Origin of the sequence: Pseudoalteromonas sp. PAR1 (assembly GCF_947311895.1) — a bacterium.
GTDB lineage: Bacteria > Pseudomonadota > Gammaproteobacteria > Enterobacterales > Alteromonadaceae > Pseudoalteromonas > Pseudoalteromonas lipolytica_C.
In genome coordinates this window covers 1-57671 of record NZ_CAMZMY010000009.1, presented here as the reverse complement: position 1 = coordinate 57671, position 57671 = coordinate 1, and the positions used below count along the sequence as shown (strand labels likewise).

Here is a 57671-nt window from a genome sequence, read left to right as displayed (position 1 = left end):
AACGAATAGCGCTGCAAATAGTGACTGTCCACCTAATATCCAAAACATATCCATGCCGCGCAGTGCATCCAGCGATGCCAATCGTTTTCTTGTTGGTTGTGTTGTTGTCATTGTTTACCTTTAATACAAAAAGCCCCGCGATACTTCGGCGGGGATTTTTCCAGGGAAGTTCTTACAAAGCTTTACCAGCTATATATGTCGCTTTTACATATTGATTATCATCTAGCACAACAAAATCAGCATCAAAACCGCTCAGCAAGCGACCTTTTTTATGTAAACCTAAATATTGTGCAGGATAAAGTGATGCCATTCGTAAGCTCTCAGCAAGGCTAACATCCAATGTGTTCACTGTGTTACGCACCGCACTTGCCATATCAAGTACGCTGCCAGCTAATTCACCAGTAGTTGAATTTAATCGATCGCCAGTACGAATTACTTTACGACCATCAAAGAAATCAAACTCCATATCGTCAGTACCCACAGGTGGCATTGCATCTGTGACTAACATAATTTTTCCGCGCTGTTTGCTGCGAATTGCTAATTTTGCTGATGAAGGGTGCACATGATGACCATCAACAATTAAGCCGCACCAGCTGTTATCATCCCAAAGTGCAGCACCAACAACACCCGGCTCTCGTGATGTAAACGCTGACATCGCATTAAATAAATGGGTGAATCCATCAGCTCCTGCTGCAAGTGCAGCATTGGTAGTCGCAAAATCCGCATTAGTGTGGCCAATAGATACCTTTACGCCACACTCAACTAGGCGCGCGATATCTTCAGCACTAACATTCTCAGGCGCTAAGGTAACCATTTTAATACCTAGATCTTGGCGTGCATAAATCGCAAATTCTTGCTCTGTGATTGGGCGAATAAACTGCTCGCTATGGGTGCCTTTTTTCCCTAATGAAAGGTGCGGTCCTTCGAAGTGTACGCCCATAACGCCCGGGATCCCTTCAGCAATTGCTTGTGCAGTGGCATCTGCGGCTTTTGCCATGACTTCGACTTTGTCGGTAATCAGCGTTGGCATAATCGCTGTTGAACCAAACTGACCATGTGCTTTGGCTATTTTATCTAAACAATCTGGTGTTTGTTCAGCGTTAAAAAACGCCCCACCACCGCCATTCACTTGTACATCAATAAAACCTGGCGCGACTAAACCCGTTAATTCAACGGCATCAGCATGTGCTTCAACACGCTTAAACACGCCATTGTCGACGCTAAAATATACGTCAGATAAAAATTCGTCACCGGTAAACAATTTACTTGCATGAAAAATCGTCATTACAAACTTACCTCTTGGTTTTGTTCAAGCACAGATTGCTGAGCAAAATACACAGCGCCCATTTCGGGTGGTTGAATCGGCGCTTCAACTCGTTTCGCTATATCTTCATCAAGCCAACAGTTTAATGGTTCAGCTAAACCACCGATCATAGATAAACGTGGAGGGTTATTTTCAAGTAATCGGTGTGCTAATTTACTGACGTAATTAGCTCCTTCCTTAACAATTTCAATCGCTACTTGATCGTTATTTTTTGCAGCTTCAAATACATAACGTGCTAATTTGGCAAAACTACTCGAAGGCTGCCCTGACATTTGCTCGACAATCCCCATGGCATTATCCACCGAGAAATGCTGACAAATCACATCTGTTAACTCTGTTTTTTCACCCAAACCATCTAAATCAAGTAATGCGTTTTTTATAGCTTCAAGCCCCATCCATGCACCACTGCCCTTATCACCAAGAGCAAAACCATGACCACCATAGTTTGTGGTATGACCCGCAACACAAGAGAATCCACATGAGCCCGTACCGGTTATAATTACCGCACCATCGCTGCCTTCGTGTGCACCAATACAAGCAGTATGTAAATCGGTGGTGAGAAACATTTGTTTAAATGGATGGTCCCATTCCATAATCTTGTCGTACAAGCTAGGTAGGTTTACACCAGCCAGACCCAAACCAGCATACAGTTGATGAACTGTCTCAAGTGGTAATCCAGCATCTCGAAGAGCTAACTGTGTTGAGACCATTATTGATTCAAGCGTGCGTTCTAAACCATGTAATGGGTTCGCGGGGCCACCAAGGCCGGTTCCTAATACACCTTGCTTAACAGAGTAGATAGTAGCTCGGCATTTTGTTCCGCCACCATCAATACCAATAAACAATTGGTCCTCACTCACACTCTTCGCCATCATTTAACGACCCCTAGCCTTCGTTTAGTTTTTATTTAAATCGCATTATTTTTATTCTAAGAATGCGAAATGATCTCAACCTTTGTTGATTTAATGTTACACAACAAATGACAGCGTTGTCATTACTTTTTTTATAAAAATGCACATTAGTTTAAAATTTACCTACAACACTTTGAAACTAAAGAGCATTATTCGAGAGTAATAAATAAAAAATCGTCCAGCAATCACTTCTCAACTTATTCTCGCTACTTTTTTGAGTGCAAATTAGCGACAAAGCTCCATGTTACTGTGCTTTTATATACTCAGTATTGTATCTAATATTAGCTTAGCGCAAATAATACTTTAGTTAAACATTTTATTTAAAATGGAATATTTTTTTCTATCTTGATAACAACAGTGAATCATCAATACAGTGAAACTCAGCAGCGGCTTGCTTTAAAATATCGGCAGTGAGGTGCTCTGCTCCATAGACATCACACGGTAGCTGATAATTATTCGCTAAGTGACCAAGCAATAACGCAAAATCACCATCACCTGAAAGTAATACCATTCTATCAAGCTGCTTGGCATGCTCTAGCATATCAATGGTAATGCCAACATCCCAGTCCCCTTTTGCACTACCATCTCTGCGCTGAATAAAAGGTTTTAGTTTTACCTCAAAACCAATTGCGCGCAGGATATTTTGAAACTGCGATTGCTTTTCGTCACCTCGGTATATTGCATACGCAATAGCACAATCAATTTGGTAGCGTTCACTCATCTGTGCCCAAAAGGCATTGTAATCAAAGTTTTTCTTGTAGCTTTCTTTACAGGTGTAATAAATGTTTTGTACATCTACAAAGATACCGACTCTTGGCTTATCAACTGCTGACATAATTATTCTGTTTTTAGTGATTTGTGTTCACTGTAGCATATCTAGGTTGATATTTACGAAAAAGTAACCTAAATTGGTTACATAAAACAAAGTAACCAAATTTGGTTACTTATCGCGATGTAACTAAATTAAGTTACTTAATCTAAGGGATCATAATGATTGCGGTGATCAGTGGTGATTTAATTAAATCACAAAAAATTCCACAACAAGAATACGATGCCATGCTGTATCAGCTTGATCAAAGCTTACGCTTTGTTGCCAAGCGTTTTAATGCAAGCTTCACCATTTACCGAGGTGATGCGTTGCAAGTACAGCTATCAGAGCCTGAGCTGGTGTGTCATGCTGCCATCTTGTTGTATTTGCAGATGAAAGCAGCCAATTACGAACTACGACAAAGTTTGGCTATTGGCTCACTCGACAACCCCCGCGCCGATATAAAAACAGCCACAGGCAGTGCTTATACCATATCTGGTCGCGGCTTAGATAACATCGGCCAGCAACGTTTGGTGATCAATATTGAAAATAACACCCTAGAGGAAGGCTTTGCGCTTAATATTGCTTTTGTCGAAGTCCTGCTTGAAAAAATGAGTCAAAAGCAGGCCAATGCGCTGTTTTATTATTTAACCGTCGAAAATAACAGCCATGCAGAGCTTGCCAAAGAGCTTAATACCAGCCGAGAGAATGTCACTAAGTTACTCAACCTAGCCCATTATCAACTTATCGAGCGCTTTATAAATTACAGCCAAACCACACTCAAAGGATTGTTATGACCAGTTTTGCTCTATTACTCACCGCGTTAGTACTAGGTCACTTACTTGCTGACTTTTGTTGGCAACCAATGAGCTGGGTGCATGATAGAAACAACCGTCACTTTCGTGCCAGCAAACTCTACTTGCACGTATTAACACATGGCGTGACCTCTTTAGCTGTGCTAACGCTGTGGGAATACACCTACGGCTGGCAAGAGTTCTCTCGGGTATTGTTAGCAACTGTGGCGATTATGCTGAGCCACTATGTCATTGACTTGGCAAAATCGTATTCAAATAAAGGCGTGGTGCCCTTTATACTCGACCAACTAGCCCACCTTGTTGTGATTGTAATGCTAACGGTTTGGCTTACCGATAAAAATGAATTTTATAGTTTAACATGGCAAAAGCTGATTGCCCTCGATACCTTGTTTGTTATTGCAGCTTATTTATTGGTGCTTAACCCAAGCTCTGTGTTTATTCGCATGATGCTAGAAAAAATCAATATCCAGATCAACAATGAAGGCAGTATTCCTGCTGCGGGTCATTTTATTGGCTTGCTAGAGCGGGTATTAATGTTGAGCTTTATCTTGCTGGGTGAATACGGCGGTGTGGGCTTTCTACTGGCGGCCAAGTCTATCTTTCGCTTTGGTGATTTAAAAGAAAGTAGCGAAAAACAACTCACCGAATATGTCATGCTGGGCACTTTATTAAGTGTCACCGTTACACTCTTTATTGGTGTCGCCACCTTGTATTGCATTAAACTCTTTTAATCGCTTAGAAAAACAAAAACGCGCAATTGCGCGTTTTTTGTTTTTACTGTTATCAACTATCCGCAGCAGGTTTACGTCTTGGGCGAGATGGCCCAGACACACGCTGACGATTACCCGTAGGTTTATTACCTGTGGGTTTGTTGTTATTCGATTTATTAGCGTTATTACTGCCTTTTTGGTTTTGGCCCTGCTCTTTACCCTGCCATTTACCTTGTGAAGGTCGCTTTTGCGATTTAGGTTTTGGCTTTTGTGCAGGTTTTGCTGCGCCTTGACCATCTTGTGCTTTTGGCTTTTTCGGTTTCTTTGGCTTTTTCGGCTTGATTGGACGCGTATCTAGCGGCTTTTCAGCAACCGGCTTACTCGGCTCAAAGCCAGCTTCTGTTGCACGCGGAATAAGCTCACCAATAAAGCGCTCAATACCATATAAATCGTCGGCATCATCAGCTGTAACAAACGAAATAGCATGACCCGATGCACCCGCTCGGCCCGTACGGCCAATACGGTGTACGTAATCTTCATAAATATTCGGTAAATCGTAGTTAACAACGTGAGGCAGCTCAACAATATCAAGACCACGGGCAACGATATCTGTTGCCACTAGTACGCGCACTTCACCCGATTTAAAGCCTTCAAGCGCTTTAACGCGAGCGCCTTGCGATTTATTGCCGTGAATAGCAGCTCCCACAATCTCATCGCGTTCAAGCTGCTTAACTAAGCGGTTCGCACCATGTTTGGTACGGCAAAATACTAATACTTGCTGCCAATCATTGCTACGGATCAAATGACTAAGTAGTGCTGTTTTGCGTGTTTTATCGACCGCATAAACAGACTGCGAAACCGTTTTAGCTGTGGTGTTTTTTGCTGCGACTGAAATTTCAACTGGGTCGTTAATTAGCCCTTTTGCAAGTTCACGAATTTCATCAGAGAAAGTCGCTGAAAACATCAGGTTTTGACGTTTAGCTGGCAATTTAGCAATGATACGTTTGATGTCATGAATAAAGCCCATATCGAGCATACGGTCGGCTTCATCAAGGATCAGCACTTCTAAATCATCAAACTTAACAGCATTTTGATTATGTAGGTCTAACAAGCGACCTGGTGTTGCCACTAAAATATCAACACCTTTGCGAAGGCGCAGCATTTGTGGGTTAATTTTAACGCCACCATAAACAACAAATGAGCTGACATTTGAATGTTTTGCATATTGCTCAACATTTTCACTTACTTGTAAAGCAAGCTCACGAGTTGGTGCCAGTACTAATGCTCGTACTTTATTACCACCCGCTTTAGAGCCCTTTGACAAGCGCTCAATTAACGGCAGCGTAAAACCCGCAGTTTTACCTGTGCCAGTTTGCGCTGCAGCCATAACATCGCGGCCTTCAATGATCGCAGGGATAGCTTGTGATTGAATAGGCGTTGGTGCTTCATAGCCCTTTTCTAAAACTGCATTTACTAAAGCTGGTGATAAACCTAACCCATCAAAACTCATACTATCTCTCTTTAAAAAATTCAGCCGATTCGGCGAAGTGCGCGCATTATACCTAGGATAGTCAATAATGCATGGAATTATTTACAAACTCATATTTTATAATGAGCTTGGTCGATTAATTTAAGGCATAAAAAAAGCGGCTCAAATGCCGCTTTGTTCTCATATACCCAAACCACTTCAAGGTGGTTTGGGTATAGCTAATCTTTACTTAACACCAAGCTCGCGTAAACGCTCTTGTAGGTAGCTGTCTGCTGTGTAGCGCTCAGATAGCACAACATCAGGACGCGGGTGTAAGAATAATGGTAACGAAATACGTGATTTCGTTGACGCTTTACCCGTTGGGTTGATCACGCGGTGAATCGTAGATGGGAAGTAACCACCTGACGCTTCTTGAAGCATGTCGCCAATATTGATGATCAGGTTACCAAAATCACATGGTACGTCTAACCAACCGCCATCCGTTGTTTGTACTTGTAAACCAGGCTCATTCGCCGCAGGTAATACAGTTAATAGGTTGATGTCACCATGCGCTGCCGCACGGATTGCACCTGGCTCTTCATCACCAGTCATTGGTGGGTAATGAAGAATACGCAGGAGTGTTTGCTCTGAGTTAGCAATCATATCTTTAAGATCGATAGAGAACTTAGCGCGCACCTCTTCTGGTGCTTCAGCTTGAACCCAGCTTAATAATGTAGCTGCAAACTCATTCGCTAAACGGTAGTACTCACGAATTTCTTCTTCTAGCTGTGCTGGAACACGGCCTTTTGGATAAACGTGGTAGTACTCTTTAATATCTTTAACGGTAAAGCCTTTTGCAACTTCTGACACTGATGGTGGGAAATAACCATCTTGTGTCTCTTTTGAAAATAAAAACTCGTGCTTTTGCTCAGAATTAAAGAATTCTTGCCAATTCTTGTAAATAGACTCAACTAATGACTGAGGGATTGGGTGATTTTTTAATACACCGAAACCTGTGTTTCTTAGTGACTCAACAAATTGAGCGGCCGCATCGCTCACTTTATAATCAACGGTAGGTAAATGTTGCATTGTCTTTTCCAGTGAATAAGGTTCTAGAAGTCTGTGCTAAGCATAGCATTTCTTCATTATAGCGCTTCGCGAGGATAGAGAAACACAGGCAAAAACATAAGGACTTATGTCCGCCCCTACCTTGCTTAACTCCTTAAGTTTGATACAGATCAACTAAGCATTTAAGTAGTATAATATGCACTATCATCTAAACTTAGGTATGACCAACTAGACACGTTTCAACGCAAAAGGATCGCTAATGTTCAAAAGGCTGCAAATGTTACTTTTCAGTGCGCTCATACTCATTACCAATCAGGTTATCTCAGCAGAGCAAGCAAACTATAAAGTCGAAAATATTAAAGACAACGTATATCGCTTTAGTGCTGGCCATTACCACAGCGCTTTTATGATTGTTGATAACCTTGCCTTAGTGACTGATCCTATCAATAGCGACGCCGCAAAATACCTAAAAAACTATATCAAGAAAACCTTTAACGCCGAAATCAAATTCATGCTGTACAGCCATAGCCATGTTGACCATGTGATGGGCGGTAATGAGCTAATCGATACCAACACAACTATCGTTGCTCATCAGTTTGCAGCTGAGGACCTTAAATTAAATAAAGTGCCTACGGCTCTGCCTGATCTTACTTTTACCGATACACTCAAAGTCGATTTAGGTGATAGCTACGTGCTGCTTAATTACTATGGGCCTAATAATGGCCGAGGTAATGTCAGTATGCGTTTTATGCCTGCCAATGTACTTTATGTTGTTGATTGGATTGTGCTTGGCCGCATGCCATATAAAAACCTGATTGGTTACGATATTAACGGCATGCTGCATTCAACCAAAGCGGTGCTAAATGAACCTGCTTTTGCTGCATTTATAGGTGGCCATGCAGATACTGGCAACCGCGATGATGTTGTCTCGTACTTACACTATATTCAAGACTTACACACTGCCGTGCGCGATGGCATGTTAAAAGGTAAAAACCTTGCGACCTTACAAAAAGAAATAAGCTTGCCTAAATACAGCCATTTAAAAATGTACCAGCAATGGCTACCACTGAATATTGAGGGTGTGTATAACAACCTTGTCGAGATGGGCTATTTTAATTTTCGCAGCGACATTGATGCTCAGTTTTAACTGAGCATCAATGGCGGGATAAAAACGCGTTAAGTTCTTTACTCATACGTACAACAAGCGATTTTGGGCCACCATCATACATATCGTTATGGCGCGAATCTTTAAGCTTAATTTGCGTCACTGGGTATATAGCGAGCTCTTGCGGCGTTAGCAATACGTTGTCATCTGCTGGGAAATCGCTACCGCGTAATGTCAGTACAGCAATATTTTTGTTCCTTGGGATCAGCATACGGCGGTGATCAAGGGTGATCAGCTTAGCTACCTTAGCGGGATAAATAGCCGCATATAATGCTGCAATATCTCCCCCATTTGAGTGCCCAAATAAAGTGAGCTTATTAAAATCATACTCAGGATAACGCTTTGCAAGTTCTACGGCTAAAAACTCAAGGGTTTGTACACCACGGTGCCAGTTTTCCATGCGTGTGGTCATGTAGGGTGGCTCCGGGTTTAAACTCGGATCACCTTTTAACTCATGAGCAACTTCAACCGTTAAATAACCATGCTGATGAAAGGCCTGCTGGGCAAATTGATAGTCTGTGTTTGCCATACCATAGCCTGCTCCAATAAATACCACGGGGCACTTTTCCTTTACCGTGCATTCGCTATCGGCTGCTGTAATGATCACCGGAATATGGCGGGTGCGCTCAGTATCAAACAGTGTCTCTGTTTGGTTTGCAAAGGCTGTTTGCCCGCTAAGAGTGAAAACGAGTATTAGCGCCGCCTTTTTAATATTTAACATTCTATGACTGTTCTAATTTGCTATGACTGCGCTAATTTGAATTCTAAGCTACGTTTAACCATCGGCCACTCACCATCAATAATTGAAAACACCACAGTATCGCGGACGCAGCCATCGGCCATTATTTGGTGATTACGAAGAACCCCATCTTGTTTCGCCCCTAAGCGAGCAATGGCATTGCGCGAAGCCTGATTATGCCAATGGGTACGAAACTCAACAGCAATCACATTAAGTGTTTCAAATGCATAACTCAGTAGCAGTTTTTTACACTCAGTATTAACCCCAGTTCGCTGAAAGCGCTTGGCATACCAGGTGTAGCCAATTTCTAAACGGCGGTTTTTACTATCAATATTGCAAAAACGGGTTGAGCCTATCACCTCATCGGTGTGTTTATCGATAACAGCAAATGGTAATGCGCGACCAAGTGACTGTTGTTCAAACGCCATGCTTAAATAATCGTCAACACCTTCTTCATTGGGCACCGAGGTAAACCACAATTCCCAAAGCTTTCCATCCGAAGCTGCGCTTACCAAAGCATCGCGATGCTCAAGCGTTAACGGTACTAATTTTACAAATTGACCTTCCAAGGTGATGGGACTTAAATTCATAACTTTCCTTAACCCAAATTAGCAAAAATATTTAATCCACCAGCTCTATATCGAGCCCTGCTAATAAATCCAGAGCTGCATAACGCTCAAATTTGGCCTTACTGATATTGTTAGCTGTTATATCAATGGCGAAGTGGCTGGCACCAATAAAATTAGCTTTACTGAGGTTGGTTTGTTGAAACAAGCTGTCACGAAAGTCCGTATCAGTAAAATCAGCAGATGATAAATCCGCATGTCTAAAATCAACATCTTTGGCAAAACAGCTGCGCATTTTTATAGCCTTTAAACTAAGCTCAAAAAAGCTACTATGGCTTAGTTCACAGCCAATAAAACTCACAGGGGCACGGCTGGCAAGTAACGGCCAATCAACATCAGTAAAGCGCACACTGGTTAATTTACACTGTTTAAAGCTCACCTCTTCGAGTGAGGTGTATCTAAGCCCAAGCGCAGCTAAATTACAGTTTTTAAACTCGCATCCTATGAACCGACAGTTTTCAAACTGACTGTTGTTAAAGTCACAGTCGATAAATTCGCATTGCTCAAACTCGCAATGTGAAAACGTTTGATCAGCTAGGTTTACTTCAAAGGTGTGCTCAAAATAGAGGGAATGGCTTACGATCACGCGGTGGTCTCAATATCTTTTTTAAGCGCAAGTACAGCAATAAAAATAAGACCGAACAATGGAATTAGCCCTAGTAAACCACCAATAACGGCCACCACGATTGGTGTTGAGGTTTTACGCTTACCTAAGTAATAGCTGATCGCGGCAAAAACAGGGATCAAAATAAAGATTATTTGCCCGATTAAAGTTGCACTGATATTCACACTCTTTCCTTGAAGAACATACTAAGTATTTATTTAAACACAAAAAAACCCTAAGGCATACACCTTAGGGTTTTCGTAAATCAGGCTTTTACCAATTATTCAGCGTCTTTCGCTACAACATCAATTGCAAGCTCAGTTAATGCATCTGCATTTGCTTTGCTTGGTGCATCTGTTAATAAACATGATGCTTGAGTTGTTTTAGGAAAAGCAATAACGTCACGAATATTATCAGTACCGCACAACAGCATAACTAAGCGGTCAAGACCAAACGCAAGACCTGCATGTGGTGGTGTACCGTATTTAAGTGCATCAAGTAAGAAACCAAACTTGTCTTGTTGCTCTTGCGCATTGATGCCTAAGATTCTGAATGCTGTTTCTTGCATTTCTGCATTGTGAATACGTACCGAACCACCACCAACTTCGTAGCCGTTTAATACCATGTCGTATGCATCTGATAATGCACCAGCTGGGTTTGCTTCAAGCTCTTCAGGAGAAATACCTTTTGGTGCAGTGAATGGGTGGTGAACCGCATGCAATGTACCTTCGTCATCTTCTTCGAACATTGGGAAGTCAACAACCCATAATGGTTTCCAGCTATCAAGATCAGTAATGCCTAAATCAACACCAATCTTAAGACGTAACGCACCCATTGCTTCGTTAACAACGTTGCGCTTGTCAGCACCGAATAAAATGATGTCGCCAGATTGTGCGTTAGTACGCTCAAGTAATTGGTTGATCACTTCTTCGTTTAAGAACTTAGCGATTGGTGATTGCACACCTTCAACGCCCGCAGCACGGTCGTTCACTTTCATCCACGCTAGGCCTTTCGCACCATAGATACCGATGAATTTAGTGTAATCGTCGATTTGTTTACGAGAAAGCTCAGCACCGCCTGGTACAGTTAATACAGCAACACGGCCTTTTTCGTCATTAGCAGGACCAGAGAATACTTTAAACTCAACGTCTTTTACTAAATCAGCAACATCAACAAGCTGCATTGGGTTACGAAGGTCTGGTTTATCAGAACCATATAAACGCATTGCTTCGCTGTAAGGCATAACTGGGAAGTCGCCTAAGTCAACGTCTAGTAATGATTGCCACATTTCGCGGATCATTTTCTCAGTCATTGCACGCACTTGATCAGAGCTCATGAATGATGTCTCTAAATCGATTTGTGTGAATTCTGGCTGACGGTCAGCACGTAAGTCTTCGTCACGGAAACATTTAACAATTTGATAGTAACGGTCAAAACCCGACATCATTAATAATTGTTTAAATAACTGTGGTGACTGAGGTAAAGCGTAGAAGCTACCTTTGTGAACACGGCTAGGTACTAAGTAGTCACGCGCACCTTCTGGTGTTGCTTTTGTTAGTACCGGTGTTTCGATATCTAAGAAACCGTTGTCATCTAAGAAACGACGCACAAAGCTGCTCGCTTTTGCACGAAGTTTGATACGGTCGCTCATTTCAAGACGACGTAAATCTAGGTAACGGTATTTTAAGCGGCGCTCTTCAGAGTTTTGCTGATTAAAATCAAGTGGTAATGGCTCTGAACGGTTGATGATAGTTAAGCTTGTGCCTAAAATTTCAACTTCACCTGTTGCCATGTCTTTATTTACTTGGCTATCAGGGCGTGCGCGAACAACACCTTTTAACTGCACACAAAACTCTTGACGTAGTTTATTAGCAGTATCCATTAATCCTTCTACTTCAGGATCAAAAACAACTTGTACTAAACCTTCTCTGTCACGTAAATCGACGAAAATAAGGCCACCAAGGTCACGGCGTTTGTTGATCCAACCACATAGTTCAACTTCTTGATCTACGTGAGATTTATTTAGCTGTCCGCAATATATAGAGCGCATAGTATTCCTGTCAGTTAAAGACTTATAGCCGCCTGCTCTTAAGAGTTCGCTATTTTGAGAGCAAAAGCCACTATACAAAGTAATCATTTAAGGCAGAGCATTATACCCAAACCATCTCAAAATGCGAGTGCCAGCAGTGCCTGTCGGGGGGCTAAATATATGCCCCGGCTTCTGAGCAAACATTTCTTTTGTTACACTAGACATAATTTAAATTTATTGGTTGATTTAATGCTGTACTTAGGTTGTCCGCAGTGGTCTAGCACCGCATGGAAAGGAAATTTGCTCTCTAGTCACTGTAAAAGCGCCGACATGCTCAGTGAGTATGCGCAATGCTTTAACTCAGTCGAGGGCAACACCAGTTTTTATGCTGACCCAAGTCATGAGTCATTATTACGCTGGCATGATGCGGTACCCGAAGACTTTAAATTTACTTTTAAGTTTCATCGGCGTTTTAGTCACGAATTACAGCTGACGAATATAACTAGTGAGCTTAATGCGTGGCTAAACTTATTTGAGCCAATTTTTGCTAAAACGGGGCAAATTATGTTGCAGCTACCCCGTGCATTTGGCCCAGATGCCCTACCCCTTCTTGCTAATTTTATTGCACAACTACCCAAACAACTTAGTTACGGTATAGAAGTACGTCACCCCGGTTTCTTTCAAAAAGATGATGCAGAAATTCGTTTAAATCAGCTATTAATTGAAAATAATATAGACCGTATCAGTATGGATACCCGCGCTTTATTTGCTGTACCCGCCGATACCGATGCACTCATTGATGCGCAAAAGAAAAAGCCTTATTTACCTGTGCATGCCATTGCAACAGGAAATCAGCCTATGCTGCGCTTTGTGATTGCCAGTCTTGAACATGAATACAAGTCGTATTACCAGCCATGGCTACAAAAAATAAAACAATGGCTTGATGAAGGAAAATCACCCTATTTGTTTTTTCATACCGCAGATAATCGCCAGTCGCCACTTTTAGCAAGACAGTTCTGCCAAGATTTAGGTTACAATCACCCCGTGCTTGCGCCGTTTATAGGTGAACGCGAAGCAAGCCAAAGCAGTTTATTTTAGCGCCCGATTTATCAGAGAAAACATGAAAGATTACAGCCGTTATTTTCAAGGTTACCCGCCCCACATCATTGAGCAAGTGTTACAGCTATTTAATGGTGACAGAGCCGCAAAATACCTTAAAGGCAAATACCCTGATGCGCATAGCATTACCAGCGATAAAGCTTTATACAATTACGCCACTGAGCTGAAAAAGCGCTACCTTAAAAATGCCCTGCCTTTTGGCCGTGCCGCATTCAAAAAACAAGGCGATATGGTCACAAATGCCTTAGGGACCCATACTTTTCGTATGCAAGGTAAAACCCGAAAACACGATCTTGCCATTAATAGCGACCTACTTCGCGCACCTGAGCCACTTCTCAAAGCACTCGTCGTACATGAACTGGCTCATTTTAAAGAAAAAGACCACAACAAAGCCTTCTATAAACTTTGCTGCCACATGGAGCCGCAATATCATCAACTAGAACTGGATTTAAGAATATTCAGTGTGCTGGTAGGTGAAGGGAAAAATCCGTACTGAAGCTATCTGCTAAACTTCAGTAACCTCAAACCTTCTTTGCCCTATCAGCTGCCCAGACTCGGTAACCACTTTAACGACCCATTTTCCTGCGGCATTTGCAGGGAAATTCGTTTTATGGCTCCACGCTCGATAACCCTCTTTACGACCACCAGAAATATCCAAGGCTATGCGGTCAACTTCTTTACGATTATGCACCCAAACATGGAAGATTTTTTCATTTAAACCTCGCGGTGCTTTTACTGCACTAAAACTATATAGACCTTTTTCATGCAAGCTCTGCTCGCTGAGTTCTGTTATTGGCGAAAGTGGTTTACGGGCTTGTTCATCAAGCTGATACGACATGCTCATATCGGTTAAACGCAGTGCCGCAGGTGGCACAAAGCTACGTAATTGCCAAAGCCCTGCACTTAAAGCACAAAGCAATAACACCAATAACGGGAAACGCCACCATTTAGCATTAGGCATCAAATTACCAAGACTTGGAATTGTTAAAATAACAGCTGTTATCAGTGCAATTTCAAAACTTTGGCTGGTCGTTAACTTTAATAAAATTGGCAAGGTAACCGACAACACAACAAACAAAGAAAAGCTATGAAACACACTAAACCAGACACTGTGCCTTGCAAGCTTTTTGTAATAGAGGGGGTCAACAACAGAAACGAACGCACAAAGAATAATTAAAGCGGTGAACGCGGCCTGACCATGGTCCCAAGTAGTCACCGCCAAGAAAAATGGTAAAGCAAAAAACAAACTTTCTTGCTGCACAACTTGCAGCGCAAAGCGCATCACGTTGGGCGACACCGCCACACCAAAACGCTCCTCTACTTTATCTCTTAGCCAGTTATCTATTAACAACCACAACCAAGTGACTAATAACAAAATAGAGATAAGTTGCGAAAACGATTCTTTTCTTTCAACAAAGACATAGCTTGCCACACCACTGCAAAAAGCCAACACCGCCATCAACCCCGGCCGCTTCTGCATCATGAAAACAAATTTAGTTATAAAGTTTTTTAAGTAATTCATGCAATCATCAAATCCATTTAAGGCTTTATGAGTAAAGCATAAATTGGATGAATGTAAGCTTTAAACGAGCTTTAAGTTCAAAGCTATAAGCTGTAAGTTTTGAGCCAAGACTAGTTACTCAACTGCATCGATTATGAGGATTCGTAAATAACAATTTGGCTCAACCACCAGTTAAGTTCATCGTCAATTTGCCATGCCTCACATGAATTCAGGTGTTTTAAAATTACCTGCTTATCAGACTGACAACTAACTGCTTTTAATACAAGGTTACCATTTTCCCAAAGTGTTGCCCTTGCTATAAGGCCATTGCCCTTAATTTCAATGTATTGAGCTTTAGTTGGCTCACCCAATTGAGCAGAAAGAACCACCTTGAGATTTTCAATTGTCAAAATTTTAGATTTTGAATTTCTCCAATTTTCTAATTCTTGTAGCACTATTTTCCTCAACCTAAGAATGTAAGCAATTGCTACCAAGCAGTATTTTTTATACCAAGGTAGCTTACAAGTCCCTTAACCTAATGAGTCAAAGCAAATTTCCGTGTAACTCTCATATGAAATACCAAGGTTAAACTTTCCATACTCAGCTTGATTAGATTCGCTACCTTCAAGCCAAAGTTGTTTTGCCTCTAACAAATCAGAAATATTATCAATCTCTCGGACTCCATTAAGTACAACATGTAAAGTCTCCGATTGAGTTTGGAATGACACAAACACTTGAAACTCACTCCCAGAGCGTTTTAACTTCACTTCATTGACAATAACATCTTGGTATATGTGATTAAATTTCCGCGTTGAAATAAACTCAACATAAAACACTAAGTGCTATAGCCTTTTAAAAACAAAAAAGCGCGGTCTGACCCGCACCTCTATTTTATCTGACGGCTGAAAGCTCATGCTAAATAAATACAATTTTGACTATTTAATCAATTTTGGATAACTTCAGTCGAACACCTAGAATGCTTGAAATTATTTTTTCACAGTGGAGAGGTTGGAGAATAGAGGTAGATTATGCACGTTAAATTGAAATTCATTTTATTACTTTCTTTATCATTACTTTCTATTGGCTGCGCAAAAGCAGAGCAATGTGCAGAGTCAATGCAACTAGGTGAAACTACTTTGTATTCAGAGTGTCGAGGTGCTGAAGCAATTTCATCCAGTACTATACACTCATCAATGAGCCTAGGTGAAGCATTCGAAATGATGTTGAATATTTTAGAATCTAAGGGTGATATTCATGCTACAAAAAACGATTTATATGCTTCTATTTTTTCAATAATGCAAGCAGAAAAATTTAATTTTAGAGTAACTTATTTTCCTAATGGGATATTATTGGCTTCAAAGAATACTAGCGCAATTTATCTAAAAATAGATGAGAAAACATGGTTACAAAAGGTTCTGTAACGTACACATTAAAAAATGTTAAATTGCAACTTAAACCGCATTCCACCCCTGCATTTGTTTACTATTTAGCACTTTATAACAATACACATAACGCCCCCATTTATTGATTCAACAAACCTCGCATTAATATCAAATTAATAATTGAACCCAATACAGGACCAATATACAATTAAAAAGTTAGTTTCCAGTTAATATTAAATCTTGTTAATAACAAAAATTAACTCCTAATAAAATAAAAGGTAAAGAAAGGAATATCTAATGCCATTAAATGCAAACGTAAAAACAGAGGTTATTAAAAATACTGAGAAGTTTGAAGGACGAGTTCCTCATTTGTATCTTGATACCAGAGGGTTAGTTACTGTGGGAATCGGTCATCTAATTTCAAACAAAGCAGCCATGGCATCAGTTGTCATGTATAAAAAGAATTCAAACAACACGCTTGTGTTAGCTTCATTAGCTGAGAAGCAAGCTGAGTATGACTCGATAAAAAAGCAACCCTATGGCTTTAGTCGCAATGCAAATTTTTACAAATTGCATACAACTTTAATTATGAAAGACCATGATATAGTGGCGCAAAAAGAAAAACACATTTTAAAATTCTATAGTGAACTTACTAAATATTACACCACGTCTAATGGCTTCGCTAAAAACTTTGATTTAATGCCCTATTCAGTACAGAAAGCATTATTTGATATGGTCTTTAATTTGGGAATAACAAAGCTGCGTACACAGTATGTAAAGATGAATAACGCCATTAAGAAAGAAGACTGGATTGTTGCAGCAGCTGAGAGTAAAAGGGTTGGCATTTCAAGTTCACGAAACAACTATGTCAGCAACTTATTCCTTTCTGCCCAAAAACAGACAATCACACCTTAAGAGGTTAAAAGCATGTCTCAGCAATTATTACGTTTAGGAATATACGTTAGTGTTATTTTTACCTTGTTAAGCGCTTGCTCTACAAGCAACCAACCATCAAAACAACAGCAAAACATTGAAACTGCTTGGCTGAATCCATTGATATTTGAACAACAAATCGAGACTAATGGCTCTTTGGAGGATATCAAATTCAATATTGAGTTTACAGGAACTGATGAAAAGCCATTTTTTGCTAAAGGGTGCTCTTTTGTACTTCAAAGCGGCGATGATATTGTTGTGGACTGGGAGTATGACCGCTGGCAATGGCTTAAAGCCAACTGTGTGGGGGCAAATAGATACTTCAACGCACCAAAAACTGCCTATAGTTTCTGGCCTGAATTATTTGACTACGAAACAATTAAGCACCTTCCTGCTTCGGCGATTCCCAATTTAGGAGGCGAAAGTTTAGAAGGGCGAACTGGTAGTTTATCTTCTTACGATAAAAGCCTTACGTTCGTTGCAGCATCACGTGAAAACAGTATTTCGGTAGAGGTAGATGGTTTAGAGGTGCATTATACTCAAGTTGCACGTGCAGACTTTAATCGTGATGGTTACCAAGATATTTTCATCCGTATGGATTGGTTTGTAAAAGATGCGTTTGGGAAAGGAACTGATTGGGTAGTACTAACTAAATTATCCTCAGTTGAAGATCCTATGTTGCTCTGGCGAAATTAGAAAATTAAATATGGATGTGTAATTTAGAATCTATAAACAAATCCACATTGAACTCAACAGAAAATTTAAACACAAAAAAGCGCGGTCTAGACCGCGCCTCTATTTTATCTGATAGCTGACAGCTCATACCGTTGGGTTTCGCTGCGCTCTACCCAACGTAAACTGTTACAAACCAAGCTCTGCCATAAAATCGTCATCTGCATCGTCTGCTTGTGATGATGCTTTTTGCTTTTCAGCTTTTTGTTTAGCTTCGTTTTCGATGATGTCATCTGGGTCAACCGCTTCTGAAATATCAAAGTCATGAAGCTTGATAAATTCAGTTTTATCCATTGCCAGTTCAAGATAGAAGATATTTTGCTTCGCTGTAGTGAAGGTCACACGGCGCGCTTGTGGTCTATCCATGGTGGTATCAACAGAAATTTGCACCTGTTTGTTAATCGCCATCATCTTAGGTTGGTTTTGCGTAATAGAAGTATGCAGTTGGTCGCGTACTTTTGACGTAAAGTCACCAACGATTTGGTTCATCAGCTCGCCGAGTACGTTTGCCACATCATCTGATAAATGGCTTTGTGCAATTTCGTCCTCAGGCATACCCATGTTACGCATATAATCATGGTAAATTTCCATGGCTGCTTGCGCTGTGAAGTTTGTTACCACAAGGCCAGTAAAACCACCATCGAATAATACAAAACAGCCAATATCTGGGCGCATACAGGTGCGGGTTATTTTTTGTACCATGGCAGAATAACTAATACTATTACCACTTGCTGAAGACAGAACTCCAGTCACTGAATGACACAGAGTTGATAAGATATCTTCTGTACTAATCACTTTGCTTTTTGTCATTAAACTTCTCTTTTTTGTACTTGTTATTGATAATTCTAGCCAAGCTACTGAATTTATCACTGACTATCCAGTTAAAAATGCTAAAATAGCGGTATTATTTTTTAAAGAGACTGTTCACGTGACGCAAAAAGACAGTATTTATGCCACTGAGCAAGCGGTTAAAGACTTTAGCTTTGACCAACATGTAGTAGAAGTTTTCCCAGATATGATCCAGCGCTCGGTGCCGGGTTACGCAACCATTGTTAGCACCATAGGTAAACTGGCTGGCGAATACGCGCAAAGTAATTCAAACCTATACGACTTAGGCTGTTCACTTGGTGCTGTAACTTTAAGTATGCGCCGTAATATTCGCACCGATAACTGTAATATTATTGCCGTTGATAACTCAGAAGCGATGGTTGAGCGTTGTAAATTACATTTACAAGGTTTTCGCTCTGACGTGCCGGTCACTGTCACGCTGGGTGATATAAACGATTTAGCCATCGAGAATGCCTCTGTGGTGGCGATGAACTTTACACTTCAGTTTATTCCACCTGAAAAGCGCCAAGCGGTGCTTGAAAAGATTTACGCAAATTTAAAACCAGGCGGCGTTTTGCTGCTGAGCGAAAAAATTAGAGGTGAAAATGAGCAATGCGATAATTTGCTCATTGATTTACATCATGATTTTAAACGTCATAACGGCTATTCAGAGCTTGAGATCAGCCAAAAGCGCACAGCTATCGAAAATGTCATGCGCCCTGATCATTTATCTACCCACTTAAACCGATTAAGTGAAATTGGTTTTAGCCAAACACAAGTGTGGTATCAATGTTTTAACTTCTGCTCGATGATTGCAATCAAGTAATCATCACAACGATATAAAGAGTATTTCATGTCTCAATGGTTTAACCAATTTTACGCTGCGATTGCACAAAGCCCGCTAAGTCACTGGCTCGAAACTTTGCCTGGTCAATTAAAGCACTGGGAACTCGAAGCCAGCCACGGCGATTTACCTAAATGGCAAAAAGTGCTAAAAAACTTACCTGAGGTAAGCACAAACCATGTAAACCTACAGGATAAAGTACAAATCGGCACCGGTGATGAGCTATCTGAGGGTCAGCAAAAACAGTTAACGCATTTATTAAAGCGCATGATGCCATGGCGTAAAGGGCCATTTAGCTTACACGGTATCGAGATTGATACTGAGTGGCGCAGTGATTGGAAATGGGATCGTTTACTGCCTCATATTGAACCGTTAAAAGGCCGCACTGTGCTTGATATTGGTTGTGGTTCAGGTTATCACTTGTGGCGTATGCGCGGTGAAGGCGCTAATTTTGTGGTAGGTATCGATCCATCTGATTTATTCTTATGCCAATTCCAAGCGATAAAGCATTACCACCAAGATGAAAACGTGCATTTATTGCCATTAGGTGTTGAAGCTCTGCCAGAGCTAAAAGCATTTGATACAGTATTTTCGATGGGTGTTTTATATCATCGTCGTTCACCAATCGACTTTTTAGCGCAATTAAAAGCGCAGCTTCGTCCTGGCGGTGAGTTAGTCCTTGAAACACTGGTTGTTGAAGGTGATGAGTACACAGCTTTAGTGCCAACCGACCGTTATGCAAAAATGCGTAATGTGTGGTTTATCCCAAGCACCGCGGCATTAAAACTATGGATGGAGCGCGTTGGCTTTAAAGATGTACAAGTTAAAGACTGTGCAATCACAACGCTTGAAGAACAACGTAAAACCCAGTGGATGGAAAACGAATCATTGGTCGACTTTTTAGACCCAAATGACACTAGCAAAACCATTGAAGGTTACCCAGCCCCCCTACGCGCTATTTTAACTGCGAAAGCTTAACAAATAGTGAGAAGTCTCTAGTTACAAGGTCAAAGTGACATTTACTTGATACTTTTGCCTTGTAACTTGAAAGCAAAAAAGCCGGACAACTGTCCTTGTCAAGTCGGTTAAAGTGATTTTTCAACTAGCCGCGCCATTGCAATTGTTGTAAAATACGCGCGTTTCTAAGCAACCCACATGCAACTTTTTTGAGGAAAACCTGTGAGCGAACAAAAACAGTCTCTTAGCTATAAAGACGCGGGCGTAGATATCGATGCCGGTAATGCACTTGTTGAGCGTATTAAAGGCGTAGTTAAAAAAACCAGACGTCCTGAAGTAATGGGCGGTATCGGTGGTTTTGGCGCACTTTGCGAACTACCAACTGGCTATAAAGAGCCTGTACTGGTTGCTGGCACAGACGGCGTTGGTACAAAACTACGTTTAGCAATCGATCTTAAAAAGCACGACACAGTGGGTATCGACCTTGTTGCTATGTGTGTAAACGACCTTATTGTACAAGGTGCAGAGCCACTATTTTTCCTTGATTACTATGCAACTGGTAAATTAGACGTAGACACTGCGGCTGATGTTGTAACAGGTATTGGTAAAGGCTGTGAGCTTTCTGGCTGTGCATTAATCGGTGGTGAAACTGCTGAAATGCCAGGTATGTACGACGGCGAAGACTACGACATGGCTGGTTTCTGTACTGGTGTTGTAGAAAAATCAAAAATTATCGACGGTACTAAAGTTGCTGCAGGCGACCAATTAATCGCCCTTGCATCAAGTGGTCCTCACTCAAACGGCTTCTCATTAATTCGTAAAGTTCTTGAAGTATCTGGCGCAGACACGAGCGCTGAGCTTGAAGGCAAAACACTTGGCGATCACCTTTTAGAGCCAACTCGTATCTACGTTAAACAACTACTTGAGCTATTCAAGCAGGTTGACGTACACGCGTTATCTCACATCACGGGTGGTGGTTTCTGGGAAAATATCCCGCGCGTACTTCCTGAATCTGCAAAAGCAGTTATCAAAGGTGACAGCTGGGAATGGCCTGTTGTTTTCAACTGGTTACAAGAAAACGGCAACATCACAACACACGAAATGTACCGTACATTCAACTGTGGTGTTGGTATGATTTTAGTTGTTCCAGCAGACAAACTTGAGCAAAGCTTAACAATCCTTAAAGATCTTGGCGAAAATGCATGGCATATCGGTGAGATCCAAGATGCGAAAGCAGGCGAAGAGCAAGTAGAAATTTTAGGTGGTCGTGACTAATGACCCCTTGTCGTCTTGTTGTATTAATTTCTGGTAGCGGTTCAAACCTTCAAGCCATCATCGACGCATGTGCGCGTGGTGAGATAAAAGCCGAAATCGCCGCTGTTATTAGTAATAAAGCCGACGCCTATGGCCTTGAGCGAGCAAAAAATGCAGGTATACAAACACGTGTACTTAGCCATAAAGATTTTGACTCGCGCGAGGCCTATGATGCTGAGTTAATGGACATTATTGACAATTTTGAACCAAATCTAGTTGTATTAGCTGGTTTTATGCGTATTCTTACTCCTAGCTTAGTGCAAAAATTTAAGGGAAAAATGTTGAACATTCACCCTTCTTTGTTGCCTAAGTACCAAGGGCTGAATACCCACCAACGAGCGATAGATGCAAAAGATGACGTTCATGGTGTCAGTGTTCACTTTGTCACAGAAGAGCTAGACGGCGGTCCCGTTGTTCTTCAAGCCAAAGTGCCGGTACTCGAAAACGATACCGCAGAGACACTCGCACAACGTGTTCATCAGCAAGAACATATAATCTATCCATTGGTGGTCAAGTGGTTCAGTGAACAACGACTCAAGATGGAAGCAGATTATGCAGTTTTTGACGAAAAGAAACTTCCTGCACACGGCGCGCACTATCCAGAATAAAAATTTAAGTGCCCTACTCGCTTGTGTGGGCACTTTATTACTTCCTACCAGTGTTTTAGCTGGCGATCTCACTCAATATGAAGCCAAATACGATGTACTTCGTAAAGGCGAAACCCATGGTAAAGCAATCCGCGAGCTTAAAAAAGCAGCAGACGGTAACTACGTGATCACTTATCACAGCGAAATCGAATGGATGATTTTTTCTGACTCACGAAAAGAAACATCTAAATTTACTTACCATGATCAAAAAATTTCTCCGCTAAGTTACACCATGGAGCGCTCAGGCACAGGGCCTGATAAAGAATACAGCTTAAAATTTGATGCGGCGCAAAAACAAGTACAAAGCAGCGAAAGTAAATACCCATTAAAGCTTGATTGGTCTGACGATTTTCAAGATTCACTGTCTTACCAAGTGCAAGTGCGCGAAGAGTTAAAACAAGGTAAAACGCAATTATCGTATCCATTGATTGATAAAAAAGGCAACCTTCGCAATTACGACTTTGAAGTCATCGGCACCGAAGTGATCTCGTTACCTGTTGGTAATGTAGAAGCGATTAAAGTTAAGCGCTTATATGATAACGATAAACGCCAAGCATTGGCGTGGTTTGCCCCAGAAATGGACTACATGCTCGTGCGTATGTGGAAAGGTGAAAAAGGCGTAGAGCAATTTGAAGTGCAACTTAATTCATTCACTGTGACCACACCAGTCGCCGTAACAAATGAAGTGAGTAATGAAGCGCCTTAATAGCGCTTCATCTTTTATTTAAATTTTTTCGCCCATTTTAAACAGTGCAAACTCACCGGGTTCCATTTTCTGCCAGCGTTCATCATTGGTGAGAGGCCGTGTTGCAATAACGGTAACCACATCGTTCGGTGTGGTTTCTTTTTGAAAATCAATCACCATGTCTGCATCAATTAATGTCGCTTTGCCAAACGGTGCACGCCGTGTGATCCAATGTAGGTTATTAGTGCAATAAGCTAACACATAAACACCATCGGTAAGTAACATATTAAATACGCCTTTTTCGCGCAGCGTATGGGCAAGCTTTGCCGCGTAACGAAATACAGACGCCATATTTGATGGCCGCTTAGGGTATTTTTCGCGAATTTTATCGAGCAGCCAACAAAACGCCAGTTCACTGTCAGTGTTACCGACAGGTCGATAGTAATCTGGTTTTAAATCATGATAATTAGATAATTGCCCGTTGTGTGCATACGTAATTTCACGGCCCCATAACTCGCGGGTAAACGGATGCGTGTTTTCAAGGCATACACGACCACGATTCCCTTGGCGAATATGACTTATCACCGAAATACTTTTAATAGGATACGCTTTAACGAGTTTGGCAATTTCTGATTGGCAACTTGGCTCGGGATCTTTAAATGTGCGACAGCCCTTACCCTCATAAAAGGTGATGCCCCAACCATCTTTATGCGGGCCAGTGTTTCCACCACGCTCTAATAAGCCCGAAAAACTAAAACAAATATCCGTTGGTACATTGGCTGACATGCCAAGCAACTCACACATAGAACTATTAACCTATAAAACTAATCGAAGTAAAAGGCATGATGGGCTGATCCCTGCCTGCGCTCATTGTTGTACATAGCGCTAAAGATGGCAACTGCTATGCTGAGATTTTCAGAACTATCTGATAAATAGTGCATATTTTACACACCTTTTTACATGTACCATTTACATAAACTAAATAGTCATAAGCCCACTGTAAATTTTTTTGCACTGTTCATACAGTTTACTCATTAAAAGGTTTTACAAAGCATCGTTTTATCTTTGTTCCCCTCTTGATAATTCATGGTTGTAGCGCTACTCTAAAAGAGGTGGTCTGACCTCTATTAAGGAATAATCAATGACTCTCATATTTTTACTTGGTTTACTCGTGCTACTTAGTGTGGCGAGTTACCACAGATCGAGCTGGAATACCTGTTTAGGTATTGCCATTGCGACCTTACTTGTTGGCACTTTTGCTGGCGCGTTTGGTGCAATCAGTTGGCTACTATTCTTACTTGTTGCTGTGCCACTTTCTGTGACAAGCATTCGTCAACAATACATCATCAAACCTATTTTTGCTGCATTTAAAAAAGTAACCCCGACAATGTCGGATACTGAAAAATCAGCAATCGATGCAGGTACTACGTGGTGGGAAGCGGATCTATTTTGTGGTCGTCCTGACTGGAACAAATTACACCAATACCCAGCACCAAAACTGACTATCGAAGAACAAGCGTTTATTGATGGCCCAGTTGAAGAAGTGTGTAGCATGTTAGATGACTGGCACGCAACGCACGAATTAACTGATTTACCGCAAGATGTTTGGCAATATCTAAAAGATAATAAATTCTTTGCCATGATCATCAAAAAAGAATACGGCGGTTTAGAGTTTTCTGCTTATGCACAATCATGTGTACTGCAAAAGCTAACAAGTAAATCAACGTTACTTTCATCTATCGTAGGTGTACCAAACTCATTAGGTCCGGGCGAATTACTTCAGCACTATGGTACTAAAGAGCAAAAAGATCATTACTTACCACGTTTAGCGAGTGGTCAAGAGATCCCATGTTTTGCTTTAACATCACCAGAAGCTGGTTCTGACGCAAGTGCAATTCCTGACTACGGTGTTGTTTGTAAAGGTCAATGGAACGGCGAAGAAGTTGTTGGTATTAGCCTAACGTGGAACAAACGTTACATTACTCTTGCTCCTGTTGCGACTGTACTTGGTCTTGCATTTAAACTACAAGATCCAGACGGTTTACTAGGTGATAATAAAGAACCTGGTATTACCTGTGCGTTAATCCCAACAGATACTCCTGGAGTAGAAATTGGCCGTCGTCACTTCCCGCTAAATGTACCATTCCAAAATGGTCCTACTCGCGGTAAAGACATCTTCGTACCACTTGATTACATCATTGGTGGCCCGAAAATGGCTGGTCAAGGTTGGCGTATGCTAGTTGAATGTTTATCTGTTGGTCGTGCAATCACCTTGCCGTCTAACTCAACAGGTGGCATTAAAACAATTGCGCTTGCAACAGGTTCTTACAGCCGTATTCGTCGTCAATTCCGTTTACCTATTGGTCAAATGGAAGGTGTTGAAGAATCAATGGCAAAACTTGCAGGCTACGCTTATAGCTCTGATGCTGCCGTTAGCATGTCTACCGGTGCTGTTGACCTTGGTGAAAAACCATCGGTTGTATCTGCGATTATCAAATACCACTTAACTGAACAAATGCGTGAAGCAACAATTCACGGTATGGATGTTCATGGTGGTAAAGGCATCATGCTTGGTCCAAACAACTACCTAGGTCGTGGTTATCAAGGTGCGCCAATTGCAATCACTGTTGAAGGTGCAAACATCTTAACGCGTAACATGATCATTTATGGTCAAGGTGCAATTCGTTGTCATCCATTCGTGTTAACTGAGCTAGGCGCTTGTGCAATTGAAGACCGCGAAGAAGCGCTTGCAGTATTCGATAAAGCATTAATGGGTCACGTTGGCTTTACTATTTCGAACCTTGTTCGTACTAAGTGGTTAGCACTAACGAATGCTCGCTTCACAAGTACGCCGTACAAAGACGAAACAGCTGAGTTTTATCGAGTTGCGTCACGTTTCAGTGCATCATTAGCATTAATGTCAGATATCAGCATGGCGGTATTTGGTGGTTCATTGAAGCGTAAAGAGCGTATCTCTGCACGTTTAGGTGACTTACTAAGCTACTTATACCTTGTATCTGCAACACTTAAACGTTACAACGACGAAGGCCGTAAAAAAGAAGATTTTGCGCTAGTTCAATGGAGCTGCCAAGATCACCTTTACCACTGTCAACGAGCTCTTGCTGACCTAATCAATAACATGCCATCTGCACCACTTCGTGCAATGCTAAAAATTATGTTATTCCCATTCGGTCGTCCAGTTCGTAAACCTACTGATAAGCTTGAGCATAAACTTGCGCACTTATTACAAGTACCAAGCGAAACTCGTAACCGTTTAGCTAACTACATTTACCTTAAAAACGAACCACTTAACCTTGTTGGTCGTCAAGAGCAAACGCTTAAAGACATTCTCGAAGTTGAGCCGCTGTTTGATAAGGTATGCCGTGAAAAAGGCGTAAAACTGCCTTTCTTCCAGCTTGATAAAGTAGCGCAAATGGGCCTAGAAGCTGGCATTTTAAGTCAAGCAGAAGCCGACAAACTAGCTGCTGTTGAAAAAGCCCGTCTTGACGTTATTAACGTTGACGACTTTGACCCAGCAGACTTAGTTGCTGGTAAAGTAGCCCGTGGCGAAAGCGATAAAAAAGCAGACGCTGCCTAAGCTAGCAAAACAATTCCAATTGTTATGAAAAACCAAACCAGCGCAAATTGCGCTGGTTTTTTTTGCGCTATATATTGCTGTAATAAACACCAGCCTGCGCCAATGGGTATGTAAATTAAGTTAGTGCCAAGCATGCTTATAACTACCATTAAAGCCACAGCAAAAAATATAAGACTCGGTATAAAATGGCTTACATAAAACAGATTGTCTTGGTTATTACTTTGAAAGAATAACCGATATTTTTTAAAAACAGCCATGCAATCGAACTGTAACGAGCTAGTTAGCAACACACATACTGATAAAGCTACAGCCTGTATCAGATCACTAAAGTCACTCCGAATTGTTATTAGCTGTAATAAAGAAAACAAACATGCAACCAGAACTGAGCAACGCCATATTAAACACCAACTGTGTTGTAAAAAGTAACTAAACCAAAATAAAGCAAACGAGTGTACTTTCAACTTATGGCTAATTCTTACAGAAGGGATTAAAGTCGAGCAGCTGAAAATAGCAACAAATCCTAGATAGTATTGCAGCGAAGATAAACTAACAGGCAGTAATATCAGTACAGAGCTTATTAACAAGCTATAAAAAAGTGCAATTGGCCTATAAAGAACAAATACCCCACATAGCCACTGCAAAAACACAAAAATCATAAAATGAGGCACTTGTAGCCATTGTTTCAACGATAAATCTACAGCTATTAATAAACTCGCAATGAGCCAAACATTACTTAAAAATAATAACTTGCAGTCAACACATACTCGCCAAGAGGGTTTATAAAGGCTTCGCTGAAATGCCCTGTTTTGCACATTTTTAATGGCTGGCGCCATGGCCCATAACATCACCGATTCAAGTAAAAGATAAACCAATGCTAATTTGGCGCCAGAAGCAGGTTCTGCATGGCTATCGACTATTTTCCCAAGCCCTAAAAACAACAGTAAAACCATACCAAGAAATGCAGGGCCAAGTAACAGTGCGAGCAACAAGCTAAAGCTCTTTAACTGAGACAGCATGCTTTTAAGGTTAGTCGTATATGCTAAGTATCGATAAGCAAGGAATGACACGTAGCTAGCAAGAGAGTCAATCATAATGCTGTACACTCAAAACCGTGCTGTATAAACACCTGAGGTTCGTGGCTTGTGATTATGATTTGCCCATTAGGTTTATCATCTAAGTAGTCATCAAGTAAGGTCAGCAAAAATTGAATACTTGTTTGATCAAGCGCTGCACTCGGTTCATCTAATAGTAAAAATGGGGCTTGCTTTAAAAAAGCAGTAATAAGCTGGCATTTCTTTTGGTTTCCACTCGATAAAGAACTGAAGCGAGTGTTGAGATGCTCTGTAAAGTTAAAACCTGTAATGAGCTGCTTTGGTATGTCTTTCTTTAATGCCTTGAAACTAAGTTCAATAATTTGCCTCGCAGTTAAAAAATCAGGCAGCACAATACGATCGCTTGCAATTGAAACATCGTTTTGCGGTGATTTTAATGCCTCATTATTGTATAAAATCTGCCCTGACTGTGGCTCTTCTAGGCCAGCGAGCATCATCAGTAGCGTTGTTTTTCCTCTGCCATTGGCTGCCTGTAAACAAACTCTTTTACCTTGTAATTGCTTATTGTAGTTTTCAAAAACGTGGGCTGAGGCAAAACGTTTATTGAGGTTGTTTATTGCAATCATGTTTACTTCCTTTAATAGTGGAAAAATAATATCACACTCATGTCCCTATTTATTTACATGATTTGAAACAAATATCGAACGGGTAAAACTTGCGTTTAGATTATGAACAGGCAACACTTTATAACGAAAAATTAACAAGGAATAATTACAATGAAACCGAGTTTTCAACTAGCAGCCGTGGCATGTGCACTCAGCCTTGCACTTGCAGGATGTTCACAATCAACCCAATCAACAAGCAGCACCGAAAGCGTGCAACAAAGCCAAACTGTTAAACAGTATGATGCTGAAACCTTTTTTGATACAACCTCAATTATGGGCAGCAGCTTTTCACCAAAAGGCGACAAAATACTTGTTAGCAGTGATGAAAGCGGCATTTATAGCCTGTATGAAGTAGATATAAAAACCGCCAAAAAAACCCGCTTAACAGACTTTGAAGACAGTACTTATGCAGTGGCTTATTTTCCTAAAGATGAGCGCGTACTATTTACTAAAGACTCAGGTGGTAACGAGCGTTATCACGTCTATGTTCGCGAAACAGACGGCACAGTTAAAGACCTCACCCCAGGTGAAGAAACCCGTGCAGGATTTGCAGGATTCACAGAAGACGGTAAACACTTTTTTATAACCAGCAATCAGCGTGATGCTAAGTTTATGGACCTATATCTTGTTGATGCTAACAGCTATGAAGTAACGCCAGTTTATCAAAATACCATGGGGCTGGATGTCGGTGCGATAAGCCCTGACGGCCGCTTTATTGCTTTATCGAAAAACAATTCGAACAAAGACAGCGATGTGTTCATTCTCGATACGCTTAAAAAAAACCTTAAACCAGAGCTTATCACCCGTCATGACGACGACGCTAAGTATGGCCCAGAAACCTTCTCAAGAGACAGTAAATCATTGTATTACTCAACCGATGCTAAAGGTGAGTTTGCAGAAGTGTGGCGTTATGACTTAACTACCGGCGAGCACAGCCCTGCCCTCAAAGATGAGTGGGATGTCAGCTTTATATACTTCTCTAAATCTGGCCGTTATCAAGTAAGTGGTGTTAATGCCGACGCCAGCACTAAGGTGTCGATAATCGATACCACCACAGGTAAAGGTATTGCTATGCCATCGTTGCCTGCAGGTAACTTACGTGGTGTTAATTTTTCAGCTGATGAAAAAACTATGGCGTTTTATTTAAATTCAGACACCTCGCCAAGCAATTTATTTGTGTGGCAAGTCGGTGAGCCGAAAGCTAAACAATTAACTAACACATTAAGTGATGCAATTAATCAAAGTGACTTAGTTGAGAGCACAATTGTGCGCTTTAAGAGCTTCGATGGCTTAGAAATCCCGGGGGTTTTATATAAACCTAAGCAAGCCAACAGCAACAATAAAGTACCTGCTTTAGTTTGGGTGCATGGCGGCCCTGGTGGACAAAGCCGTACTGGATATAGTGCGATGCAGCAACATCTAGTCAATCATGGTTATGCCATTTTTGCGGTTAATAACCGAGGCAGCTCAGGCTATGGTAAAACCTTCTTCCATTTAGATGATAAAAAACATGGCACTGATGATTTACAAGATATTGTTTACGGTAAAAAACACCTGCAAAGCCTAGATTGGGTCGATGCCGATAAAATTGGTATCATGGGGGGCAGCTACGGTGGCTTTATGACCGCCGCAGCACTTGCCTTTGAACCTGAAGAATTCAAAGTAGGCATTAATATCTTTGGTGTAACAAACTGGGTTAGAACCTTAAACTCGATTCCACCATGGTGGGAAAGCTTTAAAAAGGCACTGTACGATGAAATGGGCGACCCCGCTACAGACAGTGAGCGTCACCGTGCAATTTCGCCACTATTTCATGCTAAAAACATCACTAAGCCATTAATGGTGATTCAAGGTGCTAATGACCCACGCGTTTTACAAGTTGAAAGCGATGAGCTCGTTGCCGCTGTAAAGGCAAATGATGTGCCTGTCGAATATGTATTATTCGATGATGAAGGCCATGGTTTTACTAAAAAGGAAAACCGCATTAAAGCCTCAAACGCATATCTTGAGTTTTTAAATACCTATTTAGATAAATAGCAAAATTGCAAAGATAAAGAGCCGGTTTTTAAACCGGCTTTTTTATGCAAAACACCTGTATAGAAGCAAAATATAGTAGCTCATACAGTACTGTATAGAATACTGTATAATTTTAATGATAAATTTTTCACCTTTTTGACCTTCCAAAACAAAAAAGTAACCCATTGTTTAATAAGAACTAAATGAATTTAATTAACATAAAACTGAATGATTGGTTAAAAAATAGCAAAAAAGTACTTGCGCAAAAACACTGTATAAACTACTGTATACACATACTGTATAAACAACCAGTGAGTGAAAGTTATGTTACAGCCAATTACCTTAAGAACAGTTAAAAGCTACCAACAAGATAACGACAAAGCGTCTGTTAATTTAATTCAAATTGAAGACGAAATATCAGCAACCTTTGAGCTATTAAAAGTATTGCATCATTACAATAGCCAAAATGCATGGACACTATTAATTGCCCCTGATCATGTTCCTAGCAAAGCATTATTAGATTCGTGTTCAATTGATACCAGCAAACTACTTGTGATCAGACAAAAGCATTTAGTAAACCTTGAGTACGTACTTAGCTCAGCATTACATAACGGTAACTTTGCTGCTGTGATCACATGGACAGATATTGTAAACAATCATCAACTTGATTCGATGAACTTAAACCTTGAGCAGGCATCTGCTAAGTTTTATTGCTTTACAAAAAGCGCTCAATTAAACAATTTAGTACCGCAGCCACAATAGGCTTGTTAAAATAACAATTTATAGTTTTAGGTAAGTTGTTATGACATCACTCACACACCCCCTTTGTCCTTGTGGCAGCGAATCGACTTACGAGCTTTGCTGCCAACCTTTTCATACAGGTGCAAGCCAAGCTAATACGCCAGAGCAACTTATGCGTTCTCGTTTTAGTGCATACGCGCTGAAAGATGCAAAATATGTATTTAGCACCTATGCACAAAGCCAACAAGCCGCAAACCCGGTTCGCGAAATTAAAGATTTTGCTAATAGCTGCCGTTTTACCAAGCTAAGTGTTTTAGATACAGAACATAATGATCAAGAAGGTTTTGTAGAATTTAAAGCAAATTACTTTTACCAAAGCTTATATTGTGAGTTACACGAAAAGTCGCGTTTTATTAAAGAAGATGGCCTATGGCGTTACCTAGATGGTGATATAACGCCAGTTGCAGATATTAAAATTGGCCGTAATGACGAGTGCCCTTGTGGTAGCGGTAAAAAATATAAAAAGTGTCACGCTCTTTAATTGCTCTTATACCAATCCGCTTAATTAAGTATTATTGCGGGTTGGTATTGGTCTGGTAAATCCAGTCTAGGGCTTGGGTAATCGTTGTTGGGAATGCGGTTGCATGGCGTGCCTGAGGAATAACAAATAAATTTGTTGTAACAAGCGCGCCGCTTTGTTTATTAATTTTAGCTGCTAATTGCCTTGCGCCCGACACCATTTTTTCACCTTCACTTTCTTCAAGTTCTCCCACTGCGATGTAAACTTTTGTTGTGTTGGCAGCTGGTTTTACAGCCATAGCTAATATTGAGTTTTCTTTAAACCACACTGAAGGACTGCCGATAATATAATTTGAAAAAAGCGAAGGCTCAGTGAATAAGGTAAAGGAAGCAAATAAACCACCCAGCGAGTTACCGACTAACGTACTTTTTTGGGTTGTTCTATAGTGAGCCTTAATATATGGCAATACAGATTGTTTTAGAAAGTTTAGATACTGGCTTGCTCCGCCAGTTTTACGTTGCCAATTTTTATCTTCAAATGGCGTATAGTCATAAATACGGCTATTAAGCCCCGGCAAACCTTTTTGATACCCTACTGCGACGATAATCACCTCTTCCATCGCCCCCGAATTCATCATTAAGCGACTGACGCCAGAGGCAATTGGCAAACTGTAGTTTGCATCTAACAGGTAAACAACGGGGTAGCGCTTCTGGTTTTGTTTTTGGTAGCTGCGTGGCAGTTTAATTGTAATGGGGTATTCGTTTTCGGTATGTTTATCTTTAAGTAACACAGTATTAGTACGTGGCAAAATAAATGGCTCAGCATGGCTTACTGAGCTCACGCCGAAAACACTGATCACAAAAACGAGCAATAGCAATAAATAAGGCATAGTTAATCCTTCAGCCACTTCTTAATTGGTAACAGCCACTCATCTTTTGGCTTATAAAATGCACCATGGGAGAGCCCCGTATTGATGCTTAGTTCTTCGAACTTAGTTACTGCACTTCTATCAATTAAAAACTGGCAAGAGCCAACCTGATCTGAGCGTTCAAAGATAGAGTAAACCTTGCCGTAAGCTTTAACTGATGAGTTCTTTTTTATTAGGCCAGCACAACCTGCCAATATAACTAAGTTAATATGTGTGCGTTTAAGCTCATTGGCTGCCAGTATCGACAATGCCCCACCCCGTGAAAAACCAACCAAACTAATATTCGACTCATCAACACCGGCGCTGATCAATGCTTCAACATCTGCAGCAAGTTTTTTCGCAAATGCAAATGGTTCAGTGTCTTTTGGCCTGTGATAGGCAATTAAATGATAACTATCATCTGCAAGTGCTTCTTTTACCGAAATAAAGTCATAAACACCAAAGGTTTTGTGAACAGGCTTAGGGTTTTTACCTTCGACGATAAAACCATGGGAATAAAAAACATAGTGCTCATGCGGATCAATCTCTGTTGGAAACTGGCTGTAAATAGTGCCAGCGAGAGCAGGCATAACCCAACAAGCACAGGTTAAAAGTAGTGTACGTAACACTGGTATCCCTTTGAAAAATAAAATCGTACTGATTGCACGATAATAACAGTTTTAAAAATAATATCTTAGTTGTAAGTCAGGTCGCTTTGCCTAAGTGAGAAGTGAGTTAACCCTAATCAAAAACCTAAAGAGATCTCCAAAAACCAACTTGAGGTATATTCATAGCTTTTTGATATAAGTTAAGTAAAAAAACAATGACAGCGATGTCAATTGACAGTAAAAAAACGTATTGTAAAAAAACAGTTAAAGCAACCACTAACTTTAGACGTCTAGACGTTGAAAAAACAAATTCTTAAGCGTACTATGTTCGTAATCTGAGTTTGGCTCACATTTTTCATGAGATTTTTTAAAGATGATTGATATAAAGCACCTAAAAACCATAGCGACCCTTAAAGAGACAGGCTCTTTGGTCAATACCGCCCGCGAGTTGTTTTTAACTCAATCGGCTTTATCACATCAAATTAAAGATCTCGAGAATAAGCTAGATTGCCAACTGTTCGAACGTAAGACGCAGCCTGTGCGTTTTACACCGCAAGGCATGTTACTGCTGGAGCTTGCTAATGAGGTTTTACCGAGGGTTGAAGCGACAAAGTGTCGTTTAAAAGAAAGCCTGAATCAGCCAATTTCAAATTTACGTTTAAGTGTTGAGTGTCATGCATGCTTTCATTGGTTGCTACCAACTATCAAAGAATTTAATAACTTTTGGCCTGATATCAAAATTGATTATGAGCGCGGCTTTAGTTATGACGCCATTCCAGATTTAATTAATGATGAGTTAGATCTTGTGCTGACTTCTGATATTCGTGAACCCGATCAGCTTGAGTATGCTCACCTGTTTGATTTTAAATTAAAATTAATCGTTGCACCGGATCATGAGTTGGCAAAAAAAGCCTATGTCACCGCCCTTGATTTAAAAAACGAAACTATTATTTCGTACCCTATCCCGCGAGAGCGCCAAGATATCTTTAAACATTTTATTCAAAATGCACGCTTTGATGGCACGCTTAAAACGGTTGACCAAGGTTTATTGATTTTCCAATTAGTGAGCGCTGGAATGGGTGTTGCAGCATTACCAGATTGGCTAGTCACCCCTTATGAAAGCCAAGGACTCATTAAGTCGATTCCGTTAGGTGCACTTGGCCTTACTCGCCCTATGTATTTAGCGATGAAAAAGAATATGAAAGATAACCCTGTTTATCGCCACTTTTTAAATACGTGTAAGCAAAATAACGGTCGCTAAAGAAAGGCAAAATAATTAACATAGCTGCATCTGTTACAAACAATAATGCTGATACATGTTTGAAATTAAAAAGATCATTGGCTCATTATTAATGCCCCTGCCGTTGCTCGGGCTGCTTACTTTAGTGATGGTATTTTTAGCCATTGCCCATAAACGCAAAGCACTCTACTTTGGCTTTGCTAGCATTTTAAATTTAATGCTGATAAGCACGCCATTTATTGGTCAGTCACTGATAGCTGCAAGCAATAACCCTGCATGGCAATTTAACCAAGCAAAACACCCTAAACTCGATAATATTGTGGTACTTGGCTGCTCTATAATGCCCAACTCTCGCCTTGCCGCTAATCACCAGTTAGGCGATTGTGCGCTTGCTCGATTACTTGAAGGTGTTAAGCTTGCCCACCACTACCCAAACGCCACTCTCTATGTATCAGGGGGCGGTTTTGCTAACACCACCAATAGCCAGCTCATGTTTGAAACAGCAAAAGCGCTCGGCATTAAAGGCGCCCGAATTAAGCAAAATCCCCTCGCTATGGATACCGCTGAAGAAGCGAAGCGACTTGCCATTTATTTAGTCGATAAAAAAACAGCCCTAGTCACCTCAGCAAGCCATATGCCGCGAGCAAAAGATTTATTTAATGCACAAGGTGTTGATGTGATCCCTGCGGCAACTGACTTCCAAGATTTTAGTCAGTATCCGACGTATAAGCAGTTTATACCTGATGATGATGTACTGGTTGCCGTTACCAGAGTCGCTCATGAAAAAATTGGCAGTGCTTGGGTAAGTGTGCGCCGCTGGATTGATCCAGAGGCGCTGTAGACTTAATCAGACTGGATTGTCGATATCGATAAACGTTACATCAAAACCATGCTGCTCAGCTAAAAGTTCGCCTAAGGCTTTAATGCCATAACGCTCAGTAGCATGGTGTCCTGCTGCAAAAAAGTCGATGCCTTGCTCGCGTGAACTATGAATCGTTTGCTCAGAGGCCTCACCAGTAAGATAAGCATCAATCCCTTGAGCAGCCGCTAAATCAATATACCCTTGGCCACCCCCGGTGCACCAAGCGATGGTTTCGATTTTTTCTTTTCTGACCAAACTAGTTAATGGTGCTCTATTAAGTACTTTCGCAATTTTATCGGCAAATTCTTCACCGCTTAGTGGTGTTTTTAAACGCCCTTTTACCGGCACACTATTTGGGCCAGACTCAAGCCCACCAGTGAACTCAATACCAAGTAAATTTGCCAATTGTGCGTTATTACCAATGTCAGGATGAATATCTAGCGGTAAGTGATAGCCATATAAATTAATATCATTATTTAAAAGCGCTGCAATACGGCGTTTTTTCATGCCCGTGATTGGCTGCGACTCTCCTTTCCAGAAATAGCCATGATGTACCAAAATCGTATCTGCATTTTCTGCAATAGCGGCATCAATCAATGCTTGGCTAGCTGTGACACCCGTCACTATCTTTTTTACTTCACTCGCCCCTTCAACTTGTAAGCCATTTGGGCAAAAGTCAGCGATAGAATCAGGTTTAAGAATGTCGTTTAATAATTGAGTAAATTGTTTGCGTTGCATATGAAAATCGTCCTTCAACCCTCTATTTTGTGCAAATTTTGGCGTTTATGAGTGAAAAATGGAAGGAAAATCGCAAAAAATTGAAAAGTAAGCTGAAAATAGGTATAAATATATATTCTTAATCTGTGTTTACAACGTATAGGGTCTCTGATGAGCAAACTAGACAAAACAGAAGTGTTAAATGCCTTCGAAGCAGCATACGAAGCAGCGAATGGTAAGAAACCTGAAATCACTACAAAACCTGGTTGGTATAGCATCGATGGTGGCAAAAACTTGCGCCTTGCTGATGTTGCAGCGCTGACTGAAGAGCTCACTTCTGGTAAAACAGCTGAGCCTAAAGCAGAAGAAGCACCAAAAGCACCAGCGAAAAAAACCAAAACTAAAACCGCTGCACCGGCTAAAACAGCTAAGAAAGCACCGTTTACTGTTGTTACAGCAAACGATGATGGTTACAAAGCTGAAGAGCTTTGGATTGTTAACCTAGCTGAAAAAGACCACGATTGTCGTTTACCGCGTGGTGTTGTGTAATCTCATTACACTCATTCATTTTAAAAAACCGCTACTCGTTAGCGGTTTTTTTATGACTATTCAATTGGTTGCTTAATATCCATTGACTTAAATAGCCAAACAACACAATAAATACCGTTCCGATTAATACGGGCATCACTAAAAAATCCCAGCTTTGCATAGATTGCATTATCAAAATTGGGTTTGCGCCTGCCGCTGGATGTACGGTATCTGTCAACATCATTAGGCTAATTGCCAGTCCTGTTGCTATAGCAATTTCAACAGCCCCTACACCGACATAATTTACAAATACAACACCGATTAAGGCAGTCAAAAGATGCCCACCGATAACATTCTTCGCTTTCGCAAGCGGACTGTGTGGCACACCAAACACTAGCACCGCTGTTGCTCCAAAGGGTGCCATCAACCACACACCGTAATGTCCTAATTGCTGTAAATAGGCCAATACAAAAATTGCCATACAAGCAAATATACCTGCAATAGCCGCTTTGCTTACTTTATTATCCATAAACCCTCCGAAAAGTAGACCGACTTGTCTACCCAGCAGATAGTAGACAAGTCGGTCTACTTCTGTCAAGCTATCATTAATCACCAATTGAGGCCTTGTTATGGATAAACGAACACATATTATTTTGACCGCCTTGTCACTTTTTTATCAAAAAGGCATTCATAGTGTGGGAATAAACGAAATCATTAGTGTGGCGGGTGTCGCCAAAAAAACCATGTACCACCATTTCGCAAGTAAAGATGAATTATTACTCGCGTGCCTCAGTGAGCGACATAATAGGTTTATACATTGGTTAACGCATGCCACCAGCAAGCAAACCACTGTTGAAGAGTTTAAAGCAACGTTGATCAGCTGCCATGAAGCTTGGTTTAATTCTGAAGTAACAGAATTAGGTGATTTCAATGGCTGTTTATTTATTAACACTGCTGCTGAATTTGCTGATCCTGCAAGCCCGATAAATCAAGCCTGCAAAGAGCATAAAATGGCAGTACAGCAGTTAATTAAAAAGCGCTTATCAGCATGTAATAACATGGAAAGCTCGCAGCTAGACTCGCACAGCCACTATTTGATGACGCTTGTAGAGGGCATGATCTGCCAAGCAAAACTAGTAGGAATTAAACAGTTTCCTCATTTAAAGCAATAACTAAACAATAAAAAAGCGGCACAATGGCCGCTTTCAGTTTAGATTTTCGCTTTGTTAGATTTCTTCAAAATATAACTTTTCGCGTTTTTTCTCACCCACTTCGTTCATGGTTGCAGCATCAAATAAACGACCATTGATCATGGTGTAATCGATTTTATCTGTATCACGAATGTTAGTTAGCGGGTTACCGTCAATAACAACTAAATCGGCAAGTTTACCCGGCTCAAGAGAACCGATATTTTTATCAAGGCCGATGTATTTAGCAGGATCTAAAGTTGCAGCACGAATAGCTTGAAGTGGCGTCATACCACCTTGCGCAAACATCCAAATTTCCCAATGTGCTGCTAACCCCTCACGTTGACCATGAGCACCTAAGTTTACTAACACACCTAAGTCTTGCAGCTCTTTTGCAACACGGGCATTGTTAAAGTGGTTATAGTGATGATCGGGCGCCTTAACACGGCGCATTGAGCGAGGTAAAAGCTGATTCTTTGGTACAAACTTACTTAAGCGCGGGTGATTCCACACATCGGTCTTATCGTACCAATAATTTTCCCCCCAAATACCACCGTATGCTACACCCAGTGTCGGCGTATAACCTACATCACTTTGTGACCAAAGCTGGCGAATATCATCGTAAATATTGGCAACAGGAATTGAGTGTTCAATACCCGTATGACCATCAACTACCATGGTTAAGTTGTGCTGTAGTAATGAACCGCCTTCTGGCACAACCATCATTTCAAGTTCGCGGCCTGCTTCAATAACTTGCTGGCGCTGTTCACGACGTGGTTGGTTATATGATTTAACACTAAACGCCCCTACTTTCTTTAAACGCTCAAGGTGGAATTTAGCATCTTCTAACGAATCAATATGCGATGTATAACCTGGCATATTCGCACCATATAAAATGGTACCCGTTGAGAAAATACGAGGAGCGACAATTATGCCCGCTTTTTGCATTTCGCTTGCAGCAAAAATCTCAGTGGTATCGTTTGATGGATCGTGAATCGTTGTCACACCTAACGCTAAGCCCGCTAAGTTCTTCCAGTTTTGCTGTGGAATGATCTCATCGCTGCCTTGCGAGCCGTGAGCATGCGCATCAACAATACCCGGCATAACCGTCTTACCGGTTACATCAACTACTTTTGCGCCTTTAGGAATAGCAACACTGTCTTTACTGCCAACCGCTTTAATATGCTTACCATCAGTAACAATAACGCCGTTTTCAATAACCTGCTCACCGTTCATGGTGATAATACGTGCGCCAGTTAACGCAAATACTGATTTAGGCTCGGCCATGGTTTTTGTAAAACCGATGTTATCGCCGCTTTTAACTTTAAAGTCAGTCTCTGCATTTTTGTTAATATCAAATAAACCCGCTAAGCTTGCATGATATAACTCTGGGCCTAGGCTCCAATAAAGTTTATCGCTTGTGCCACTCCAGCTAATGTTTTCACCTGCGCGAACAGAGAGCTGCTCAATTGGGAATTGACTATCTTTCGGGCCAATATTAATGGTTTTGCCACGCTCAACAAATGGTGTAACAAATACTTTAAAACGCTCTGCAAACGCTAGGTATTGACCATCTGGTGATACTCTAAACTCTGTTGCATGCTCTGACTCATAAAGTTTGCGAACTTGTTTTGATTCAAGCTCAACAACGCTCAATGTTGGTTTTGGCCAAGGGCTCATCACATAAATTCGGTCATTCGCTGCACCAAATTGCGGCTGATACCCTGATTTAGTGATAAGTGTTGAATTACCGCCTTTAGCACTTACTGAGTAAATACCTGGCTCTAATGACCATGTTGGATTAAGGATACTGCCGCCAGACGCTTTACGGTAAACAACCGTTTTGCCATCTGGGCTAAATGTTGGCTCTACATATTTACCCGGCTCTTTAGTAATGGTATCGCCACGACCACCACGTGCAGACACAACGCGTACTGAGCCCTGCTCGTTGTCATCCCATGTGCTGTAAACAATCTTCTTACCATCACGAGAAAACTGCGGGAATAATTCAAAGTGATCGTCTTGCTTAGTCAGACGCTTTACTTTGCCTGACTCTAAATCACGCTTATAAATATGACCAAGCGCCTCAAAAATAGCTGTTTCACCATCTGGTGAAATTTGTACATTACGCAGCATTTTCACATCAAAATTATCGCTATCGATGTTTTGTGTAAAGCGCACTGCTTTTTGAATTTGCTTATTGGTTTCAACTTTAAATGGAATAGTCGAGACAGACTTATCATCCACATCTAACTTATGGATTGACCCTCCCGCCCAAAAGACCAGTTGTTCGTTGTCTGGTGTCCAAGCAATTGTCGGGTATACGCCATGAATAGCCCATGTTTCTTGCATATCGCGTTCAAGCTCACCATAAAGCTTTGTATGCTCACCGGTATGGAGATCATATAAATACAAGCTTGTTTGGAAATCATCACGCTTGATATACGCAAGTTTTTTACCATCTGGTGAAGGTGTCGGTCGTATAGCCCCACCCATACCATCAATAATTGTTTCAATCTCGCCGGTTTCACGGTCGTAGCGTTTAATTTTATAAATGCCCGCTACAGAGTCTTTTGAGTAATGGAATGTTTTACCCGGCGTTGCATCATGAGAGAAATAAACATAACGACCATCAGGTGAGAACATTGGCTCGCCTAAGTCTTTTTGGTCGTTCTCGCGTGCAGTTAGTTGCACCCCCTTGCCACCCGCTTTGTGGTAAAGCCATACTTCACCAGCACCTAAAGAGCGGCTTGCAGTAAAGTGCTTACGAGCAACTAAATAGTCGCCATCTGGGCTCCAAGCTGGGCTATTTAACAAGCGGAATGTTTCGTTGGTTACTGCCTTTTGGTTTTCACCGTTTACATCCATAACCCAAATATTGTCACCACCGCCTTGGTCTGAAGTAAACGCAATGTGCTTACCATCAGGGCTAAAGCGTGGTTGCATTTGCCATGCAATATCACTGGTTAATTGCGTTGCAGTACCACCCGACATTGGCATGGTATAAATATCGCCGAGTAAGTCAAACACCACTGTTTTACCATCAGGGCTAATATCAACATTCATCCACGTGCCTTGCTCAACACTAATTTTAGCGTCTAGGAATTGGCCTTTTGGTGTATCTACTTGCCATTTGTCATCACTTGATTGCTCAGTTGCAGCCACTTGCCCTGATAGAGCAAGTGAAATCGATACAGCAAGCGCTGTATGAAGCATTTTCTTCATTGAAATCTCACTTTTTATTGTTTTGCTTATATGCACACTTTTAAGATTGCACCAAATAGCATAGCAAGATTCCAGCAATACGTGTTAAACAGACGTAAATAGACGACTAATGCCACGCAATCGGATCAAACTGATAAAAGCCAACCAGTAAATGATAAATTTCTGGGTCAAACTGCCTGAGTTCTGCAGGTTTTTCTAAAAAGGTTTCGGTGATAACAGCAAAAAACTCGGCCTCATTAGTTGCCCCGTAACTGTGAATAACATGAGGCATGCCATAGGCTAAGTGGGTTTTGAGTTGATTAAATGCGCGGCTAAATACTTTCGCCCATTTTTGGTAATCCTCATTACTCGAAAGCAATGGCGTGCCTGTGGTTTGCCCTGTTTCTTGGTCGAGTTGATGAGCAAATTCATGAAACACCAAATTATGTCCATCACTTGGTAAGCGATTGCCCTCAAGAACATCATGCCAGCTCAGTACTAAGGTTCCACCCGGCCAAGACTCTCCTTGGCGCACGGTATTGTGATAGCTTACGAGCCCTGCATTATCGCGGGAGGTTTGCGGCGCATAATAAGCGCTTGGATATAAAAGGATCTCTTTTACATTGCGATACAGGGGCCAAGGTTTATTAAGCACTAAAACACAGGCATCGGCCGCTACAATCAGCTTCATTGCATCATTAAGTTTAAGGCCATCACAGCCAATAAAGTGCTTTTCATTTAAAAACCAGACAATGTGACGCTCCAGCTTTTCACGGTCTGCATCCGTCATCTTTTGGTAGATGGGCATATAGTTTAATAGCAGTTTTTTTTGCTGAGCATTGAGGGAGTAATTAAGGTATTTTTTCTGCCAAAAGTGGTTACGGATGTCATCCCAGCGCCAATAACAGACAATAAATATAATTAAAAAAACTAACAACAACAGGTTTAGCATTACTAACGCCTAAAAAACAGTCTTGTTACTTTAATGTGTGCAAACCAAAAAAGATCAATTGTTTGCACACTTTTTATTTTCAAAAACCTTAACTTGGTGTCATGCAACCCTTATTATGCATGAAAACCCTGTTGCGGCCGCTATTTTTAGCACTGTATAAGGCATTGTCTGCATTAGATAGTAATCGATCATAGTCAGTGACTTTTGAATTATCTGCAACACCAAAGCTCACCGTAACACATAGTCCTGTTGCGATATCAGCAAAGTCATAGTCAGCTATCTGTAAACGTATGTTTTCACACAACAGTGCTGCTTGTTCAGCATTTTTGTGCGGGAATAGTAAGGTAAACTCTTCACCTCCCCATCGTGCAGCATAGCCTTCATCTGGAAAATTCATTTGTAATAATCGTGCGATTTCACAAATCACCTTATCACCGATTAAATGAGAGAAATCATCATTAATCTGTTTAAAGTGATCAATATCCATAATCGCAATACTGAGCGCTTTATCCTCATCTTGAAACTGGTTAAAGTTATTTGCTAACCAACTATCAAAGGCGCGTCTATTCGGTAATTGTGTTAATTGGTCATGGTTTGCTAAGTGGGCAAATGCATCAGCTTGTGTTTTTAGTTCATGCATTTGCTGTTCAACTTTTTCCGTTAATTCAATTTCAATTCGCTTATAGTGATATAGTCGATATTTATAAATGATATACGCGGTAAAAAGAACGGCAATTAAGATAAATAACTTAAAGCTGGTTTTTTGCCAAAAATAAGGAGCAATTTTAAAATGCAATACTTGCTCATTATTTTGCCAATCACTATTTGGGTAGCCTGCGCGCACTTTAAAGGTATATTCACCTGGCGGTAAATTTGTGTACTCGGTAATGGTCAGACGCCCCCGGTCTACCCATTGTTGATTGTACCCACTTAATTGAGTTTGATAGTTAAGCCGAGCAGGCATAATAAAACTAAGCCCTGCGTAATTAAAAGACACTCGTGAGACACCTGCCGGCAAACTAATAAAATCAGTATCAGAAGTCAAAGGGATTGATTTACCATCTACCTCAAAACTTTCTATTACAGTCGATAAACGGCGTTTACTAGCCTCTTTTAAGCGCTCTGGTGCTGCAATAGCAACGCCCTTAGCGGTCGCAACCCATATTTGACCATCAGAGTGTATTACCGCAGCGGGGTTTGAGCCACCATTCGCTTGCGCACTTAGCATGCCATCGCCTTCGTCATAAAGCTGCATGGAAACGTCCATTGGTTTAGCTGGGTTATCTAATAACGTATTGAGTTGTGCTTTGTTAACCTGAATGACACCGCGATTACTGGTAAGCCAAAGTGAATCACCTTGTTCAATCACTTGGAACAGTTTATCAACTGGTAAACCTTGCTCTCGGCCAAACAAACTCATTTGATCTGTGCTGAGGTTGTAGCGAACTAGCCCTCGGTCTGTGGCGAGCCACATTTTATCGCCATCCAAATAAAAGCCGAATGCATACTCAGTGCTAAACTGATCAGGAAATTTTAATGAGCTGATTTGTCCAGAAGCTGAATCTAAGATAGATACGCCAACGCCTGTGCCAATCCAGATATTGCCATAAGCATCTTCAGCAAGGGCCATGATAAAGTCGCCAGCTAAACCATCGACTGTTGTATATGAATATGTTTGCCCTGAGGTATCTATTTTAGTTAACCCACCTGCAGTCCCAACCCACAAGTTATCAGACGAATCAAATAGCACCGCGCGAACTTCGTTACTAATAAGACCATTACTTCGATTTTTAACGGGATAAATTTTGTTATCTGCAACTTTCATTAAACCCGCAGTATAAGTACCAAGCCAAACACCTCCCTGTTTATCTTCGGTAAGGCTTAACACTGATAAAGGGTCTTTGTCGTTAACTTGTTCAAGCGTTGTTAACTCACCATTCTCAATACGATTTAAGCCGTTACTACTGCCCACCCATAAGCTGCCATCTGAGTGAGAGAGCACTGTACGAACATAATTTGATGCCAGACCTCTACTCTTGTTCCAATTTGTAAAAGGGGCTTCTCTTAATCGAAATAAGCCCGCGTTAGTTCCGACCCAAATGCTTTTTTCACGATCTTGCATTAGCGATAAGATGCGATTATTTGGTAAACCATCGTCAGCGGCTAAATTTTCTAAACCCAATTCACTTAACCTAAACACCCCTTTATTAATGGTACCAAACCATAAATCACCATGTGCATCTTCAAGTAAGCTCGAGATAGATTCTTTATTAAGGACGAGGTCAACAGAAGTGAACTTGTCTTGTTGCTTTTTCCATACACCTTTTTCGGTGCCTACAATTAAGGTACCCGAATTAGTTAGTAGTAAAGTAAACACGGAGGCGTCCGGCAACCCTGAATCTCGGCCAACCTTACTAACCTTGTTATCTATAATTTGATACAAGCCATCACTGGTTGCCGCCCAAATAACGCCCTCTTGGTCTTGCAACAAGCGATAAACACTCAGTTTATCAAGTAGTTTTTGTTCAGGTGCATGCTCTGTGGCCCGATAAGCAATCCCCTCTCCTTCGAGGGCAAGCCAAATCTCACCTTGTTCAGTTATAAGTGCATGATTTATCATAGCTGACGATGTTGCTAAAGCGCGCCATTGCCCTTGAGTTCGCTGTGCAATACCACCTCGTGCACCAACTATATATAAATCACCATTATCCATCGGAATAAGGCTACGCAATCCAGAGTCAGGTAAGCCGGGAATTTCTGTACGGGTAAAAAGTTTAAATTCACGGCCATTGAAACGAGCGAGCCCTTCCCAAGTTGCTATCCAAATATAACCGTCATTTGTTTGTGTAACTGAATTTATGCTGTTATGTGGAAGGCCTGCCGGTGTACTCCAAGTCTCGGTAAAATAATCACTGAGAGAGAGGCGTGCAGAATCTGCAAAAGCATTGAAACACAAGAAAAGTAAAATACAGCTAACTACCCGCACCATAAACTAAGACCCTGATATTTATTATCATTCTTTTCAGTGATGTAGTTTTATAGGTTCAGGGTTAAGCAAAACCCTGAATGGAACCAACTTACTTAATTAAGCGAATTGCTAAAATACTACATTAGTTGCAATTTTTACTTACTTTAATCACATTTAGCAACAATCAATTACAAAAATTTGTAATTTTTTCTTGTAGTACCTTCAAAAACTGCGCTACATGAAGTCCATCCATCAAGGCATGATGAACGTCAATCGACAGAGGCATTTTTCCAGTTTTTGAATCAAACTGGCCGAATACAAACTTAGGAATACCAAGTCCGTGACCTTCACTTACCGCATGCGAAAAACCAGTAAAGTTTAACCATGGTAGCACTGAGATATGAATTAGGTCTGGCTGCCCTTCTGTTGCAGCAAATGCATCAGAGAAAAAAGCTTGTACTTTACTGTTTTTTCCCACTTCAATAGCATGTTTAGAAAACGCTTCAATCGACGCCTGTTTTTCAAAATAACTAAATCGGAACGTATCATCATCAGCAAGCTCAACCACACTCCCTCGTACCGATGACAGTTGTACCGGTAGAGAATCTATAATACGTTGCCGCATTGGGGCGTAGTCATGACACGCTTCCAAAGTAAGGTATACATATGTATGAAAAAATGAGTACGGCGATTTTTTACATTTTTCATAAAGCGAAGCCATATCAAGCGAAACACAGACATTAAAATAAGGTAAAGAAAATTCACTGAAAAAAGCAAAATGTTGCTTTCGAGGCCAAGAATCTAAATCAATCGGTGTGATTTCACAAAGTGCTGTATCCATAAGAGACCCTCGAAGAATAAAAATCGAGTTTAACGAGTTAAAATGGCTTCGTCACTTAGTTGCGACAAATTACGAGCACAAAAAAAGGTGCGACCTGCGCACCTTTTCGAACAACTTATTTAATTAATTATAAACCGTTTTCGATGATTTCTAATGCTAGTTCATCGGCAATTAAATGTGTTGATTTTTGTTCTTTCTCTGAGCGAGCAAAGATTTCAGTTAAGGTATCGTAAATACCTTCAACGTGCTTAGTTGAAGCTTCTGCACTATAACCTTCTGGCGCAGTTTCGTAGTAAACGTTGATAATACCACCAGCGTTAATAACGTAATCTGGCGCATATAAGATACCTTTTTCACGGATGATCTCACCGTGACGAGACTCTGCTAATTGGTTATTCGCACAACCAGCAATAATCGTTGCTTTTAAGCGAGGGATGGTATTATCGTTTACCGTTGCGCCCAGTGCACACGGTGCATAAACATCAACATCTAAGTCATAGATTTCATCAATACCAACAGCCGTTGCATTGAAGTCATTTACAACACGCTCAACAGCTTGCTCGTTGATATCTGTTACAAATAATGTTGCGCCCGCCTCATGTAGGTGCTTACAAAGGCCGTATGCCACTGCACCTAAACCTTGAACAGCTACTTTGATGCCAGCGAGGTCTTGATGACCACGTTGATGCTGTAAAGCAGCTTTAATACCTAAGAATGTACCGTATGCCGTAAATGGTGATGGGTTGCCACTTTTACCTTCAAGGCCTAATACATAGTTGGTTTCTTTATTCATGATAGCCACATCATCACAGGTGATGTTTACATCTTCAGCTGAATAGTAGCTACCGCTTAAACGCTCTAGTTGGCGACCAAATGCACGGAAAAGTTGCTCTGATTTAATTTCTTTAGCATTACCGATGATCACTGACTTACCGCCACCAAATGGTAAACGTGCTACAGCATTTTTATACGTCATACCTTTTGATAAACGAAGTGCATCTGTTACAGCATCTTCATCTGTTGTGTAATCCCACATTCTGCAACCACCAACAGCTGGACCTAACTTGGTATTGTGAACCGCGATAATAGCTTTTAGGCCTGATTCTTTATCTGAACAAAATACCACTTGCTCGTGGTTATCAAAGTCGACTTTATTAAATACAGCCACAGTTAAATACTCCGAAATTTTCTTACCCTAAGGGGTGTGAGCGCTGAAATTGCCGAGACTTTATCACTTCATATGCTCGCTTACCACTATATGAGATGATAAAACTAAGCAAAGTTCAATGACAGAAATAACAACTCAAAAAACAACTTATAAAAGAAAAAATATACCAACCAAAGTTTGAATTGAGCATTGTTAATTCAAAACAAAATATTAACATCACCAACTTTATTACGTGAACGTAAAGGTAAAGTATAGCGTAAAGAAAAAGTGACAAGGAAAATGTGCCGATAAAGCCAAGTAGTATCTGCTTTTTAAGGGCATGCAGAGAAAATAGCCGAGACTGGTCAGAGCTGAAAAAAAACGGCGCAGATGCGCCGTTTTTTATTAAAAGACTTACAGGATGATTATTTTAATTTACCATCAAGTTCTTCGATTTTTGCTTTCCAAATAGCAGGGCCTTGTGTATGCGCATTCGCACCTTCGCTATCAACAGCAACCGTTACTGGCATATCTTCTACTTCAAACTCGTAGATTGCTTCCATACCTAAATCTTCAAAAGCCACTACACGTGCTTTTTTGATTGCTTTAGATACAAGGTAAGCTGCACCACCAACCGCCATTAAGTAAATAGACTTATTGTTCTTGATTGATTCAACTGTTGCAGGACCACGCTCTGCTTTACCAATCATACCGATGATGCCAGTGTTTTCTAACATCATATCAGTGAATTTATCCATACGTGTCGCAGTTGTAGGGCCTGCAGGACCTACCGCTTCATCACCTACTGCATCAACAGGGCCAACGTAGTAGATAAACTTGTTATCAAAATCAACGCCTTCAGGTAAACCTTCACCTGATTGGATCATATCTTGTAAACGTTTATGTGCTGCGTCACGACCCGTTAAAATAGTACCAGACAGAAGAACCGTTTCACCCATCTTCCATTCTTGCGTGTCTTCTTTAGTCAGTGTGTTTAAATCAACACGACGTGTACCTTCACCTACTTCAAACGTAACTTCTGGCCAATCTTCAAGTTTAGGCGCTTTAAGATCAGCTGGGCCTGAACCATCTAACGTGAAGTGAACGTGACGAGTTGCTGCACAGTTCGGGATCATTACTACTGGTTTTGATGCTGCATGAGTCGGTGCAGTTTTGATTTTCACGTCAACAACTGTTGTTAATCCACCCAGACCTTGTGCGCCAATACCTAATTTGTTTGCACGTTCGAAGATATCGATACGCATTTTTTCTTCAGTTGTTTCTGCGCCACGCTCAATCAGCTCATGAATATCAACCGGATCCATTAATGATTCTTTAGCAAGTACCGCGGCTTTTTCTGCAGTACCACCAATACCTATACCTAGCATGCCAGGTGGACACCAGCCCGCACCCATTGTTGGTAATGTTTTTTCAACCCATGCAGCCACATCATCAGATGGGTTAAGCATAACCATTTTCGTTTTATTTTCTGAGCCGCCACCTTTAGCTGCCACCATTACTTCAACTTCAGCGCCTGGCACTAAGTCGATATGAACAACTGAAGGTGTGTTGTCTTTGGTGTTTTTACGCGTACCAGCAGGGTCTGCAACAATTGATGCACGTAACGGGTTATCTGGGTTTAAGTATGCGCGACGTGTACCTTCATCAACCATTTGCTGTACAGTCATGTCTGTTTTATCCCACTTAACATCCATACCTACTTTTACAAAACAGGTAATGATACCGGTATCTTGGCACAGTGGACGTTTACCTTCAGCAGACATACGAGAGTTAATTAAAATTTGCGCAATGGCATCTTTTGCCGCTTTGCTTTGCTCTTTGTTGTAAGCTTTTTCTAAGGCTTGTACGAAATCGAGAGGGTGATAAAAAGAAATGTATTGCAATGCATCTTCAATGCTATCAATGAAGTCTTGCTGACGAATTGTACTCATTACGGGTTCCTTAAGTTTTTATCGCGTAGCGCTGTACGTGATCCTGAGTAAACCGGTGACGAAGATTTACTCTACGGGTTAGTCATGGCATCACTATAAAGGAAATCATAACGCTGCCAATCAAATTTAACTTATGATACCCTCCCCGCCCGTTTCGGGCTAGTTATTCAGGGCAATGTAGATGATAAACGATGAAAATTTGTGCATTAAATTAGATTTAAGCGGTGATTGCATCGCGCTATTTACTCATTTTGCTCATTTGCCCCATGCCGTGTTGCTTGATTCAGCTAACAGTGAACATGTAAATAGTCGCTTTGATATCATTGCCATTGCGCCGCTAAAGCAATTAGAGGTGCGCGAAAATCAGTGCTTTATCGACGGTAAGCAACAATCGAGTGATTGTTTTAGTTTAATGAAAGCGGGTCTTCAGGAATTTAATCACGCACCAAGCACGAATAACCTACCTTTTACGGGTGGTTGGCTTGGCTATTTTGGTTATGATTTAGGCCGTGTGATTGAAACCATGCCGAGTAATGCCGAAAACGACATTAACATGCCGCAAATGGCTGTTGGCCTTTATCCTGATGCCCTTATTTTTGATAAGCAACAACAAAGCTGGTTTTACGTTTGTCAGCCAAATCACAATCGCTTAGCGCTATACCAGCAGCATCTAAACAAAACGCCAGCAAGTGCAGAGTTTGCGCTGCAAAGCGACTGGCAGTCAAACATGAGCAAAGCAAGCTACAGCGAAAAGTTTGAGAAAATTCAAGCTTATTTAAAAAGCGGTGACTGTTACCAGATCAACCTTGCACAACGATTCAAAGCTGAGTTTTCAGGTTCAACATGGCAAGCCTATAAACAACTTCGAGAAGCGAATAAAGCACCGTTTTCAAGCTATATCAATCACCCAGATGGCGCTATTTTATCTATTTCACCAGAGCGCTTTATCTCGATAAATCAAGGGCAAATTGAAACCAAGCCGATTAAAGGAACCCTGCCACGCTTAGCTGACTCAGAGCAAGACCAAGCGCAAGCAACTCGCTTACAACAATCTGAAAAAGATCGTGCAGAAAATGTCATGATTGTTGACCTATTACGCAACGATTTAGGCAAAGTGGCTCGTCCTGGTAGTGTGACCGTACCATCGCTATTTGCCATTGAAAGCTTTCCGGCTGTGCATCATTTAGTAAGTACTGTGCGCGCAGAATTAGCCGAGGGTAAAGATGCCGTTGACCAAATTCATGCCGCTTTTCCGGGCGGTTCAATTACCGGAGCACCGAAAATTCGCGCTATGGAAATTATAGAAGAGCTCGAACCACATCGCCGTAGTGTGTATTGTGGTTCAATTGGCTATTTAAGTGCCTGTGGCAATATGGATACCAGTATCACAATTCGTACTTTAGTGTGCCATCAAGGTGCTATCTATTGTTGGGCTGGCGGTGGCATAGTGGCTGATTCAAAGGTCGACTTGGAGTACCAAGAAACTTACGATAAAGTAAATAAAATACTGCCTTTATTAAAGTAAAAGTTGAAGTAAAAGCCTTGAATAGTCAGCAAATAATTGCCCGCTTTAGTTTAAGTCAAACCACAGAGCGCCCTACCACCATTCGCTTTAATGCCGAAAAGCGTGCCAGTGCCGTAATGCTCCCTCTGCTTGATGTTAATGACGAAGCGCATTTATTGCTGTGCAAACGACCAAGTTATTTACTTCATCACCCGGGGGAGATTTGCTTACCGGGTGGTAAGTATGAAGAGCAAGATGACACTTTAATGCACACTGCCCTTCGAGAGCTTAATGAAGAGCTCAACATTGCGACACATCAAGTGACTGTTCACGGTAAATTACACCAGTATGCGACTCTAACTGGTTTCACTATTGAACCATTTGTTTGTGTACTTAGTAAAGGCACTACATGGCAAGCAGATCCTAATGAAGTGGCCGCCAGTTTTTTGCTACCGATATCACATTTGAGCAACCAGCAAAATTGGCAACCTCTCCCTTTTGAGCGCAATGGCAAAACCATCATATTACAGGGCTTGATGACCCCGCATGGCCTACTTTGGGGAGCAACCGCGAGCATAATTAACAACTTTATCAAGCAGCTCGCCCTACCAGTTTAATTATCCTGCTTTTAGGGTTACACAGCCACATAGAAACGTTATCATGTGGCACCGTTCAAAGACAGATATACCTTCCCCTAAGTTACTGAGCAAAGTATGTAAAGGGGACTACATTTTAGGTATAGCGTTTAATAGGAAAATGAGTAGCAAATTATGATCAGTGCATTCGATATGTTTAGTATTGGTATTGGCCCATCGTCATCTCACACAGTTGGCCCAATGCGCGCTTCGCGTTTATTTGTAAACGAATTAGAAGAAAAAAACATACTTACAAACGTCACCGATATTAAAGTAGAGCTGTTTGGTTCATTAGGCCAAACGGGCATTGGCCATGGCTCAGGTAAAGCCGTGATCTTAGGCCTTGCCGGTTATGATCCAGAAACCATTGATGCTGATTTAGTCGATGATATTCTCGCGAAAATCGAAAAAGAACAGGTTATATACTTAAACCAAAGCCATAAAGCTAATTTCCCAAAGCAAGGTGCGATTGTATTCCATCGTCGTAAAACATTACCTAAGCATTCAAATGCGATGGAAATCATTGCGAGCCAAAATGGCGAAAAACTTTTTAGTAAGGTGTATTACTCAATCGGTGGTGGCTTTATCGTAAGTGATGAAGAGTTCGAGAACGAAAAACAAAAAGCGCTCGAAATCCGTGAAGAAAACCCAGCACCTTACCCATTCAATACAGCTAAAGAGTTGTTAGAGCTGTGTCGCGAATCAGGGTTTAGTGTATCAACGCTTATGATGCATAACGAAAAAACCCTTCGTAGTGAAAAAGACATCAAAGATGAGCTGTTTAATATTTGGCAAGTCATGAAAGCCTGTATTGAACGTGGTATGCGCACAGAAGGGATTTTACCGGGCGGCTTAAAAGTAAAACGTCGCGCACCTAGCTTACACCTTAAATTAAATATTGAGGTTAACAACGACCCGCTTCGCGCTATGGATTGGGTTGATTTATTTGCCCTTGCTGTGAACGAAGAAAATGCAGCTGGCGGCCGTGTTGTTACCGCACCAACCAATGGTGCTGCAGGTATTTTACCAGCGGTATTGATGTATTATCACACTTTCATTAAAGAAGTAGACCGAGATATTGCCACCCGTTATTTATTAACAGCTGCGGCAATTGGTATTTTGTATAAAAAGAATGCCTCAATTTCGGGTGCTGAAGTAGGTTGCCAAGGCGAAGTGGGGGTTGCTTGCTCAATGGCAGCGGGCGCACTAACTGAAATAATGGGTGGTAATGTTGTGCAAGTTGAGAACGCTGCTGAAATCGGCATGGAGCACAATCTAGGTCTTACCTGTGACCCTGTTGGTGGTCTTGTGCAAGTACCGTGTATTGAACGTAATGCGATGGGTGCTATAAAAGCAATCAATGCGTCACGCCTTGCAATGCGTGGCTCTGGCGAGCAAAAAGTGACCCTTGATAAGGTAATTAAAACCATGCTCGACACAGGTAATGATATGAAAACCAAATACAAAGAAACCGCTCGCGGTGGCTTGGCGGTTAATATCATCGAGTGTTAATTTACAGCACGTCTTCAGCACATAAAAAAGCCGCTTTAAAGCGGCTTTTTTATCTCTATTTTACTGGTAACTCAATATTTTCGAAGAGCTTATCAACATCTTCTTGGTTACGTAATAAACTTGCTCGCTCAACTAACTCTTTAGTTAAGTGTGGTGCAAAACGCTCGATAAAGTCATACATGTAGCTGCGTAAGAAACTGCCTTTTCTAAAACCAATTTTAGTGGTACTGGCTTCAAATAAGTGGCTTGCATCAATACACACCAAATCATTATCAGTTACTTGGTCAATGGCCATTGATGCTACAACCCCCACTCCAAGTCCTAAACGCACATAGGTTTTGATTACATCCGCGTCCGTTGCAGTAAATACAATATGCGGCTCAAGCCCATGAGCATTAAAAGCTTTATCTAATTCAGATCGACCTGTAAAACCAAACACATAAGTTATAAGGGGATATTTAGCAACATCTGCAACTGTTAAGTTATCAGCCTTTTGCGCCAGTGGATGTGTTTTTGCAACAACGATACTGCGATTCCAGTGATAACATGGCAGCATCACTAGATCAGAGTACAAATGCAAAGCCTCTGTTGCAATGGCAAAGTCTGCGTCACCGCGTGCTGCGGCGTCTGAAATTTGCTGCGGCGTACCTTGATGCATGTGCAACGATACTGCAGGGTATTTTTTCATAAAGCCCTGAATAACATTGGGTAATGCATAACGTGCTTGGGTATGTGTTGTAGCAATGTTTAGCTTACCTTGATCCGGTAAAGTATGTTCATTGGCAACCGCTTTAATACCCTCAACTTTTGATAGTATCTCGCGTGAAATATTAATAATTTCGTTACCCGCACTGGTTACGTGCGTAAGGTGTTTACCACTACGACCAAAAATTTGTACGCCGAGCTCATCTTCAAGCATACGTACCTGCTTTGAGATCCCCGGTTGAGAAGTAAATAAACTTTCTGCTGTCGCTGAAACATTTAGTTTATGATTTTGGACTTCGACTATATATCTGAGTTGTTGTAATTTCATGGCTGCATTGTAAACGTTGTTATTGTTTATTTATAAAGGCTGCAAAGCGCAATGCCAAGTGATATTTCATCGCGCTATACTTTTATATCGATTGTTTCTAAGGCTAACACAATAAATTACTGCTCGGTAGCCGTGTTTACTCGCAAAATATTCAATAAAGATGCTGCTTTAACGCTATACTCATTAAAAAGTAGTAAACATCAGAAGTTTATTCTAGATAAGTAACCGCAAAACTATCCAGATCTAATCTTTTTAATGTAAGATAAAAAAATTAGATAGTTAAAACTGAGATTTAGTAATGATTGTTTCTATCATCATCATGCTCATTGTTGCATTAATCGTAATCGCACTGTGGGTAAGTGCTGTGCAGCAACACAAAGAAAAACAAGAAGCTGAGCGCCGCAAAGAACTAACAAAACAAAAAAAAATTATCGAAGAGGCAGAAGATGTACTTCTTAACAGCACAAACATCCCTATGTCTGAAAACACCTTACGCATTATTCAACGACGTATTTATGATGCACTAGCAAGCATGGTGCAACTTTCGCCAAACTCAAGAGAATTAAAAAATCGTTTAAAAGAATCAAAAGAACGCTTAACCGCTCCTCTCGAAGTCAACAACACAGAAGCGTTAGTATTACCAGATAACGACAAACAACTTATTTCACTTATCCAGGGTATAAAGAAACTGCGTACCTTACTTCGCTCTGAACATGGTAAAGGCAAAGTCGATAGCCAAGTTTTTGTTGCCGAAGATAAACGTTTAGAAAAACTTCAATTACGTATTAATGTCGAAAGCCAAATTAAGCGAGGTATGTCTGCTCGCTCTGCCAATATGGTTGGCTCTGCGAGACAATACTTTGAAAAAGCACTCGCAACACTATCATCTGTTAGTTATAGCGATGAATATGTTAATAGTAAAAAACAAGAAGTTGAGAATTACTTAGAAGCGATAAGCTCTGAACTGAAAGCATCTAATGCAACATCACTTAAGAAAAAAGCAGAGCAAGAGCAAGACGACTTAGACGTGTTATTCGCACCAAAGAAAAAGTGGTAAACCACTTTTTCTTTGTGCTTTCTTTATTTAGTTGGTGTTTAAGATAAAAACGCGAACTTAACAATAAATAATGCTGTTAACACCCACACACTGATACTGATTTCATCTTTTTTACCACATACCAACTTCACCGCAGTATACGAAATAAAACCCAGTGCGATACCGTGCGCAATCGAGAAAGTTAACGGCGTCATTAATAATACCACGCTCACTGGAATGGCATCTGTCATATCATCCCAATTTACCAGCTTTAAGTTTTGCATCATTAAAACAGCAACATACAAAATCGCACCTGCCGTTGCATACGCAGGGATCATTCCGGCTAGTGGTGCAAAGAACATCATTAACAAGAAACAAATACCCACAACAACAGCAGTAAGACCTGTACGACCACCTACAGACACACCCGCTACAGATTCAATGTATGACGTTGTCGTTGAAGTACCAAGCATTGAGCCTGCAATCGTTGCTGTGCTGTCGGCACTTAACGCACGACCTAGGCGTGGCATTTTACCTTGCTCATCAGCAAGACCTGCCTTTTGCGTTACAGCAACCAAGGTGCCTGAAGTGTCAAACAAATCAACAAATAAGAAGGCAAAGATTACCGTTAACATTGAAATTTCTAATGCTGCAGCAAAATCCAGTTGCATAAAGGTTGGCGCAATTGAAGGTGGCATTGAAATAATCCCTTGATACTCCACTAGGTCTAAGCCAAGGGCGATAGCCGTAACCAATAAAATGCTAATTAGCACGCCGCTTTTCATGTCGCGGTATAGAAGAGCCGCAATAACAAAAAAGCTAAAGATAGCCAGTAAAGGACCTGGAGCTGTGATATCGCCTAACTGCACTAAGGTTGCAGGACTTGCTACAATAATACCGGCATTTTTTAGTGCAATAAGCGCTAAGAAAGCACCAATACCTGTGGCAATCGCACGCTTTAATACCAGAGGGATCGCATCAATGATCCACTCTCGCACCTTAAATAGGCTTAAACACAAAAATATACAGCCAGACATAAATACTGCACCAAGTGCGGCTTGCCAAGTGTAGCCCATACCAAGCACTACACCATAGGTAAAGAACGCGTTTAAGCCCATACCCGGTGCCAGTGCTAATGGATAGTTTGCCCATAAGCCCATGATAAAACAGCCAATTGCAGCAGCAATACAAGTTGCTACGAATGCGGCACCTTGATCCATTCCCGCTTCAGCAAGCATTGCAGGGTTAACAAATACAATGTAAACCATGGTAATGAATGTTGTGATGCCAGCAATAGTCTCGCGGCGCACAGAGGTGTTATTTTCAGTGATTTTGAAAAGTCTTTCGAACATGTTTAACTTTAAGTTGAGATTAATTGGCTAATTTTATCATATTTTATCTCAATAAGAGGACATTTTACCTTGCAATGTTCTAAACTAATAAGGTCTTTTATTTCAAGAAAATAACTAAACTATGTCTGATAATTCGCCAGTAGGCTTAGATTTAGAGCAACAGCTTGATAATGTACTTGCCTTTATAACCCAACCCGATAAAGGGTCGGCGCCAGATAAAAGTACTCAATCTGTTGAAAACGTACTAAACAAAGCTTTGTATTATTTAAAAAATGAACAGCCTCCCCTTGCTGCCAAATGGATGCGTTTAGCTGCTATGGCGGGTAATCATAGGGCACAATTTTATATGGGGCTGTTTTTCATCAAAGGGCAAGGTGTGCCGCACAGTGTATTTCATGGCGCGGTGTGGCTAAGTCTGGCAAGTAGTCAGGGTTATGAGCCTGCAACCGCAGCACTTAACGACCTTCGAAAACACATCAGTACGCGCCGATTACAAGACGCGCAAAGCTATGCAGCTACCCTATATGAACAAATCCACCAGCAGCAATTTGCACATTTAATTCCTCGCGATCCTGACGCCAGCTAACACGCGTCAGGTTCTACAACTCATTAATGCTGTCTTGTCAGTTTACTCTCAAATGTTATGAGACCTGCACCAACTACAAACAATAAGATACCTATAAACTCAAGCCACACATGGCCTTTATGGGGCTTGATAATAGGTGTTTTTGAAGTAAGGCTATATAAACGCCTGCCTTGCTCGCCAGATTCTACAAACGAAAAACCTTTATAGTCCGCTGAGATAATAAATTTAAAATCATGCCTGCTAATCATTTCACGACGTTTAGCATCTATTTTCTCGCTGCTTTGTTCTACGAGCATACGCCAATCATGAAAAATGCCATCTGGTTCATTATCTTTCACCACACCATATGATTTGTACTCATAGAATTTTGTATTGAATAGCTTTTCTTGATGCCCTAAATAAAACATGGCACAGCCTAGCGCACTTAACAGTATGGCAATATAGACGAGTGAACGCTGCTTAATGAATTGCTTATTACTTTGTTGCTTATACCAAGCTTCAATGTCAGGCACATTAATCAACCGAGCTTTATCTACAGAATGTTTTAATGGCTCCATAAAGTCGCAAATTGTTAGATTGAGCGCCGTTAATATTGAACGAAATGTGTCATTTGAAGGCACTGATTTATCGTTCTCAAGTTTTGAAAGGTAACTTTGCTCTATTCCAACTTGCTCTGCAAATTCTGGTTGGCTCAGTTTTAGCTCACTGCGATAGTGTTTTAGTTGTGTTCCGAATGTACTCATAACGCATTTCCTTTTTGTTGTGGAGCCGCCATTCTTTGCTATTCATGCAGATATAAAAAGCTGAATAAATAGGAATAATGAAGAATATTAGCAAGATAGGATGAAAGATACGAGATACGAGATACGAGATACGAGATACGAGATACGAGATACGAGATACGAGATACGAGATACGAGATACGAGATACGAGATACGAGATACGAGATACGTTGTCAGTATAAGTAAATAGTAAGGTGTGATGTAAAGACTTATCTAATCATTTGTTTGAGGAAAACAAATGGCGGAGTGGACGGGACTCGAACCCGCGACCCCCGGCGTGACAGGCCGGTATTCTAACCAACTGAACTACCACTCC

Annotated in this window: 57 protein-coding genes and 1 tRNA gene (1 of these 58 running past the window's edge); 26 read left to right on the top strand and 32 right to left on the bottom strand. The window is 41.0% G+C overall.

The window, feature by feature from the left end; genetic code table 11:
* From QL229_RS09360 to QL229_RS09345, 4 genes are all read right to left on the bottom strand, one after another.
* A protein-coding gene (locus QL229_RS09360) for a DUF5009 domain-containing protein (protein ID WP_138558934.1) crosses the window boundary here: on the bottom strand, positions 1 to 111 show its 5' portion. It extends 1020 nt beyond the left edge of the window; only the first 111 of its 1131 coding nucleotides appear in the window; it begins with the start codon at positions 109 to 111; its stop codon lies beyond the left edge, outside the window.
* Between the two features lie 61 nt (positions 112 to 172).
* Positions 173 to 1285 carry an N-acetylglucosamine-6-phosphate deacetylase gene (gene nagA / locus QL229_RS09355; RefSeq protein WP_138558933.1) on the bottom strand — a complete coding sequence of 371 codons (1113 nt, stop codon included), beginning with the start codon at positions 1283 to 1285 and terminating at the stop codon, positions 173 to 175.
* Positions 1285 to 2199, bottom strand: a complete 915-nt coding sequence (locus QL229_RS09350) for a BadF/BadG/BcrA/BcrD ATPase family protein (RefSeq protein ID WP_135924197.1) — start codon at positions 2197 to 2199, stop codon at positions 1285 to 1287. Before QL229_RS09350 ends, nagA begins: the two co-directional genes overlap by 1 nt.
* A gap of 376 nt (positions 2200 to 2575) precedes the next feature.
* Positions 2576 to 3070 carry an NYN domain-containing protein gene (locus QL229_RS09345; protein WP_135924196.1) on the bottom strand — a complete coding sequence of 165 codons (495 nt, stop codon included), beginning with the start codon at positions 3068 to 3070 and terminating at the stop codon, positions 2576 to 2578.
* A gap of 155 nt (positions 3071 to 3225) precedes the next feature.
* Between QL229_RS09345 and QL229_RS09340 the strand changes: the two genes are divergently transcribed.
* Together QL229_RS09340 and QL229_RS09335 are read left to right on the top strand one after the other, a co-directional pair.
* Positions 3226 to 3840: a hypothetical protein gene (locus tag QL229_RS09340; RefSeq protein WP_138558931.1), complete on the top strand. Its 615-nt coding sequence runs from the start codon at positions 3226 to 3228 to the stop codon at positions 3838 to 3840.
* Positions 3837 to 4589: a DUF3307 domain-containing protein gene (locus QL229_RS09335; RefSeq protein ID WP_281546801.1), complete on the top strand. Its 753-nt coding sequence runs from the start codon at positions 3837 to 3839 to the stop codon at positions 4587 to 4589. Before QL229_RS09340 ends, QL229_RS09335 begins: the two co-directional genes overlap by 4 nt.
* Positions 4590 to 4641: 52 nt before the next feature.
* Here the strand turns inward: QL229_RS09335 and QL229_RS09330 are convergent, their stop codons facing one another.
* Positions 4642 to 6078, bottom strand: coding sequence for a DEAD/DEAH box helicase (locus QL229_RS09330; protein WP_138558930.1), 1437 nt, complete (start codon positions 6076 to 6078; stop codon positions 4642 to 4644).
* 204 nt (positions 6079 to 6282) lie between these two features.
* The gene (locus tag QL229_RS09325) at positions 6283 to 7125 is read right to left on the bottom strand and encodes a 2OG-Fe(II) oxygenase family protein (protein ID WP_281546800.1); all 843 of its coding nucleotides are present in this window, start codon (positions 7123 to 7125) and stop codon (positions 6283 to 6285) included.
* Between the two features lie 238 nt (positions 7126 to 7363).
* Here QL229_RS09325 and QL229_RS09320 point away from each other — a divergent pair, with 238 nt between their 5' ends.
* The gene (locus QL229_RS09320; RefSeq protein ID WP_249930275.1) at positions 7364 to 8251 is read left to right on the top strand and encodes an MBL fold metallo-hydrolase; all 888 of its coding nucleotides are present in this window, start codon (positions 7364 to 7366) and stop codon (positions 8249 to 8251) included.
* Between the two features lie 7 nt (positions 8252 to 8258).
* On the opposite strand, the gene QL229_RS09315 is transcribed toward QL229_RS09320, so the two are convergent.
* The 5 genes from QL229_RS09315 to aspS all read right to left on the bottom strand — a co-directional run bounded on the left by QL229_RS09315 (position 8259) and on the right by aspS (position 12288).
* A complete protein-coding gene (locus QL229_RS09315; protein WP_138558929.1) occupies positions 8259 to 8990 on the bottom strand; it encodes an alpha/beta hydrolase in 732 nt (243 codons plus the stop codon).
* A 20-nt stretch (positions 8991 to 9010) separates the two neighbouring features.
* Complete coding sequence (locus tag QL229_RS09310; protein WP_138558928.1) at positions 9011 to 9598, bottom strand: GNAT family N-acetyltransferase; 588 nt, start codon at positions 9596 to 9598, stop codon at positions 9011 to 9013.
* A gap of 31 nt (positions 9599 to 9629) precedes the next feature.
* Positions 9630 to 10217: a pentapeptide repeat-containing protein gene (locus QL229_RS09305; protein ID WP_281546821.1), complete on the bottom strand. Its 588-nt coding sequence runs from the start codon at positions 10215 to 10217 to the stop codon at positions 9630 to 9632.
* Positions 10217 to 10423, bottom strand: coding sequence for a hypothetical protein (locus tag QL229_RS09300; protein WP_138556801.1), 207 nt, complete (start codon positions 10421 to 10423; stop codon positions 10217 to 10219). Before QL229_RS09300 ends, QL229_RS09305 begins: the two co-directional genes overlap by 1 nt.
* 95 nt (positions 10424 to 10518) lie before the next feature.
* Positions 10519 to 12288: an aspartate--tRNA ligase gene (gene aspS / locus QL229_RS09295; protein ID WP_138556800.1), complete on the bottom strand. Its 1770-nt coding sequence runs from the start codon at positions 12286 to 12288 to the stop codon at positions 10519 to 10521.
* 228 nt (positions 12289 to 12516) lie between these two features.
* Here aspS and QL229_RS09290 point away from each other — a divergent pair, with 228 nt between their 5' ends.
* Positions 12517 to 13365 (top strand): DUF72 domain-containing protein, encoded by an 849-nt coding sequence (locus QL229_RS09290; protein WP_105173954.1) that lies wholly within the window; start codon positions 12517 to 12519, stop codon positions 13363 to 13365.
* 22 nt (positions 13366 to 13387) lie between these two features.
* Complete coding sequence (locus QL229_RS09285; RefSeq protein ID WP_138556799.1) at positions 13388 to 13882, top strand: YgjP-like metallopeptidase domain-containing protein; 495 nt, start codon at positions 13388 to 13390, stop codon at positions 13880 to 13882.
* Between the two features lie 9 nt (positions 13883 to 13891).
* On the opposite strand, the gene QL229_RS09280 is transcribed toward QL229_RS09285, so the two are convergent.
* The 3 genes from QL229_RS09280 to QL229_RS09270 form a co-directional block, all read right to left on the bottom strand.
* Positions 13892 to 14908, bottom strand: a complete 1017-nt coding sequence (locus QL229_RS09280) for a DUF5924 family protein (protein WP_171040383.1) — start codon at positions 14906 to 14908, stop codon at positions 13892 to 13894.
* A gap of 131 nt (positions 14909 to 15039) precedes the next feature.
* Complete coding sequence (locus QL229_RS09275; RefSeq protein ID WP_058585273.1) at positions 15040 to 15342, bottom strand: hypothetical protein; 303 nt, start codon at positions 15340 to 15342, stop codon at positions 15040 to 15042.
* A 75-nt stretch (positions 15343 to 15417) separates the two neighbouring features.
* The gene (locus QL229_RS09270; protein ID WP_138556798.1) at positions 15418 to 15654 is read right to left on the bottom strand and encodes a hypothetical protein; all 237 of its coding nucleotides are present in this window, start codon (positions 15652 to 15654) and stop codon (positions 15418 to 15420) included.
* 261 nt (positions 15655 to 15915) lie between these two features.
* Here QL229_RS09270 and QL229_RS09265 point away from each other — a divergent pair, with 261 nt between their 5' ends.
* The 3 genes from QL229_RS09265 to QL229_RS09255 all read left to right on the top strand — a co-directional run bounded on the left by QL229_RS09265 (position 15916) and on the right by QL229_RS09255 (position 17898).
* Entirely contained in the window at positions 15916 to 16308 is a 393-nt protein-coding gene (locus QL229_RS09265) for a hypothetical protein (RefSeq protein ID WP_138556797.1), read from the top strand.
* Between the two features lie 258 nt (positions 16309 to 16566).
* On the top strand, positions 16567 to 17184 hold the full coding sequence (locus QL229_RS09260) for a hypothetical protein (RefSeq protein WP_138556796.1): 618 nt from the start codon (positions 16567 to 16569) through the stop codon (positions 17182 to 17184).
* 12 nt (positions 17185 to 17196) lie between these two features.
* Positions 17197 to 17898, top strand: a complete 702-nt coding sequence (locus QL229_RS09255; RefSeq protein WP_138556795.1) for a hypothetical protein — start codon at positions 17197 to 17199, stop codon at positions 17896 to 17898.
* A 165-nt stretch (positions 17899 to 18063) separates the two neighbouring features.
* Here QL229_RS09255 and QL229_RS09250 read toward each other — a convergent pair whose 3' ends face one another.
* Positions 18064 to 18744 (bottom strand): DUF3334 family protein, encoded by a 681-nt coding sequence (locus QL229_RS09250; protein WP_054561772.1) that lies wholly within the window; start codon positions 18742 to 18744, stop codon positions 18064 to 18066.
* 118 nt (positions 18745 to 18862) lie between these two features.
* Here QL229_RS09250 and cmoA point away from each other — a divergent pair, with 118 nt between their 5' ends.
* From cmoA to QL229_RS09225, 5 genes are all read left to right on the top strand, one after another.
* Positions 18863 to 19588, top strand: coding sequence for a carboxy-S-adenosyl-L-methionine synthase CmoA (gene cmoA, locus QL229_RS09245; protein WP_063706202.1), 726 nt, complete (start codon positions 18863 to 18865; stop codon positions 19586 to 19588).
* A gap of 27 nt (positions 19589 to 19615) precedes the next feature.
* The gene (gene cmoB / locus QL229_RS09240; RefSeq protein WP_281546799.1) at positions 19616 to 20584 is read left to right on the top strand and encodes a tRNA 5-methoxyuridine(34)/uridine 5-oxyacetic acid(34) synthase CmoB; all 969 of its coding nucleotides are present in this window, start codon (positions 19616 to 19618) and stop codon (positions 20582 to 20584) included.
* 201 nt (positions 20585 to 20785) lie between these two features.
* A complete protein-coding gene (gene purM, locus QL229_RS09235; RefSeq protein WP_063705981.1) occupies positions 20786 to 21838 on the top strand; it encodes a phosphoribosylformylglycinamidine cyclo-ligase in 1053 nt (350 codons plus the stop codon).
* Positions 21838 to 22485 (top strand): phosphoribosylglycinamide formyltransferase, encoded by a 648-nt coding sequence (purN, locus tag QL229_RS09230; RefSeq protein ID WP_054551594.1) that lies wholly within the window; start codon positions 21838 to 21840, stop codon positions 22483 to 22485. Before purM ends, purN begins: the two co-directional genes overlap by 1 nt.
* A complete protein-coding gene (locus QL229_RS09225) occupies positions 22430 to 23230 on the top strand; it encodes a DUF3108 domain-containing protein (RefSeq protein WP_135924182.1) in 801 nt (266 codons plus the stop codon). The genes purN and QL229_RS09225 overlap by 56 nt, the downstream gene beginning before the upstream one ends.
* A gap of 18 nt (positions 23231 to 23248) precedes the next feature.
* Here QL229_RS09225 and QL229_RS09220 read toward each other — a convergent pair whose 3' ends face one another.
* Positions 23249 to 24013 carry a class II glutamine amidotransferase gene (locus tag QL229_RS09220; RefSeq protein WP_054551596.1) on the bottom strand — a complete coding sequence of 255 codons (765 nt, stop codon included), beginning with the start codon at positions 24011 to 24013 and terminating at the stop codon, positions 23249 to 23251.
* Between the two features lie 337 nt (positions 24014 to 24350).
* Here QL229_RS09220 and fadE point away from each other — a divergent pair, with 337 nt between their 5' ends.
* Complete coding sequence (gene fadE, locus QL229_RS09215; protein ID WP_135924181.1) at positions 24351 to 26807, top strand: acyl-CoA dehydrogenase FadE; 2457 nt, start codon at positions 24351 to 24353, stop codon at positions 26805 to 26807.
* Here the strand turns inward: fadE and QL229_RS09210 are convergent.
* Positions 26804 to 27898 carry a DUF6136 family protein gene (locus tag QL229_RS09210; protein WP_281546798.1) on the bottom strand — a complete coding sequence of 365 codons (1095 nt, stop codon included), beginning with the start codon at positions 27896 to 27898 and terminating at the stop codon, positions 26804 to 26806. The two genes, fadE and QL229_RS09210, sit on opposite strands and share 4 nt — an antisense overlap.
* Positions 27895 to 28485, bottom strand: a complete 591-nt coding sequence (locus QL229_RS09205) for an ATP-binding cassette domain-containing protein (RefSeq protein WP_138556792.1) — start codon at positions 28483 to 28485, stop codon at positions 27895 to 27897. Before QL229_RS09205 ends, QL229_RS09210 begins: the two co-directional genes overlap by 4 nt.
* A gap of 150 nt (positions 28486 to 28635) precedes the next feature.
* Here QL229_RS09205 and QL229_RS09200 point away from each other — a divergent pair, with 150 nt between their 5' ends.
* The 3 genes from QL229_RS09200 (at position 28636) to QL229_RS09190 (ending at position 31822) form a co-directional block, all read left to right on the top strand.
* A complete protein-coding gene (locus QL229_RS09200) occupies positions 28636 to 30561 on the top strand; it encodes a S9 family peptidase (protein ID WP_281546797.1) in 1926 nt (641 codons plus the stop codon).
* A 303-nt stretch (positions 30562 to 30864) separates the two neighbouring features.
* Positions 30865 to 31302, top strand: a complete 438-nt coding sequence (locus tag QL229_RS09195) for a SulA-like leucine-rich domain-containing protein (RefSeq protein WP_054551944.1) — start codon at positions 30865 to 30867, stop codon at positions 31300 to 31302.
* Positions 31303 to 31342: 40 nt separating this feature from the next.
* Positions 31343 to 31822: a YchJ family protein gene (locus QL229_RS09190; RefSeq protein ID WP_138556790.1), complete on the top strand. Its 480-nt coding sequence runs from the start codon at positions 31343 to 31345 to the stop codon at positions 31820 to 31822.
* Between the two features lie 31 nt (positions 31823 to 31853).
* On the opposite strand, the gene QL229_RS09185 is transcribed toward QL229_RS09190, so the two are convergent.
* Both QL229_RS09185 and QL229_RS09180 read right to left on the bottom strand, forming a co-directional pair.
* Positions 31854 to 32690: an alpha/beta hydrolase-fold protein gene (locus tag QL229_RS09185; protein ID WP_138556789.1), complete on the bottom strand. Its 837-nt coding sequence runs from the start codon at positions 32688 to 32690 to the stop codon at positions 31854 to 31856.
* A gap of 2 nt (positions 32691 to 32692) precedes the next feature.
* Entirely contained in the window at positions 32693 to 33337 is a 645-nt protein-coding gene (locus QL229_RS09180; RefSeq protein ID WP_235382906.1) for an alpha/beta hydrolase, read from the bottom strand.
* A 352-nt stretch (positions 33338 to 33689) separates the two neighbouring features.
* On the opposite strand from QL229_RS09180, the gene QL229_RS09175 reads away from it, so the two are divergent.
* Together QL229_RS09175 and QL229_RS09170 are read left to right on the top strand one after the other, a co-directional pair.
* Entirely contained in the window at positions 33690 to 34577 is an 888-nt protein-coding gene (locus QL229_RS09175) for a LysR substrate-binding domain-containing protein (protein ID WP_054551603.1), read from the top strand.
* Between the two features lie 55 nt (positions 34578 to 34632).
* A complete protein-coding gene (locus QL229_RS09170) occupies positions 34633 to 35397 on the top strand; it encodes a YdcF family protein (protein ID WP_138556788.1) in 765 nt (254 codons plus the stop codon).
* A gap of 6 nt (positions 35398 to 35403) precedes the next feature.
* Here the strand turns inward: QL229_RS09170 and QL229_RS09165 are convergent, their stop codons facing one another.
* The gene (locus QL229_RS09165; protein ID WP_138556787.1) at positions 35404 to 36156 is read right to left on the bottom strand and encodes a Nif3-like dinuclear metal center hexameric protein; all 753 of its coding nucleotides are present in this window, start codon (positions 36154 to 36156) and stop codon (positions 35404 to 35406) included.
* A gap of 150 nt (positions 36157 to 36306) precedes the next feature.
* On the opposite strand from QL229_RS09165, the gene QL229_RS09160 reads away from it, so the two are divergent.
* Positions 36307 to 36684, top strand: coding sequence for a hypothetical protein (locus tag QL229_RS09160; protein ID WP_063706001.1), 378 nt, complete (start codon positions 36307 to 36309; stop codon positions 36682 to 36684).
* A gap of 31 nt (positions 36685 to 36715) precedes the next feature.
* Here the strand turns inward: QL229_RS09160 and QL229_RS09155 are convergent, their stop codons facing one another.
* Positions 36716 to 37192 carry an HPP family protein gene (locus tag QL229_RS09155; protein WP_135924172.1) on the bottom strand — a complete coding sequence of 159 codons (477 nt, stop codon included), beginning with the start codon at positions 37190 to 37192 and terminating at the stop codon, positions 36716 to 36718.
* Positions 37193 to 37292: 100 nt separating this feature from the next.
* On the opposite strand from QL229_RS09155, the gene QL229_RS09150 reads away from it, so the two are divergent.
* Positions 37293 to 37835: a TetR/AcrR family transcriptional regulator gene (locus QL229_RS09150; protein WP_138556786.1), complete on the top strand. Its 543-nt coding sequence runs from the start codon at positions 37293 to 37295 to the stop codon at positions 37833 to 37835.
* A gap of 54 nt (positions 37836 to 37889) precedes the next feature.
* Here the strand turns inward: QL229_RS09150 and QL229_RS09145 are convergent, their stop codons facing one another.
* The 6 genes from QL229_RS09145 to QL229_RS09120 form a co-directional block, all read right to left on the bottom strand.
* Positions 37890 to 41075 (bottom strand): amidohydrolase family protein, encoded by a 3186-nt coding sequence (locus tag QL229_RS09145; protein WP_138556785.1) that lies wholly within the window; start codon positions 41073 to 41075, stop codon positions 37890 to 37892.
* Between the two features lie 106 nt (positions 41076 to 41181).
* Positions 41182 to 42006, bottom strand: coding sequence for a M90 family metallopeptidase (locus QL229_RS09140; RefSeq protein ID WP_135924169.1), 825 nt, complete (start codon positions 42004 to 42006; stop codon positions 41182 to 41184).
* 88 nt (positions 42007 to 42094) lie between these two features.
* Entirely contained in the window at positions 42095 to 44995 is a 2901-nt protein-coding gene (locus QL229_RS09135; RefSeq protein WP_281546796.1) for a ligand-binding sensor domain-containing diguanylate cyclase, read from the bottom strand.
* A 163-nt stretch (positions 44996 to 45158) separates the two neighbouring features.
* Positions 45159 to 45794, bottom strand: a complete 636-nt coding sequence (locus tag QL229_RS09130) for a CatA-like O-acetyltransferase (RefSeq protein ID WP_138556802.1) — start codon at positions 45792 to 45794, stop codon at positions 45159 to 45161.
* A 148-nt stretch (positions 45795 to 45942) separates the two neighbouring features.
* The gene (locus QL229_RS09125; RefSeq protein ID WP_135924167.1) at positions 45943 to 46983 is read right to left on the bottom strand and encodes a Glu/Leu/Phe/Val dehydrogenase; all 1041 of its coding nucleotides are present in this window, start codon (positions 46981 to 46983) and stop codon (positions 45943 to 45945) included.
* Positions 46984 to 47387: 404 nt separating this feature from the next.
* A complete protein-coding gene (locus QL229_RS09120; protein ID WP_062570698.1) occupies positions 47388 to 48914 on the bottom strand; it encodes a fumarate hydratase in 1527 nt (508 codons plus the stop codon).
* Positions 48915 to 49095: 181 nt separating this feature from the next.
* On the opposite strand from QL229_RS09120, the gene pabB reads away from it, so the two are divergent.
* The 3 genes from pabB to QL229_RS09105 all read left to right on the top strand — a co-directional run bounded on the left by pabB (position 49096) and on the right by QL229_RS09105 (position 52565).
* On the top strand, positions 49096 to 50439 hold the full coding sequence (gene pabB / locus QL229_RS09115) for an aminodeoxychorismate synthase component I (protein ID WP_138556783.1): 1344 nt from the start codon (positions 49096 to 49098) through the stop codon (positions 50437 to 50439).
* Positions 50440 to 50456: 17 nt separating this feature from the next.
* Entirely contained in the window at positions 50457 to 51035 is a 579-nt protein-coding gene (locus QL229_RS09110; RefSeq protein WP_138556782.1) for a CoA pyrophosphatase, read from the top strand.
* Between the two features lie 153 nt (positions 51036 to 51188).
* Positions 51189 to 52565, top strand: coding sequence for an L-serine ammonia-lyase (locus QL229_RS09105; protein ID WP_135924164.1), 1377 nt, complete (start codon positions 51189 to 51191; stop codon positions 52563 to 52565).
* Between the two features lie 55 nt (positions 52566 to 52620).
* Here QL229_RS09105 and cysB read toward each other — a convergent pair whose 3' ends face one another.
* Positions 52621 to 53598 carry an HTH-type transcriptional regulator CysB gene (gene cysB / locus QL229_RS09100; RefSeq protein ID WP_135924163.1) on the bottom strand — a complete coding sequence of 326 codons (978 nt, stop codon included), beginning with the start codon at positions 53596 to 53598 and terminating at the stop codon, positions 52621 to 52623.
* A gap of 298 nt (positions 53599 to 53896) precedes the next feature.
* On the opposite strand from cysB, the gene QL229_RS09095 reads away from it, so the two are divergent.
* The gene (locus QL229_RS09095; protein ID WP_135924162.1) at positions 53897 to 54655 is read left to right on the top strand and encodes a hypothetical protein; all 759 of its coding nucleotides are present in this window, start codon (positions 53897 to 53899) and stop codon (positions 54653 to 54655) included.
* Between the two features lie 38 nt (positions 54656 to 54693).
* On the opposite strand, the gene QL229_RS09090 is transcribed toward QL229_RS09095, so the two are convergent.
* Complete coding sequence (locus QL229_RS09090) at positions 54694 to 55986, bottom strand: NCS2 family permease (protein ID WP_168246726.1); 1293 nt, start codon at positions 55984 to 55986, stop codon at positions 54694 to 54696.
* 121 nt (positions 55987 to 56107) lie between these two features.
* Between QL229_RS09090 and QL229_RS09085 the strand changes: the two genes are divergently transcribed.
* On the top strand, positions 56108 to 56572 hold the full coding sequence (locus QL229_RS09085; protein WP_135924161.1) for a sel1 repeat family protein: 465 nt from the start codon (positions 56108 to 56110) through the stop codon (positions 56570 to 56572).
* Positions 56573 to 56595: 23 nt separating this feature from the next.
* Here QL229_RS09085 and QL229_RS09080 read toward each other — a convergent pair whose 3' ends face one another.
* Complete coding sequence (locus QL229_RS09080; RefSeq protein ID WP_135924160.1) at positions 56596 to 57315, bottom strand: helix-turn-helix transcriptional regulator; 720 nt, start codon at positions 57313 to 57315, stop codon at positions 56596 to 56598.
* A 279-nt stretch (positions 57316 to 57594) separates the two neighbouring features.
* Positions 57595 to 57671: transfer RNA gene (locus QL229_RS09075), tRNA-Asp, on the bottom strand.

Excerpts from the sequence above, each read along its gene's own strand:
- nagA (WP_138558933.1), bottom strand. The coding sequence starts at position 1,285 with ATGACGATTTTTCATGCAAGTAAATTGTTTACCGGTGACGAATTTTTA.
- QL229_RS09350 (WP_135924197.1), bottom strand. The coding sequence starts at position 2,199 with ATGATGGCGAAGAGTGTGAGTGAGGACCAATTGTTTATTGGTATTGAT.
- QL229_RS09345 (WP_135924196.1), bottom strand. The coding sequence starts at position 3,070 with ATGTCAGCAGTTGATAAGCCAAGAGTCGGTATCTTTGTAGATGTACAA.
- QL229_RS09340 (WP_138558931.1), top strand. The coding sequence starts at position 3,226 with ATGATTGCGGTGATCAGTGGTGATTTAATTAAATCACAAAAAATTCCA.
- QL229_RS09335 (WP_281546801.1), top strand. The coding sequence starts at position 3,837 with ATGACCAGTTTTGCTCTATTACTCACCGCGTTAGTACTAGGTCACTTA.
- QL229_RS09330 (WP_138558930.1), bottom strand. The coding sequence starts at position 6,078 with ATGAGTTTTGATGGGTTAGGTTTATCACCAGCTTTAGTAAATGCAGTT.
- QL229_RS09325 (WP_281546800.1), bottom strand. The coding sequence starts at position 7,125 with ATGCAACATTTACCTACCGTTGATTATAAAGTGAGCGATGCGGCCGCT.
- QL229_RS09320 (WP_249930275.1), top strand. The coding sequence starts at position 7,364 with ATGTTCAAAAGGCTGCAAATGTTACTTTTCAGTGCGCTCATACTCATT.
- QL229_RS09315 (WP_138558929.1), bottom strand. The coding sequence starts at position 8,990 with ATGTTAAATATTAAAAAGGCGGCGCTAATACTCGTTTTCACTCTTAGC.
- QL229_RS09310 (WP_138558928.1), bottom strand. The coding sequence starts at position 9,598 with ATGAATTTAAGTCCCATCACCTTGGAAGGTCAATTTGTAAAATTAGTA.
- aspS (WP_138556800.1), bottom strand. The coding sequence starts at position 12,288 with ATGCGCTCTATATATTGCGGACAGCTAAATAAATCTCACGTAGATCAA.
- QL229_RS09290 (WP_105173954.1), top strand. The coding sequence starts at position 12,517 with ATGCTGTACTTAGGTTGTCCGCAGTGGTCTAGCACCGCATGGAAAGGA.
- QL229_RS09285 (WP_138556799.1), top strand. The coding sequence starts at position 13,388 with ATGAAAGATTACAGCCGTTATTTTCAAGGTTACCCGCCCCACATCATT.
- QL229_RS09280 (WP_171040383.1), bottom strand. The coding sequence starts at position 14,908 with ATGAATTACTTAAAAAACTTTATAACTAAATTTGTTTTCATGATGCAG.
- QL229_RS09265 (WP_138556797.1), top strand. The coding sequence starts at position 15,916 with ATGCACGTTAAATTGAAATTCATTTTATTACTTTCTTTATCATTACTT.
- QL229_RS09260 (WP_138556796.1), top strand. The coding sequence starts at position 16,567 with ATGCCATTAAATGCAAACGTAAAAACAGAGGTTATTAAAAATACTGAG.
- QL229_RS09255 (WP_138556795.1), top strand. The coding sequence starts at position 17,197 with ATGTCTCAGCAATTATTACGTTTAGGAATATACGTTAGTGTTATTTTT.
- QL229_RS09250 (WP_054561772.1), bottom strand. The coding sequence starts at position 18,744 with ATGACAAAAAGCAAAGTGATTAGTACAGAAGATATCTTATCAACTCTG.
- cmoB (WP_281546799.1), top strand. The coding sequence starts at position 19,616 with ATGTCTCAATGGTTTAACCAATTTTACGCTGCGATTGCACAAAGCCCG.
- purN (WP_054551594.1), top strand. The coding sequence starts at position 21,838 with ATGACCCCTTGTCGTCTTGTTGTATTAATTTCTGGTAGCGGTTCAAAC.
- QL229_RS09225 (WP_135924182.1), top strand. The coding sequence starts at position 22,430 with ATGCAGTTTTTGACGAAAAGAAACTTCCTGCACACGGCGCGCACTATC.
- QL229_RS09220 (WP_054551596.1), bottom strand. The coding sequence starts at position 24,013 with ATGTGTGAGTTGCTTGGCATGTCAGCCAATGTACCAACGGATATTTGT.
- fadE (WP_135924181.1), top strand. The coding sequence starts at position 24,351 with ATGACTCTCATATTTTTACTTGGTTTACTCGTGCTACTTAGTGTGGCG.
- QL229_RS09210 (WP_281546798.1), bottom strand. The coding sequence starts at position 27,898 with ATGATTGACTCTCTTGCTAGCTACGTGTCATTCCTTGCTTATCGATAC.
- QL229_RS09205 (WP_138556792.1), bottom strand. The coding sequence starts at position 28,485 with ATGATTGCAATAAACAACCTCAATAAACGTTTTGCCTCAGCCCACGTT.
- QL229_RS09200 (WP_281546797.1), top strand. The coding sequence starts at position 28,636 with ATGAAACCGAGTTTTCAACTAGCAGCCGTGGCATGTGCACTCAGCCTT.
- QL229_RS09195 (WP_054551944.1), top strand. The coding sequence starts at position 30,865 with ATGTTACAGCCAATTACCTTAAGAACAGTTAAAAGCTACCAACAAGAT.
- QL229_RS09190 (WP_138556790.1), top strand. The coding sequence starts at position 31,343 with ATGACATCACTCACACACCCCCTTTGTCCTTGTGGCAGCGAATCGACT.
- QL229_RS09185 (WP_138556789.1), bottom strand. The coding sequence starts at position 32,690 with ATGCCTTATTTATTGCTATTGCTCGTTTTTGTGATCAGTGTTTTCGGC.
- QL229_RS09175 (WP_054551603.1), top strand. The coding sequence starts at position 33,690 with ATGATTGATATAAAGCACCTAAAAACCATAGCGACCCTTAAAGAGACA.
- QL229_RS09170 (WP_138556788.1), top strand. The coding sequence starts at position 34,633 with ATGTTTGAAATTAAAAAGATCATTGGCTCATTATTAATGCCCCTGCCG.
- QL229_RS09165 (WP_138556787.1), bottom strand. The coding sequence starts at position 36,156 with ATGCAACGCAAACAATTTACTCAATTATTAAACGACATTCTTAAACCT.
- QL229_RS09160 (WP_063706001.1), top strand. The coding sequence starts at position 36,307 with ATGAGCAAACTAGACAAAACAGAAGTGTTAAATGCCTTCGAAGCAGCA.
- QL229_RS09155 (WP_135924172.1), bottom strand. The coding sequence starts at position 37,192 with ATGGATAATAAAGTAAGCAAAGCGGCTATTGCAGGTATATTTGCTTGT.
- QL229_RS09150 (WP_138556786.1), top strand. The coding sequence starts at position 37,293 with ATGGATAAACGAACACATATTATTTTGACCGCCTTGTCACTTTTTTAT.
- QL229_RS09145 (WP_138556785.1), bottom strand. The coding sequence starts at position 41,075 with ATGAAGAAAATGCTTCATACAGCGCTTGCTGTATCGATTTCACTTGCT.
- QL229_RS09140 (WP_135924169.1), bottom strand. The coding sequence starts at position 42,006 with ATGCTAAACCTGTTGTTGTTAGTTTTTTTAATTATATTTATTGTCTGT.
- QL229_RS09135 (WP_281546796.1), bottom strand. The coding sequence starts at position 44,995 with ATGGTGCGGGTAGTTAGCTGTATTTTACTTTTCTTGTGTTTCAATGCT.
- QL229_RS09120 (WP_062570698.1), bottom strand. The coding sequence starts at position 48,914 with ATGAGTACAATTCGTCAGCAAGACTTCATTGATAGCATTGAAGATGCA.
- pabB (WP_138556783.1), top strand. The coding sequence starts at position 49,096 with ATGATAAACGATGAAAATTTGTGCATTAAATTAGATTTAAGCGGTGAT.
- QL229_RS09105 (WP_135924164.1), top strand. The coding sequence starts at position 51,189 with ATGATCAGTGCATTCGATATGTTTAGTATTGGTATTGGCCCATCGTCA.
- cysB (WP_135924163.1), bottom strand. The coding sequence starts at position 53,598 with ATGAAATTACAACAACTCAGATATATAGTCGAAGTCCAAAATCATAAA.
- QL229_RS09095 (WP_135924162.1), top strand. The coding sequence starts at position 53,897 with ATGATTGTTTCTATCATCATCATGCTCATTGTTGCATTAATCGTAATC.
- QL229_RS09090 (WP_168246726.1), bottom strand. The coding sequence starts at position 55,986 with ATGTTCGAAAGACTTTTCAAAATCACTGAAAATAACACCTCTGTGCGC.
- QL229_RS09085 (WP_135924161.1), top strand. The coding sequence starts at position 56,108 with ATGTCTGATAATTCGCCAGTAGGCTTAGATTTAGAGCAACAGCTTGAT.
- QL229_RS09080 (WP_135924160.1), bottom strand. The coding sequence starts at position 57,315 with ATGAGTACATTCGGAACACAACTAAAACACTATCGCAGTGAGCTAAAA.